Annotated in this window: 41 protein-coding genes and 9 pseudogenes (2 of these 50 cut by a window edge); 19 read left to right on the top strand and 31 right to left on the bottom strand. The window is 73.1% G+C overall.

Annotation, left to right across the window (positions count from 1 at the left end; translation table 11 throughout):
• A pseudogene (locus tag DVA86_RS36060) lies at nucleotides 1-4,829 on the bottom strand (type I polyketide synthase); its annotated part reaches 2,824 nt to the left of the window's first position; the annotation flags it as partial.
• 137 nt (nucleotides 4,830-4,966) lie between these two features.
• Between DVA86_RS36060 and DVA86_RS33635 the strand changes: the two are divergent.
• Together DVA86_RS33635 and DVA86_RS33630 are read left to right on the top strand one after the other, a co-directional pair.
• Nucleotides 4,967-5,119, top strand: a pseudogene (locus DVA86_RS33635) (molybdopterin-dependent oxidoreductase); the annotation flags it as partial.
• Nucleotides 5,116-5,661: a hypothetical protein gene (locus DVA86_RS33630; protein WP_208883970.1), complete on the top strand. Its 546-nt coding sequence runs from the start codon at nucleotides 5,116-5,118 to the stop codon at nucleotides 5,659-5,661. The pseudogene DVA86_RS33635 and the gene DVA86_RS33630, both read left to right, overlap by 4 nt.
• 69 nt (nucleotides 5,662-5,730) lie before the next feature.
• On the opposite strand, the gene DVA86_RS35790 is transcribed toward DVA86_RS33630, so the two are convergent.
• From DVA86_RS35790 to DVA86_RS33620, 3 genes are read right to left on the bottom strand one after another with little or no spacing between them, the layout of a single operon-like run.
• Complete coding sequence (locus DVA86_RS35790; RefSeq protein ID WP_425470957.1) at nucleotides 5,731-6,444, bottom strand: class I SAM-dependent methyltransferase; 714 nt, start codon at nucleotides 6,442-6,444, stop codon at nucleotides 5,731-5,733.
• Nucleotides 6,441-7,202 (bottom strand): TIGR04282 family arsenosugar biosynthesis glycosyltransferase, encoded by a 762-nt coding sequence (locus DVA86_RS35785; protein WP_245997461.1) that lies wholly within the window; start codon nucleotides 7,200-7,202, stop codon nucleotides 6,441-6,443. Before DVA86_RS35785 ends, DVA86_RS35790 begins: the two co-directional genes overlap by 4 nt.
• The gene (locus DVA86_RS33620) at nucleotides 7,199-7,864 is read right to left on the bottom strand and encodes a glycosyltransferase family 2 protein (RefSeq protein ID WP_208883968.1); all 666 of its coding nucleotides are present in this window, start codon (nucleotides 7,862-7,864) and stop codon (nucleotides 7,199-7,201) included. The genes DVA86_RS35785 and DVA86_RS33620 overlap by 4 nt, the downstream gene beginning before the upstream one ends.
• A 124-nt stretch (nucleotides 7,865-7,988) precedes the next feature.
• Between DVA86_RS33620 and DVA86_RS33615 the strand changes: the two genes are divergently transcribed.
• From DVA86_RS33615 to DVA86_RS33590, 6 genes and pseudogenes are all read left to right on the top strand, one after another.
• Nucleotides 7,989-8,789 carry a response regulator transcription factor gene (locus DVA86_RS33615; protein ID WP_208883966.1) on the top strand — a complete coding sequence of 267 codons (801 nt, stop codon included), beginning with the start codon at nucleotides 7,989-7,991 and terminating at the stop codon, nucleotides 8,787-8,789.
• Nucleotides 8,782-9,894, top strand: coding sequence for a sensor histidine kinase (locus DVA86_RS33610; RefSeq protein WP_208883964.1), 1,113 nt, complete (start codon nucleotides 8,782-8,784; stop codon nucleotides 9,892-9,894). The genes DVA86_RS33615 and DVA86_RS33610 overlap by 8 nt, the downstream gene beginning before the upstream one ends.
• A gap of 58 nt (nucleotides 9,895-9,952) precedes the next feature.
• A complete protein-coding gene (locus tag DVA86_RS33605; protein ID WP_208883962.1) occupies nucleotides 9,953-10,852 on the top strand; it encodes a sulfotransferase family protein in 900 nt (299 codons plus the stop codon).
• Nucleotides 10,849-11,325, top strand: coding sequence for a hypothetical protein (locus DVA86_RS33600; protein ID WP_208883961.1), 477 nt, complete (start codon nucleotides 10,849-10,851; stop codon nucleotides 11,323-11,325). Before DVA86_RS33605 ends, DVA86_RS33600 begins: the two co-directional genes overlap by 4 nt.
• The gene (locus DVA86_RS36200; protein WP_342776421.1) at nucleotides 11,313-12,527 is read left to right on the top strand and encodes a glycosyltransferase family 4 protein; all 1,215 of its coding nucleotides are present in this window, start codon (nucleotides 11,313-11,315) and stop codon (nucleotides 12,525-12,527) included. The genes DVA86_RS33600 and DVA86_RS36200 overlap by 13 nt, the downstream gene beginning before the upstream one ends.
• A 7-nt stretch (nucleotides 12,528-12,534) precedes the next feature.
• A pseudogene (locus tag DVA86_RS33590) lies at nucleotides 12,535-12,804 on the top strand (adenylyl-sulfate kinase); the annotation flags it as partial.
• 53 nt (nucleotides 12,805-12,857) lie between these two features.
• On the opposite strand, the pseudogene DVA86_RS33585 reads toward DVA86_RS33590, so the two are convergent.
• The 12 genes and pseudogenes from DVA86_RS33585 to DVA86_RS33530 form a co-directional block, all read right to left on the bottom strand.
• Nucleotides 12,858-16,637, bottom strand: a pseudogene (locus DVA86_RS33585) (DUF6531 domain-containing protein); the annotation flags it as partial.
• Between the two features lie 47 nt (nucleotides 16,638-16,684).
• Nucleotides 16,685-17,107, bottom strand: coding sequence for a WXG100 family type VII secretion target (locus DVA86_RS33580; protein ID WP_245997460.1), 423 nt, complete (start codon nucleotides 17,105-17,107; stop codon nucleotides 16,685-16,687).
• Between the two features lie 168 nt (nucleotides 17,108-17,275).
• Complete coding sequence (locus DVA86_RS33575) at nucleotides 17,276-18,130, bottom strand: hypothetical protein (RefSeq protein WP_208883959.1); 855 nt, start codon at nucleotides 18,128-18,130, stop codon at nucleotides 17,276-17,278.
• A 166-nt stretch (nucleotides 18,131-18,296) separates the two neighbouring features.
• Nucleotides 18,297-19,052 (bottom strand): hypothetical protein, encoded by a 756-nt coding sequence (locus DVA86_RS33570; protein WP_245997459.1) that lies wholly within the window; start codon nucleotides 19,050-19,052, stop codon nucleotides 18,297-18,299.
• On the bottom strand, nucleotides 19,049-19,972 hold the full coding sequence (locus tag DVA86_RS33565; protein ID WP_208883958.1) for a C40 family peptidase: 924 nt from the start codon (nucleotides 19,970-19,972) through the stop codon (nucleotides 19,049-19,051). The genes DVA86_RS33570 and DVA86_RS33565 overlap by 4 nt, the downstream gene beginning before the upstream one ends.
• A complete protein-coding gene (locus DVA86_RS33560; RefSeq protein ID WP_342776401.1) occupies nucleotides 19,969-20,811 on the bottom strand; it encodes a replication-relaxation family protein in 843 nt (280 codons plus the stop codon). The genes DVA86_RS33565 and DVA86_RS33560 overlap by 4 nt, the downstream gene beginning before the upstream one ends.
• Before the next feature lie 208 nt (nucleotides 20,812-21,019).
• A pseudogene (locus DVA86_RS33555) lies at nucleotides 21,020-21,268 on the bottom strand (hypothetical protein); the annotation flags it as partial.
• A 36-nt stretch (nucleotides 21,269-21,304) separates the two neighbouring features.
• Nucleotides 21,305-22,618, bottom strand: coding sequence for a cation:proton antiporter (locus tag DVA86_RS33550; RefSeq protein WP_208883953.1), 1,314 nt, complete (start codon nucleotides 22,616-22,618; stop codon nucleotides 21,305-21,307).
• Nucleotides 22,619-22,759: 141 nt separating this feature from the next.
• Nucleotides 22,760-23,161 carry an STAS domain-containing protein gene (locus DVA86_RS33545; RefSeq protein WP_208883951.1) on the bottom strand — a complete coding sequence of 134 codons (402 nt, stop codon included), beginning with the start codon at nucleotides 23,159-23,161 and terminating at the stop codon, nucleotides 22,760-22,762.
• 137 nt (nucleotides 23,162-23,298) lie between these two features.
• Nucleotides 23,299-23,520: an MbtH family protein gene (locus DVA86_RS33540; RefSeq protein ID WP_208883950.1), complete on the bottom strand. Its 222-nt coding sequence runs from the start codon at nucleotides 23,518-23,520 to the stop codon at nucleotides 23,299-23,301.
• Between the two features lie 98 nt (nucleotides 23,521-23,618).
• Nucleotides 23,619-29,393, bottom strand: a pseudogene (locus DVA86_RS33535) (amino acid adenylation domain-containing protein); the annotation flags it as partial.
• Nucleotides 29,394-29,470: 77 nt separating this feature from the next.
• Complete coding sequence (locus DVA86_RS33530) at nucleotides 29,471-29,986, bottom strand: GbsR/MarR family transcriptional regulator (RefSeq protein ID WP_245997458.1); 516 nt, start codon at nucleotides 29,984-29,986, stop codon at nucleotides 29,471-29,473.
• A 92-nt stretch (nucleotides 29,987-30,078) separates the two neighbouring features.
• Between DVA86_RS33530 and DVA86_RS33525 the strand changes: the two genes are divergently transcribed.
• The 4 genes from DVA86_RS33525 to DVA86_RS33510 all read left to right on the top strand — a co-directional run bounded on the left by DVA86_RS33525 (nucleotide 30,079) and on the right by DVA86_RS33510 (nucleotide 34,591).
• Complete coding sequence (locus DVA86_RS33525) at nucleotides 30,079-31,140, top strand: ABC transporter ATP-binding protein (protein WP_208883949.1); 1,062 nt, start codon at nucleotides 30,079-30,081, stop codon at nucleotides 31,138-31,140.
• Nucleotides 31,137-32,795, top strand: coding sequence for an ABC transporter permease (locus tag DVA86_RS33520; RefSeq protein ID WP_208883947.1), 1,659 nt, complete (start codon nucleotides 31,137-31,139; stop codon nucleotides 32,793-32,795). The genes DVA86_RS33525 and DVA86_RS33520 overlap by 4 nt, the downstream gene beginning before the upstream one ends.
• A 234-nt stretch (nucleotides 32,796-33,029) precedes the next feature.
• Entirely contained in the window at nucleotides 33,030-33,815 is a 786-nt protein-coding gene (locus DVA86_RS33515) for a hypothetical protein (RefSeq protein WP_208883945.1), read from the top strand.
• A complete protein-coding gene (locus DVA86_RS33510; protein WP_208883943.1) occupies nucleotides 33,812-34,591 on the top strand; it encodes a class F sortase in 780 nt (259 codons plus the stop codon). The genes DVA86_RS33515 and DVA86_RS33510 overlap by 4 nt, the downstream gene beginning before the upstream one ends.
• Before the next feature lie 48 nt (nucleotides 34,592-34,639).
• Here DVA86_RS33510 and DVA86_RS33505 read toward each other — a convergent pair whose 3' ends face one another.
• Nucleotides 34,640-35,470: a methyltransferase domain-containing protein gene (locus DVA86_RS33505; RefSeq protein WP_208883941.1), complete on the bottom strand. Its 831-nt coding sequence runs from the start codon at nucleotides 35,468-35,470 to the stop codon at nucleotides 34,640-34,642.
• Between the two features lie 179 nt (nucleotides 35,471-35,649).
• A complete protein-coding gene (locus DVA86_RS33500; RefSeq protein WP_208883939.1) occupies nucleotides 35,650-36,267 on the bottom strand; it encodes a TetR/AcrR family transcriptional regulator in 618 nt (205 codons plus the stop codon).
• A 131-nt stretch (nucleotides 36,268-36,398) separates the two neighbouring features.
• Here DVA86_RS33500 and DVA86_RS33495 point away from each other — a divergent pair, with 131 nt between their 5' ends.
• Complete coding sequence (locus DVA86_RS33495; RefSeq protein WP_208883938.1) at nucleotides 36,399-36,869, top strand: isochorismatase; 471 nt, start codon at nucleotides 36,399-36,401, stop codon at nucleotides 36,867-36,869.
• Between the two features lie 39 nt (nucleotides 36,870-36,908).
• On the opposite strand, the gene DVA86_RS33490 is transcribed toward DVA86_RS33495, so the two are convergent.
• A complete protein-coding gene (locus DVA86_RS33490) occupies nucleotides 36,909-37,622 on the bottom strand; it encodes a DUF4328 domain-containing protein (RefSeq protein WP_342776400.1) in 714 nt (237 codons plus the stop codon).
• Between DVA86_RS33490 and DVA86_RS36195 the strand changes: the two genes are divergently transcribed.
• Nucleotides 37,603-37,887 carry a hypothetical protein gene (locus tag DVA86_RS36195; protein ID WP_342776399.1) on the top strand — a complete coding sequence of 95 codons (285 nt, stop codon included), beginning with the start codon at nucleotides 37,603-37,605 and terminating at the stop codon, nucleotides 37,885-37,887. The two genes, DVA86_RS33490 and DVA86_RS36195, sit on opposite strands and share 20 nt — an antisense overlap.
• A 183-nt stretch (nucleotides 37,888-38,070) precedes the next feature.
• On the opposite strand, the gene DVA86_RS33480 is transcribed toward DVA86_RS36195, so the two are convergent.
• The 4 genes from DVA86_RS33480 to DVA86_RS33465 all read right to left on the bottom strand — a co-directional run bounded on the left by DVA86_RS33480 (nucleotide 38,071) and on the right by DVA86_RS33465 (nucleotide 43,554).
• Nucleotides 38,071-38,997, bottom strand: a complete 927-nt coding sequence (locus DVA86_RS33480; protein ID WP_208883934.1) for an EamA family transporter — start codon at nucleotides 38,995-38,997, stop codon at nucleotides 38,071-38,073.
• A 181-nt stretch (nucleotides 38,998-39,178) separates the two neighbouring features.
• A complete protein-coding gene (locus DVA86_RS33475) occupies nucleotides 39,179-39,664 on the bottom strand; it encodes a YbaK/EbsC family protein (protein ID WP_208883931.1) in 486 nt (161 codons plus the stop codon).
• Between the two features lie 158 nt (nucleotides 39,665-39,822).
• Complete coding sequence (locus DVA86_RS33470; protein WP_208883929.1) at nucleotides 39,823-41,547, bottom strand: penicillin-binding transpeptidase domain-containing protein; 1,725 nt, start codon at nucleotides 41,545-41,547, stop codon at nucleotides 39,823-39,825.
• A 153-nt stretch (nucleotides 41,548-41,700) separates the two neighbouring features.
• A complete protein-coding gene (locus tag DVA86_RS33465; protein ID WP_425470956.1) occupies nucleotides 41,701-43,554 on the bottom strand; it encodes a dolichyl-phosphate-mannose--protein mannosyltransferase in 1,854 nt (617 codons plus the stop codon).
• Nucleotides 43,555-43,607: 53 nt separating this feature from the next.
• Between DVA86_RS33465 and rsmI the strand changes: the two genes are divergently transcribed.
• The 4 genes and pseudogenes from rsmI (at nucleotide 43,608) to DVA86_RS33445 (ending at nucleotide 46,204) form a co-directional block, all read left to right on the top strand.
• Nucleotides 43,608-44,522, top strand: coding sequence for a 16S rRNA (cytidine(1402)-2'-O)-methyltransferase (rsmI, locus tag DVA86_RS33460; RefSeq protein ID WP_425470955.1), 915 nt, complete (start codon nucleotides 43,608-43,610; stop codon nucleotides 44,520-44,522).
• Nucleotides 44,523-44,666: 144 nt separating this feature from the next.
• A pseudogene (locus tag DVA86_RS33455) lies at nucleotides 44,667-44,963 on the top strand (hypothetical protein); the annotation flags it as partial.
• Nucleotides 44,964-45,099: 136 nt separating this feature from the next.
• Entirely contained in the window at nucleotides 45,100-45,942 is an 843-nt protein-coding gene (locus DVA86_RS33450) for a TatD family hydrolase (protein ID WP_208883925.1), read from the top strand.
• A 112-nt stretch (nucleotides 45,943-46,054) separates the two neighbouring features.
• Nucleotides 46,055-46,204, top strand: a complete 150-nt coding sequence (locus tag DVA86_RS33445) for a hypothetical protein (RefSeq protein WP_208885644.1) — start codon at nucleotides 46,055-46,057, stop codon at nucleotides 46,202-46,204.
• A 40-nt stretch (nucleotides 46,205-46,244) separates the two neighbouring features.
• Here DVA86_RS33445 and DVA86_RS33440 read toward each other — a convergent pair.
• From DVA86_RS33440 to DVA86_RS33425, 4 genes and pseudogenes are all read right to left on the bottom strand, one after another.
• Nucleotides 46,245-46,433, bottom strand: a pseudogene (locus DVA86_RS33440) (flavodoxin-dependent (E)-4-hydroxy-3-methylbut-2-enyl-diphosphate synthase); the annotation flags it as partial.
• Nucleotides 46,434-46,558: 125 nt separating this feature from the next.
• A complete protein-coding gene (locus DVA86_RS33435; protein WP_208883923.1) occupies nucleotides 46,559-47,863 on the bottom strand; it encodes a M50 family metallopeptidase in 1,305 nt (434 codons plus the stop codon).
• Nucleotides 47,860-49,155 (bottom strand): 1-deoxy-D-xylulose-5-phosphate reductoisomerase, encoded by a 1,296-nt coding sequence (gene dxr / locus DVA86_RS33430; protein ID WP_208883922.1) that lies wholly within the window; start codon nucleotides 49,153-49,155, stop codon nucleotides 47,860-47,862. Before dxr ends, DVA86_RS33435 begins: the two co-directional genes overlap by 4 nt.
• A gap of 122 nt (nucleotides 49,156-49,277) precedes the next feature.
• Nucleotides 49,278-50,420, bottom strand: a complete 1,143-nt coding sequence (locus DVA86_RS33425) for an FAD-dependent monooxygenase (protein WP_208883921.1) — start codon at nucleotides 50,418-50,420, stop codon at nucleotides 49,278-49,280.
• Nucleotides 50,421-50,589: 169 nt separating this feature from the next.
• On the opposite strand from DVA86_RS33425, the gene DVA86_RS33420 reads away from it, so the two are divergent.
• Complete coding sequence (locus DVA86_RS33420; protein WP_208883920.1) at nucleotides 50,590-50,916, top strand: ArsR/SmtB family transcription factor; 327 nt, start codon at nucleotides 50,590-50,592, stop codon at nucleotides 50,914-50,916.
• On the opposite strand, the gene DVA86_RS33415 is transcribed toward DVA86_RS33420, so the two are convergent.
• The 4 genes and pseudogenes from DVA86_RS33415 to DVA86_RS33400 form a co-directional block, all read right to left on the bottom strand.
• Entirely contained in the window at nucleotides 50,913-52,820 is a 1,908-nt protein-coding gene (locus DVA86_RS33415; protein ID WP_208883917.1) for an acyl-CoA dehydrogenase family protein, read from the bottom strand. The two genes, DVA86_RS33420 and DVA86_RS33415, sit on opposite strands and share 4 nt — an antisense overlap.
• Before the next feature lie 159 nt (nucleotides 52,821-52,979).
• The gene (locus tag DVA86_RS33410; protein ID WP_208883916.1) at nucleotides 52,980-53,558 is read right to left on the bottom strand and encodes a DUF4865 family protein; all 579 of its coding nucleotides are present in this window, start codon (nucleotides 53,556-53,558) and stop codon (nucleotides 52,980-52,982) included.
• 111 nt (nucleotides 53,559-53,669) lie between these two features.
• Nucleotides 53,670-54,269, bottom strand: coding sequence for a TetR/AcrR family transcriptional regulator (locus tag DVA86_RS33405; RefSeq protein ID WP_208883915.1), 600 nt, complete (start codon nucleotides 54,267-54,269; stop codon nucleotides 53,670-53,672).
• Between the two features lie 593 nt (nucleotides 54,270-54,862).
• Nucleotides 54,863-57,671, bottom strand: a pseudogene (locus DVA86_RS33400) (type I polyketide synthase); its annotated part runs 3,434 nt beyond the window's last position; the annotation flags it as partial.

Here is a 57,671-nt window from a genome sequence, read left to right as displayed (position 1 = left end):
AGGCCGGCGGCGGTGTTGAGCCGGTTGCGCAGCTCGACGGCCGTCAGCGAGTCGAAGCCCAGCTCCTTGAAGGAGCCCTGCGGGTCGACGGCCGCCGGGTCGGCGTGGCCGAGCACGGAGGCGACCTGTTCGCGTACGAGGGCCAGCAGTCGTGCGGCGCGCCTGCGTTCGTCGAGTCCGGCGAGTTCGCGCAGGAGCGCGGACGGCTCCGCCTTGCCCTGGCCGTCGTCGGCGGCGGCCTGTGCCGCGGGGATCTCGTCGAGCAGCCTGCTGGGCCGTACGGAGGTGAACACGCCGCCGAACCGCTGCCAGTCGACGTCCGCGACCGCCACCACCGTGTCGTCCCTGTCGAGTGCCTGCTGCAGCCCGGTGAGGGCGGTGTCCGGGTCGATGACGGGTACGCCGCGCTGCCGCAGCACATCCTGCAGCGATTCCGCGATCATGCCGCCGCCCGCCCAGGGGCCCCAGGCGACGGACAGCACGGGCAGGCCGCCGGCGCGGTGGCGTTCGGCGTACGCGTCGAGCGCGGCGTTGGCGGCGGCGTACGCGCCGTGGTCGGCGACGCCCCACGTGCCGGAGATGGAGGAGAAGTAGACGACGGCGTCGAGCGTGTCCCCGCCGAACGCCTCGGCCAGGTGCCGCGCGCCGCTGACCTTGCCGCTCAGTGCGGCGCTCAGGTCGGCGGGCCCGGCCTCGTCGAGGGTGCCCAACTGGCTGACGCCCGCGGCGTGTACGACGGACCGTACGGTGTGCCCGTCGTCCGCCAGCTGCCGGGCGAGCGCCCGTACGGCGTCCGCGTCAGCCACGTCGCAGGCCGCGACGGTGACACCGACGCCCTGCTCCGCCAGCTCTGCGCGCAGTTCCGCCACTCCGGGGGCGGCGTCGCCGCGGCGGCCGGTGAGCACCAGGTGCTCGGCGCCGCCGCGCGTGAGCCAGCGCGCGACGCGCGCGCCCAGCGCGCCGGTGCCGCCGGTGACCAGGACGGTGCCGCGCGGGCGCCACGTACGGGGGGCCGCGTGCGGGCCGCAGGGGGCGGGGACGAGGCGGCGCGCGTAGACACCGGAGTCGCGGATCGCGAGCTGGTCCTCGCCGCCGTCGCCGGTGAGGAGGGCGGCAAGCCGGGCCCGCGTACGCTCCTCCGCGGCGCCGCCGAGGCCCGCGGTGTCCGTCTCCGCGCCGGAGTCCGCGCCCGCGTCCGTGCCGGACGGCGGCAGGTCCACCAGGCCGCCCCAGCGGTCGGGGTGTTCGAGCGCGGCGACGCGCCCGAGCCCCCATACGGCGGCCTGCGCGGGCGCGTACGGCGCTGCCTCGTCGCCCGCGGCGACCGCGCCTCTCGTCAGGCACCACAGGGGCGCGTCGAGCGCGACCTCGCCGAGCGCCTGCACGAGCGCGAGGGTGACGGCGAGGCCGGTGGTGACGGCGGGCTGGCCGGGCAGCGGGGACTCGTCGAGCGCCGTGAACGACAGTACTCCGGCGACGAGTTCCGGCCCGTGGTCCGCTATGCGCAGCCGCTTCGCGAGGAGTTCGCGGTCGGCCTCCGCGGGGCCGACGGAGAGCGCGTACGGCTGTGCTCCGGCCGCGCGCAGCGCCTCGGCGGCCTGGCACACGGGCGCGGAGTCCTCGTGTCCCTCGGGCACGACGAGCAGCCAGGTGCCGGACACAGTGCCCGCGGCGGGCTCGGGGCGGTGCCGCCAGACGGCCTGGTAGCGCCAGGAGTCGGCCGTGCCGCGCTGCCGGCGGTCGCGCCGCCAGGAGGACAGCGCGGGCAGCACCTCGCCGAGGGAGCTGGGGTCGCTGATGCCGAGGGTGCCGGCCAGCGCCTCCAGGTCCTCCCGTTCGACGGTCTCCCAGAACTGCGCGTCCACCGGATCGGCCACCGTACGGTCGGCGCTGTCCGCCGCGAGCCAGAAGTGCTGCCGCTGGAAGGGGTACGTGGGCAGGTCCACCAGCGCCGGTCGGTGCGCGGCGAACGCCGGCGCCCAGTCCACGTACGCGCCGTGCGCCCACAGCTGGCCGAGCGACGCGTGGACCCGGGCGAGGCCGCCCTGGCCGCGCCGGAGGGTGCCGGTGGCGACCACTTCGGCGCCCGCGGCCTCGGCGGTGTCCTGCACGGGCATGGTGAGCACGGGGTGCGGGCTCATCTCGGCGAACGCGCGGTGGCCCGCCTCCACGAGGCTGCGGACCGCGGGCTCCAGCTGCACGGTGTGCCGCAGGTTCGCGTACCAGTACGCGCCGTCGAGACGCGCCTCCGCGTCCAGCCAGTCGCCGGTCACGGTGGAGAAGAACGGCACTTCGGCCGCCCGGGGCTCCAGCGGCGCCAGGGCGGTCAGGATCGCTTCGCTGATGCCTTCCACGTGCGCGGAGTGCGACGCGTAGTCGACCTCGATGCGGCGGGCGCGGATGTCCCGCTCCTCGCAAGTTTCCACAAGGGCGTCCAGAGCGGCCACATCACCGGACACCACCACCGCGGACGGCCCGTTGACGGCGGCGACGGACAGGCTGCCGTTCCATGCGGTGATCAGCTCCTCGACATCCGTACGGGGCAGCGCGACGGACACCATGCCGCCACGGCCTGCCAGAGCGGTGATGGCCTGGCTCCGCAACGCCACCACACGAGCACCGTCTTCGAGAGAGAGCGCACCGGAGACACAGGCGGCGGCGATCTCACCCTGCGAGTGACCGACAACGGCAGCAGGCTGCACACCGTAGGAGCGCCACACCTCGGCGAGGGACACCATCACCGCCCACAGGACGGGCTGCACGACATCCACCCGGTCAAAACCGGGAGCACCGTCCACACCCCGCAGCACACCCGACAACGACCAGTCCACATGCCGGGCCAGCGCCGCGTCGCACTCGGCGAAGCGCGCGGCGAACACGGGGCTGCTGCCGAGGAGTTCACGGCCCATCCCGACCCACTGCGCCCCCTGCCCCGGGAACACAAACACCGGACCGCGGCGGTGCTCCGTGGCGACCGCGTCGACGTGTCCGGCGGCCACCGACCGCAGCCCGGCGAGCAGTTCGTCCTGCCCGGCGCCGGTGACGACGGCCCGGAAATCGAGCGCCGCGCGCGCGGTGAGCAGCGTGTGCCCTACGTCGGCGGGGCGCGGCGCGGGAGCCGCCGCGTCGAGGTGTGCGAGCAGCGACTCCGCCTGTGCCTTGAGCGCGTCGGCGCTGCGGGCGGAGAGCAGCCACGGCACCTCGGCGGCCGTGCTCTCGCCGCTCTCGTCGATCTCGTCCCCGGGTGTTCCGGGGGCGGCCGGTTCGGCGGCTTCGGCGGCGGCCTCCAGGATCACGTGCGCGTTGGTGCCGCTGATGCCGAACGACGACACGGCGGCGCGCCGCGTACGGCGGTCACCGTCACCGTCGCTGTCCCAGGCGCGTGCCGCGGACAGCAGCCGTACGGCGCCCGACGACCAGTCCACGTGCGGCGAAGGCTCCTCCCCGTGCAGGGACTTCGGGAGGACGCCGTGCCGCAGGGCCTCGACCATCTTGATGACGCCGCCGACTCCGGCGGCGGCCTGCGCGTGACCCACGTTCGACTTCAGGGAGCCGAGCCACAGCGGCCGGTCCGCGTCCCGCTCCTGCCCGTAGGTGGCGAGCAGCGCCTGTGCCTCGATGGGGTCACCCAGTGTCGTACCGGTGCCGTGTGCCTCCACGGCGTCCACGTCGCCCGGCTCCAGTCCGGCGTTCGCGAGGGCGGCGCGGATGACGCGCTGCTGCGACGGGCCGTTCGGTGCCGTGAGCCCGTTGGAGGCGCCGTCCTGGTTGATGGCCGAACCCTTGAGCACCGCCAGCACCTGGTGCCCGTTGCGCTGCGCGTCCGACAGCCGCTCCAGCAGCAGCACACCGACACCCTCGCCCCAGCCCGTACCGTCCGCACCCGCCGCGAACGGCTTGCACCGGCCGTCCGGCGACAGACCCCGCTGACGGCTGAACTCCACGAAGATCCCCGGGCTGGACATGACGGTGGCGCCGCCCGCCAGCGCCATCGAGCACTCGCCGCTGCGCAGCGCCTGCACCGCCATGTGCAGCGCCACCAGCGACGACGAGCACGCCGTGTCCACGGTGACGGCGGGGCCCTCCAGGCCCAGGGTGTAGGCGATACGCCCGGACGCGACGCTCGTCGTCGTACCGGTCAGCACGTGCCCCTCGACGTCCTCGCCGCCCTGGTGCAGCCGCGGCCCGTAGTCCTGCGCCATCGCGCCGACGAACACGCCCGTACGGCTGCCCCGTACGGACGTCGGGTCGAGCCCCGCGCGCTCCAGCGTCTCCCACGAGGTCTCCAGCAGCAGCCGCTGCTGCGGGTCCATCGCGAGCGCCTCGCGCGGCGAGATCCCGAAGAACGCGGCGTCGAACTCGCCCGCGTCGTGCAGGAAACCGCCCTTGCTCACGTAACTGGTGCCGGAACGCTCCGGGTCGGGGTCGTACAGCGCGTTCAGGTCCCACTCGCGGTTGACGGGGAAGTCGGACACGGCGTCCACGCCGTCGCGGACGACGCGCCACAGGTCCTCGGGCGTACGGACGTCGCCGGGGAAGCGGCAGCCCATCGCGACGATGGCGATCGGCTCGTCGTGCGAGTGCACGGCGTCCGCGCGTTCGCCGTCCCGCTGCTCCTGCTCGCCGCCGTCCAGCTCGGTGTCGATCCGGCGGGCGAGGCGGAGGGGCGTCGGGTGGTCGAAGAGCGCGCTGGACGGCAGCCGCACGCCGAACTGGACGTTCAGCCGGTCGCGCAGCTCGACGGCGGTGACGGAGGTGAAGCCGAGGTCCTTGAACGTACGGGTGCTCTCGACCGCGTCCGCCGACTGGTAGCCGAGGACGGCCGCGGCCCCGTCGAGTACGGCGTCGAGCGCGGACTGCCGTACGGGCGCGTCCGCGGTGGCGGACGCCGTCGTGGACCGGTCTCGTATACCCATCCCACCCTTGCCCCCTCACGCTGGGCCGACGGGCACGCGGGTCGGGCCCATCGTACGCCCGTGACCCGCTGACGCTGCTCGCTCTGCGGGTGAACGGGCGCGTGCTGAGCGCCGATCACGGCTATCCGGCGCGGATCATCGCGCCGAACCGGCCGGGCGTGCTGCAGACGAAGTGGGTCGCACGGATCGAGGTGCTGAAGTGACCGCGCTGCGCTGGATGCTGGGGACGGCGGGGGCGGTGCTGCTGGGCACCGGCGGCTGGCTCCTCGTCACGGAGACCCGCGAGGACACGGTGCCGCAGGTGCTGCTGTGGCTCGCGGGCGCGGTGGCGGTGCACGACGGGTTGCTCGTGCCGCTGGTGCTGCTGGCGGGGGCGGCGCTGCGCTGGGCCCATGGGAGACGCCGGGGGGACGCGTCGCGGAACGCGCCGGAGGGCGGGCTCCGTTCCGGTTACGGCGTGCTGCGCGGCGCGTTCGTCGTCGGCGGCTGCCTGACGCTGATCGCGCTGCCCGTGCTGCTGCGGCAGGGCCAGGGCCGCAACCCGACGGCGCTGCCCCTCGACTACGCCGCGAACTGGCGGCTGCTGCTGGCGGTGACGCTCGCGGTCACGCTGGTGCTGCTGGCCGCCAGGGCGCCCGCGTACCGGGCGCGTCTGGCGTCCGGCTGCCGCGCGCTGGGCGCGCTGCTTGCCGTCCCCGTACGTGCCGTGCGGCGGCGCGTACGGGGGCGGGCGCGGCGCCGCTGACCCCCGTACGCGCCGCCGCCCCCGCGGCCAACGCCCCACCGGACAGAGCCCGGTGGGGCGCTGCCCCACCTACCGGCTCAGGGCCAGGAACGAACGCCCCCGTGCCGTCCACTGCGCCGTCACCGACCAGCCGGCCGACTCCGCGCGCTGCCGCAGTGCGGCGGCGCCTATCCGGGCCCACGGGAACGCGGGCCCGTGCCCGCCGTTGCCGTCGTCGAGCCGCACCTCGACCCGTTCCTCCACGTCGGCGTGCGGCGCGTCGCCGTGCGCGGCCTCCGCGAGCAGAAGGCCACCGGGGGCGAGGAGTTCACCGACGCGGACCAGCAGCGCGGCGGGGTCGCCGCCGATCCCTATGTTCCCGTCGACCAGCAGCGCGCTCCCCCAGCGCCCTTCGCCCGGCAGCGTCTCGAAGACGGAGCGGCACAGCGCGTCCACGCCCCGGCGGCGCGTACGGGCGACCGCCGCAGGCGAGGTGTCGATGCCGAGCGCGGGACTGCCCTTCCGGGCCAGCGCGGCGACCATGCGGCCGGGTCCGCAGCCGATGTCCAGTACGGCGCCGGAACAGCGCCGCAGCACGGTGAGGTCCGCGGCGTCCGCCCGGGCGCACCACCGTTCGACCTCGAGGGGCAGCAGCCAGCCGTCCGTACGGCGCAGGAAAAGCGGTCCGCGTCCGGAGCGCAGTGCCTCCGCGTACGGGTCCGCGTGCCACGCGACGGCGGCGGGTGCGGGCGGCGCGGCAGGGGGCGCGGCGGCGGGCCCGGAGGGCACGGACGGCGCGCTCAACGGGCCACCGCCCGCTGGAGTTCCGCGTACGCCGCCGCGAACCGCGCGCCGCCGGGATGCCCGCCGCCGCCCGCGTACGCGCCACTGCCCCCGTACGGGGCACCGCTCCCGTACGGGGCACCCGGCGCGGCGCCGCACACTCCCGCGACCTCCGCCGCGTCCCGTGCGGTGTCCACGTCGCGCAGCACCGGCAGGTCGCGTACGGCCAGCCCGGCGTCCACCAGCCTGCGCCGCTGTACGGCACCGGTGCGCGCGTCGGACATGGGCACGCCGCGCACCAGTTCCGGGTCGGGCGCGGCGAGTCCGAGCGCCCAGAACCCGCCGTCGGCGGCGGGCCCGAACCACGCGTCGCAGCCGGTCCAGCCGTCCGGCGCGGTCACCGGACGCAGCAGATCCGGGGTGAGCTGCGGGGTGTCCATGCCGATCAGCAGGGCGGGCCCGTCGCAGAGCGCGAACGCGGCGGCGATCCGCTCGTCCAGACCGCCGGCGGCCTGCGGTACGACCTCGACACCGGCGCCGTCCGGCAGCCACGGCCCGGGCCGTCCGGCGAGTACGAGCACCCGGTGGCGCGCGGGCACCTCAGCGACCAGGTCGAGGGTGTCGGCGAGCGCGGCAGCGGCGAGACCGGCGGCCTGCTCGGGCGTGTACGGGGGCGTGAGCCGGGTCTTGACGCGGCCGGGCACCGGCTCCTTGGCGAGCACCAGCAGCGTCGTCTCACCGGCCGGACCGGCGCCGCCCCCCGTCTCGGCGCCGGTCACCGCAGCACCGCCCGCATGTCCCGTACGGCCTGCCAGGTGCCGCGCCAGGTGCCGGTCACCTTGGAGGCGCCGCTGCGCGGCAGGTAGTCGACCTCGGTCTCGCGGATGCGCCAGCCCGCGTCGGCGGCGAGCACCACTATCTGCAGCGGGTAGCCGCTGCGCCGGTCGGTGAGGGCGAGTTCGAGCAGCGGCTCGCGCCGTGCGACGCGCATGGGCCCCAGGTCGTGCAGGCGTACGCCGGTGCGCCGCCGCACCATCCGCGACAGGGCGCGGTTGCCGGCGCGCGCGTGCATCGGCCACGCGCCGCGCGTGACGGGCCTGCGCCGGGCCAGTACGAGGTCGGCGGCCCCCTCCCGTACGGGCGCGGCGACCCGGGACAGCTCGCCCGGGTCGAGCGTGGCGTCGCAGTCGCAGAAGGCGATGAGCTCCGCCGTGGCGGCCCGCAGCCCGGTGTGGCAGGCGGCGCCGAAGCCGCGGCGCGGCTCGTGCACCACCGTCGCGCCGTGTGCGCGGGCGATCTCCGCGGAGCCGTCGGTGGAGCCGTTGTCGACGACGAGGGGGCGCCAGCCGTCCGGGATCCGTTGCAGAACCCAGGGCAGGGCCTCGGCCTCGTTGAGGCAGGGGAGCACGAGGTCCCCGTACGGAGGCTGGATGTCGGTCATCTCCCACACCCTACGAACGCAAAACGGACTAATGGGATCTTGGCTCCTTACGAAACACGGACATCGCCCGCTCCGCCCCCGCACGGCGGCGACCGGTACGCCGATACCTGCGAAACTCGGCCGTATGCAGCAGTCACCGCCCCGCCGGATCCTCGTCGTCGACGACGACCCGACCGTCACGGAGGTCGTCGCGGGCTATCTCGACCGCGCCGGGTTCACGGTCGACCGCGCGGGCGACGGTCCCGGCGCGCTGGAGCGCGCCGAGGCGGCGCCGCCCGACCTCGTCGTGCTCGACCTGATGCTGCCGGGCCTGGACGGGCTCCAGGTGTGCAGGCGCCTGCGGGCGCGCGGGCCCGTGCCGGTGGTGATGCTGACGGCGCGCGGCGACGAGGAGGACCGCATCCTCGGCCTGGAGATCGGCGCCGACGACTACGTGACGAAGCCGTTCAGCCCGCGCGAGCTCGTCCTGCGCATCGAGTCGGTGCTGCGCCGCGCGGGTGCCTCCGCCGCGGACGGCCCGCTGCTGCACGGTGGCGGCATCACACTGGACCCGGGCGCGCGTACGGTCGCCGACGCGCGCGGGCCGCTCGCGCTGACGCTGCGCGAGTTCGACCTGCTGGCGCACTTCCTGCGGCACCCGGGGCACGCGTTCAGCCGCGAGGAGCTGATGTCGGCGGTGTGGGGCTGGGACTTCGGCGACCTGTCCACGGTGACCGTGCACGTACGCCGGCTGCGGCACAAGATCGAGGCGGACCCGGCCCGGCCCCGGATGATCAATACGGTGTGGGGCGTCGGGTACCGCTTCGACGGCGACGCCACCGGCAGCGACCCGGACACCCCCGCCGATCCGGCGGCCGGAACGGGAAGCGGAACCACCTCAGGCGACGGCGGCACCGGCACGGACGGCGGCGGTCCCGATGCGTGACCTGCTGCTGATCGCGCTGTACGCGGGGATGGGCGCCGCGGCCGTCGGCCTCGCCGGCGCGCTCGCGCTGCGCGTCCTGCGCCGCCGCTCGGTGGCGGTGTCGCTGGCGGTGCTGACGGCGGTGGCGGTCGGCGCGATGCTGGCGGGCACGCTGTCGGTGGCCTGGGCGATGTTCCTGTCCTCGCACGACCTGACCGTGGTGACGATGGTGTGTGCGGTGGCGGCCGCCGCGTCCACGGTGACGGCGCTGCTGCTGGGCCGCTGGTTCATCGGCGGCCACCGCGCCCTGGAGCAGGCCGCCCGTACGCTCGGCGACGGCGGCGGCTTCGCCCGCCCGAGCGCGCCGATGCCCGCCGAACTCGCCTCGCTGGCCCGACAGTTGGACGACACCAGCGGCAAGCTCGCGGCCTCGCGCGAACGGGAGCGGGCCCTGGAGGAGTCCCGCCGCGAGCTGGTCGCCTGGATCTCGCACGACCTGCGGTCGCCGCTGGCCGGGCTGCGGGCCATGGCGGAGGCGCTGGAGGACGGCATCGCCGACGACCCGGCCCGCTACCACCGGCAGATCCGCGGCGAGGTCGAACGGCTCTCCTCCATGGTCAACGACCTCTTCGAGCTCTCCCGCATCCAGGCCGGCTCGCTGTCCCTGAGCCCGACCCGCATCTCCGCCTACGACCTGGTCAGCGACGCCATCGCGGGCGCCGACCCGCTCGCGGCCGAACGCGGCGTACGGCTCGCCGACGACGGTGTGGAGGCCGTGCCCGTCGAGGTGGACGGCAAGGAGATGACGCGGGTGCTGGCCAACCTCCTCGTCAACGCGATCCACCGCACGCCCGCCGACGGCACCGTGGCGGTCTCCGCCCGCCGCGAGGCCGACGCCGTGGTGCTGTCGGTGACGGACGGCTGCGGCGGCATCCCGGCGGACGACCTGCCGCGGGTCTTCGACACCGGCTGGCGCGGCACCAACGCCCGTACGCCGCCCGGCGGAGCGGGACTCGGGCTGGCGATCGTACGGGGGATCGTGGAGGCGCACGCGGGCCGTGCCGCCGTACGGAATGTGCCGGGCGGCTGCCGTTTCGAGGTGACTCTGCCCGCCGCCAGGTATTAAGAGATTCCTAAGAGTTCGCGGCTTGACCGACTTTTTGCCTGGTGCCTAGCCTTCAACGATGAACTTCCGACGGACCGTGAACTCGACCCTGCGCAGGACCACCGGCATGGAACTCCGGAGGGTGTCCAAGCAGGGTGATCCGCCGGTACAGCAGAAAGCGGCGCGCCCCAAACCCGCCGACTTCCGGCCGACCGAGAACCCCGAACTGGACCGGCTCCTGCGGCAGCCGGTCTTCATCATGTCCCCGGTGCGCTCGGGATCGACACTCCTTCGTGTACTACTCGACGGTCACTCCCAGCTGCACGCGCCGCACGAACTGCACATGCGGCGCCTGACGGTGGGCTACCAGACAACCCTGGCAAAACGGTCCATGGAGGTGCTCGGGCTCGACACCTCCGATCTGGAGCACCTGCTGTGGGACCGGGTCATGCACCGCGAAGTCGTCAAGAGCGGCAAGCAGTTCATCGTCGACAAGACCCCGAGCAACGCCTTCGTCTGGAAGCGCATCGCGGCCTGCTGGCCCGACGCGCGGTACATCTTCCTGCTCCGCCACCCCGCCTCCATCGCCCGCTCCTGGCACGAGTCCGACCCGGAGAAGCGCCCCCTCGACGTCGCCACCGAGGACGCGCTGCGCTACATGAAGGCGGTCGAACGGGCCCGCGGCGGACTGTCCGGACACACCGTGCGGTACGAGCAGCTCACCGCCGACCCGGAGGCCACGATAAAGGGGATCTGCTCCTTCCTCGGCCTCGAATGGGAGCCTGACCTGCTGGAATACGGCAAGCGCCCGAGCAAGGACCTGCAGCGCGGCCTCGGCGACTGGCGCGAGAAGATCCGCTCCGGCAGCGTCCAGCCGGGCCGCGAGCTGCCCGACCCGTCGGAGATCCCGCGCAACCTCCGGGAGATCTGCGCCGCCTGGGGGTACGACGGTGACCGGGCGGGCGCCCGTACCGAATGAAGCCACACGCGGAGATCCAGCAGGTGTGGCCGCGCGACGGACGCATCCGATTCGTGGGCGAGCTGCACGGCCACACCCCGGCTGGCACCGGGGTGTGGCAGCTGCTGCTCGTCCTACGGAACCAGGGGGGCGAGCAGCTGCGGTACGACGCCCCCCTGGACGGCGTCCGCTTCGACGCCTCCCTGCCGGTCGACGATCTCGCGCTGGACGGGCTGCCCGCGGCGACGTGGGACCTCCACCTGTCCTCCGGGCCCGGCCCCGGCGAGCTGCGGCTGCGCGCCGGGCGGCACCTGGACGACATCAAGGGCAAGAAGAAAATCATGGTCTATCCCGCCCAGTCGGTGACGAGCGACGAAGACGCCACCGTGGTCAGACCCTTTTACACGGTAAATGACAATCTCTCGGTCGAATGCGTGCCCGGTGAAATCGGACCGCACTCCTGGGAAATCGAACGCCCGGAATGGGTCGGCTGATGAGGATCCGTTATCTCCTGCTGCACGCTTTCGGCACGGGCGGCACGATCCGTACGGTCATGAACCAGGCCAACTCCCTTGTCGCCGCGGGCCACGACATCGAGATCGTCAGCGTGCTGCGGCACCGCGACGAGGTCCGCTTCCCGCTCGACCCGCGGGTGCGGGTGACCGCACTGATCGACGAGCGTACGGCGGAGGCCGGCACCCGGTCGGGCGGCTGGAAGGCGGCGCTCGGCGCGAGGCGCGACGCCATACTCGCCCGGACGCGGCCGGAGCACGTCCCGGCGGGCGAGTTCGGCGTCCGCTACTTCAACCGGTACGTGGAGAAGGTCGTGGCCGGCTATCTGCGGGAAGTCACCGGCGACGTGCTGGTCAGCACGCGGCCCGCGCTGAACATCCTCACCGCGCGGTACGCGCCGCGCGGCCTGGTACGGGTCGCCCAGGAGCACATGAACCTCTCCGTGCACCGCGCGGACGTGCGCAAGGCCATCGCGGAGCACTACCCGCAGTTCGACGCGGTCGCCGTCCTCACCCAGCGCGACCGCGCCGAGTACGCCGCCCTGCTGCCCCGGACCCGCGTCGTCCGCATCCCGAACGCCGTGCACTCGCTGGAGCAGCGGCCCGCGGACTACGACTCGAAGGTCGTCCTCGCCGCCGGGCGGCTCTTTCCGCAGAAGGGCTTCGACCTGCTGCTGCCGGCGTTCCGCCAGGTGATCGAACGGCATCCCGACTGGCAGCTGCGGATCTTCGGCGTCGGGGAGCGCAAGGCGGAGCTGCGGGCCCTCATCGAGGAGCTGCACCTCTACAACCACGTCTTCCTGATGGGGCACACCTCGCACCTGGACGACGAGCTGGCCAAGGCGTCCGTGTACGTGCTGAGCTCGCGCTTCGAGGGGCTGCCGATGGTGATGATCGAGGCGATGGCGCACGCGCTGCCGGTGGTCGGCTTCGACTGCCCGACCGGCCCGTCCGACGTGCTGACCGACGGGCAGGAGGGGATTCTGGTACCGGCCGAGGACACCGAGGCGCTGGCCGGCGCCCTCAGCCGGCTCATGGGCGACCGTGAGCTGCGCGAGAAGCTGGGCACGGCCGCGCTGAGGACGGCACAGGACTACGCTCCCGCCGAGGTGCACCCGCAGTGGGAGAGTCTGTTCTCCGAACTGCTCACGGGACGGTCCGGCGGATCCGAACGAGGACGATGACGAGGCAATGACGACGAATACGGCGATTCCCGCCCTGGAGCGGGGTGCGACGGTGTGGTTGACGGGTCTGCCCAGTGCGGGCAAGACGACGATCGCGCGGGCGCTGGCCGGGCGGCTGGCGGGGCAGGGGCACCGGGTGGAGGTACTGGACGGGGACGAGATCCGCACGTTCCTCTCCGCCGGGCTGGGCTTCTCCGCCGAGGACCGGGACACCAACGTGCGGCGGATCGGCTTCGTCGCCGAACTGCTGGCCTCGCACGGCGTGAAGGCCCGGGTGAGGCCGAGGGGGTCTGGGGTGAGGTAGCGGGCCGTTTCGGGGTCGTAGTAGCGGAAGTAGTTGTAGTGCAGGCCGGTTTCGGGGTCGGCGTACTGGCCGGGGAAGCGGAGCGGGCAGTGGGCGTCGGATGGGGAGAGTTTGGCTTGATGTGGTAGCGGCGTGCCCCAGAGGGTGGTGCGGTGTTGCCAGGCGATGTGGCCGCCGGGGGTGACCAGTTCGGTGGGAGTGCCGATGTGGTCGGTGATGACCGCGTAGAACGTCGGGGCGTCGTCCGGCGTCGCTGCCAGGGCGAATTGGGCGAGGGGTGATGCCCCGGCCTCGCTCACGGCGATGCGGTGGTCCGTCTGCGTGAGCGGGGTGTGCGTGCCGGGGGTGTAGTCCCAGGTGCTGGCGTGTCCGTCGTGGGTGGTCTGTTCGGCGAGGCGTGTGCCGTCCCAGGTGAAGGTCGTACGGCAGGTGTCCGTGGTGGTCTCGGAGAGGTGCTGCTTGCTGGTGCGGCGGCCGAGCGGGTCGTAGGTGTAGTGCCAGTGTTCGCCGTCTGGGGTGGTGGCGTCGGTGAGCTGGTCGCGGGCGTTGTACGCGTAGGTCCAGGTGAGGGTCTGTCCGTTGAGGAGTTTTCGGGTCTTGCCGGTGAGGCGGCCCGCCTCGTCGTGTTCGTATGTCGTACGGCCTGCGCGGTGCAGGAGCGTGCCCGCAAATTCGTGCGTGGCATCGGCAGCGCCCGGACGGGCCGTGCTCGTGAGGTTGCCCAGGGTGTCGTAGGCGTACGACTCCTGCCATGCGTGGCCGCTGACCCGGCTTATTCGGCCTTGTGGGTCGAGGTCGAAGCGGCGGGTGCCGGTGGCGAGTTCGCGGATCTCCGTGAGGTGCCCGTCCGGCCGGTAGGCGTAGGCGCGGTGCTGGAGGAGCGTTCGGGCGCCTTCGGGGTGGTGGGTGAGGGACTGGGCGCTGAGCTGGCCGGCCGCGTCCCAGGTCTGGGTCAGGGTCAGGTTGTCGCTGAGGTGGCGGGAGGTTTCGCGGCCCGCGGCGTCGTATGTGAAGTCCAGGGCGCCGTGGTCACCTGCGAGGCGCGCAGGGCGGCCTGCCTCGTCGTACGTCCAGCCGGAGGTGACGCCGGCGGGTGTGGTCCGCCGGATCACGCGCCCCAGCGGGTCGCGTTCGTAGCGCAGTACCCGGTGGCCGTCGGCCGTTTCCGTCAGGACGCGGCCCAGCGCGTCGCGTTCCCACGTCAGGTCGGACTCCGGGCCGACGGCGCGCTGGAGATGCCCGGCTGCGTCGTAGGCGTAGGCGATCTCGTCGCCTGTCTCCGTGCGGGAGCTGGTGACTCGTCCGAGGGCGTCGTGGGCGTATGTCAGCGTCTGGTCTGTGCCGTTGGTGCGGCTCAGCAGCTGCCCGGCCGGGTCATGGGCGTAGGTGAGGGTGTGGCCGTTGAAGTCGGTCTCGGTGGTGAGGCGTCCGGCCGGGTCGTAGGTGTAGTCCCAGGTGAGGCCGTGCGGGTTGGTGACCTGGGTCAGACGGAGTTCGGCGTCGTAGGCGAAGGCGAACTCGCTGCCGTCCGGGTCCTTGCGCCGGGTGGGCCGGTCGAACGGGCCGTACTCGGACGTCGTGGTGTTGCCGGCCGGGTCGGTGTGGGTGAGCGGGTTGCCTTCCGCGTCCCAGGTCCAGGATTCGCGGGCGCCGTCGGGCAGTTCGCGCCAGGCGGGTTTGCCCTCCGGGGTCCAGCCCATCGTCGTCACGTTGCCGCAGGGGTCGGTGACGGCGGTGATGCGGCCCAGCGGGTCGCGGGTGACGGTCGTGGTGTGGCCCAGCTCGTCGGTGACCGCGACGGGCAGGCCCGCCGGGTCGCACGCGATGCGGCGGGTGCGGCCCAACGCGTTGGTGACGGTGGCCAGGTGGCCTGAGGTGTCGTACGCGTAGGTCGTCTCGGCGCCGGATGGGTCCGTGGTGGTCAGGAGGTTGCCGCGTTCGTCCCAGGCGTGGGACCAGTGGGCGCCGCCCGGTTCGGTGACTTCCAGGGGCAGGCCCAGCGCGTTGTAGGTGGCGTGGGCGGTGGAGCCGTCGGGGAGGGTGACCTGGGTGGGGTGGTCGGTGTCGTCGTGGGTGTAGTGGGTGGTGCGGCCCAGGGGGTCGGTGACCGAGGTGGGCTGGGTGCCGGTGGCGTTCCAGGTGGTGCGGGTGGTGTGGCCCAGCTCGTCGGTCTCGGCGGTGATCTGGAAGCTGTCGTCGTGCTCGTAGACGCGCGTGTGGCCGAGGGAGTTGGTGACGGTGACGCGCCGCGCGTCGTCGTCGTAGGCGAGGGTGCCGGTCAGGAAGCCGCCGCTGCCCTCGGTACGGACGACGCGGCCCTGGGTGTCGTAGATGTAGCCGTAGGAGGTGTCGTTGCGGTCGGTCCAGGAGGTGATGCGGCCCTCGGCGTCGTAGGTGAAGCGCAGCGGGTTGCCGCTGGAGTTGACGACCTCGCTGAGGTGGCCTGCTGTGTCGTAGCCGTAGCGGGCGAGCAGCGTGCCCGGCGGTTCGCGCCATGGCTGTGCGGGGTCGTACGGGGGCGGGGGCTCGTGCAGGAGGCGGAGTGCGGTGACGCGGGGGCCTTCGGTCTCCACCGCGAGGTGGTAGCCGCCGGAGTGCCGGATGGCGACCGGCGCGCCTGCCTCGTTGCGGTCGATGTCGATCCGCGTGCCGTTACGGTCCTCCCTCCAGGCCAGCGGCAGGTCCAGGACCCCGTCGGCGGCGGGCACCGGATCGGCGAACGTGCGGGTCGTGCCGTCGGCCGGATCGGTGATCGTCAGTGCCCCGTCCGGTTTCCCGTCCCACCAAAGCGGCCACCGAGGGCCGGCGACCGGCAGCGTCGGCTCGCCGGGGGTGGGCACCGGGTAGACCAGCCGCATCCCGTCCGCTGCCGCGAACACCACACCCTCGGCATCGATCTGGACCCGCTCGTCCACGGTGGAGGCCCAACTCGGCCCGAACCAGCCCCCCACCCGTACAGAGGAGAGGTGCGTGCGCTCGAAGACCAGCGGCAGGGCGCCCGGCAGTTCCACATCCGTCTGCGGCAGCAGCATCGTGCCCGTGGCCACATCGATCGGGTCCAGGTCCGCCCGCACACCCTTCGGCGGACGCGAACCCGCCGCCAGATCCGCGCCCCCGTTGGGACGGAGAGAGAACTTCTGCGGCAGCCGCACACCGTTGAACGGCTGGTTCTTCAGGAACGGCCCGAAAGCGCCGCCGAACACGCCGCCGTAGGCCATTCCGTCCCGCGTCGCCTTGCTGGCCTGGTCCAGGCTGTAGCCGTCCTGGAGACCGGCCTGGATCTGCATCGGCTGCGCCACCGCGAGGTTCAGCACCACCGACTCCACACCGCCGAAGACCACACCGGTCAGGGCCCCACCGACGATGCTCGCCGCCGTCGCGGACAGCGCCACCCCGCACGCCGTCGCGGCCTCCGTGACTGCCACAGCCGCGGTCGCCGCCGCCCCGCTGGCCAGCCCCGCGGTGAAGAACGCCGCCGTGATACCCGCCGCGATCACCGCCGCGTTGATCGAGATCTGCACGTCGATGTCGTGCTTGGCCTTCTCGACCGCGTCCGCGAACTCATCCAGCGCCTTGCCCATCGCACGCGCTGCCTTCTCCAGGTCCCAGAGCCAGCCCGCTTCCTTGTGGTAGTAGCGGTGCCAGAAGACCTCGAAGGCGTCGATCGCCTCACCCTTGTTGTTGTGGATGAGCGCGCTCGCCTTGCCGTCCGTCGCACGGCGCACTTCACCGACCGACCCGGCGAACTCCCGCCACGCGTCCGCGGCCTGACGGCACTTGCCCTCATCCGCGTCCGGCCACCACATCCCGAACGATTCGATCAGCCATTCCTTGGCCTCCTCGAACGCCCCCATCAGCCGGTCGGACCAGAACCCTCAGACGGACCAGGCGCCTGCGCCTGCGGCGCCGCCATCGGCGGATGCCACTCCCGCTGAGACGGCAGCCAGTCCGGCGTCTCCTGCCTGTTGAACATGCCTCGGATCGCGTCCTCGTTGTCCACGTGCCCATCGGACATATCCGCCATCGCCGCGTGAATACTCGCCAGCCCCTGAACAAGAACCGACACCGCGCTCTCGATGGACGAACGCTGCGCCGTGTACTTCTCGGCGAACTCCTTGACCTGCTCCTCCCCGCCCCACGGCTGCCCCAGCGCATCGAGCTTCGCCCCCAACGTCGTGGCGGCTTTGAGCAGTTCACCGCTCTGGGTCCGGAACGTCGGCGCAGCCGACTTCAGATCCTTGGTGGATATATCCAGTACTTCCTTGCCGTCCCCCACGGTTCATCCCCTCGGACTTGGTCTACGGTCAGTCATCAACGGTATACGCATAGGTTGGCCGGACGCGGTCGCGGGGGTCGTTCCACCGGCGGCATGACTTGCTCACGTTCGACGTGGTGAGGGGGTTGCCCGGCACAGTGTGCCGGGCAACCCCCTCACCAGTTGTGGTCAGTTCTCCTGGGGACCGCGTGCTGTGTACTGGTAGCGGCGGGGTGCGTCGCTCACCTGGCGGGTGGTGCCCTGGGCGGTGAGTTTCACCAGGGCGTTGGCGATGGCGCCGGAGCTTCGGTCGATGATGCGGCTGATGCCGGTGGCGGTGTACGCGGTGTCGGGATTGGCCTGCAGATGAGCGACGACCATCTCCCGGAGTGCGCCTGGCTGGAGCCTGCCTGGCTTCGCCACTGGTGTCGGGGCGACAGGGTGGCCCGTCGTGCGGTGTGCCTCTGAGGGTGCTTCGTCTTCCGTGCCGGATGGTGCCGCCGTTGGTGATGCTCCCGGCGTTTCCACTGAGCCATCCTCTTGCGCTTCCGTAGCTGCCGACGTGGACTCGCCGTGGTTCGGGTCCTGGTCGGGATGCGTCGGACCGTCGGGGTTCTCATCGTTGCCCCGGGCCGCCGGTGCGTCGTCGCCTTGGGGCGTGGTGTGGCTCTCGGTGGTGTCGGCGTGCTCGTCGTTGGTTGCTGATGCTGGAGTTGCGTTGTCTTCCTGCCCCGGGGCTGCGTTGTTCGCTTCGTTGGCCGGGTGCGGGGTGTCGGGTGCGGTGTGCGGGGCGGGGCGCCACCGGTCCGGGGTGCGGTGTCCGGGGGTGCGGTCGCCGGGTTCGCGTACCGCCAAGCCCTGATCTTCAAGGGCCGTCAGCGCCTTGCCCGCGGTGGAACGGCCGACCGCCGCGGTCTGGGCGAGGTCGGCGGTGGTGCTGCCGGGGTGTGCGGTGAGCGCTTCGAAGATCTTGGCGCGGGTGCCGGTGAGTGCGTCGGGTACGGGGTCGGGGTGCGGTCGGGTGCGGTGTTCGGTGGTTGTCATGGGGGAACCTCACTGCGGATCGTGTTGGGTCGTGGTGGGGTCCCCGGCCGGGGTGCGCCGCCCGTACGGGGCGGGCGCGGGTGGCGTGGCGGGGCGCGTGCGCATCGCGGTGGTTCCCGGTTCGCCGACGACCATGGACGCTCGATCGCGGCGTGATGTCAAGCGGCTATCGTCCCTGGTCAAGAGAGGTTTCCGGGTGCGGGTCGGGTGCGGTGGCGTCGTCGGGGAGCGCCGCGTCGAGTCGGGTGCGCAGTGCTCGGGCGCGGTCCTGTCCGAGGTGCAGTTGGCGTCGTAGCTCTCGGATGCTGACGGGGTGTCCGGTGCGCGTGCGTACGGCGGCGTCGAGGGCGTGGGCGCGGAGGAGTAGTTCGTCGTCGCGGGTGAGGTCGCCTCCGGGTGCGGTGTGAGGTGCGGGGTGCAGTGGTGGTTCGACAGATCGTGGGGGTGGTTCCGGGCGGGGTGCGGTTACGGGCTGTGGGTTGGGGTTGCGTGTCTCGGTGAGGAGTCTGCGGTAGGCGGCGATCGCTTCGGCGAGGCCGACGAGGAGGAGGCAGGGGGCGAGGTGGAGGAGTACGGCTGCGGGGTCGGCTTGGTGGGGCCAGCCGATGTGGCCGTCCGGCCAGAGTGAGGCCCAGGTGTTCATGACGGCGGCGGTGGCGCCGGCCCACCAGCGCAGTGCTGTGGACCAGGTGGGCGGGCGCAGGCCCCAGGCGGCGAGCCGGGAGTCCGCGTACAGGACGGCGGTCAGGGTGAGGGCGAGCATCGGATCGAGCAGGACTGCGATCGGCAGGGGCACGTCTCGACTTGAGGCGAAGAGGGTCACGTTGACCGCGGTGAAGGTCAGGGCGAGGACACCGACGGCGCACAGCAGGATGGTCAGGCGGTGCAGCAGCTTTTCGATCTCGGCTGCCGGAGGGTTCACCGGTGGCTCCGGGCGGTGGGGCGGGTGGCGGCGTAGAAGTCGTGGCCCCGGTAGCGGTGGGCCTCGTAGCGGATGCGGGTGCCGGGGCGGGGTGCGTGGATCATCCGGCCCTTCCCGGCGTAGAGGCCGACGTGGTGGAGGTTGCCGGGGCGGCCGTAGAAGAGGAGGTCGCCGGGCTTGAGGGGCTGCCCGCGCGGGACTTCGACCGTGGCGTCGTACTGCGCTTCCGCGGTCCGCGGGAGATTGATTCCGGCTGCCTGGTAGGCGGCCTTGGTCAGGCCCGAGCAGTCGAAGCCGCCGTCCTTCGCGCCGTTGCCGCCCCATACGTAGCGGGTGCCGAGTTGGGAGCGGGCGAAGGCGAGGGCGGTCTCGGCCGCGCCGGAGGCGGGTTGGGTAGTGGTGTAGGAGTCGGCGATGCGCAGGACTTTGCGGACGTACCAGTCGGCGTGGTTGTAGTGCCAGATGGCGCGTTCGAGGTTCTTTCCGTGCTTCGCGCCGTTCGCGCACAGCAGCCGTGCGGCGGCGAACACCGCGTCGACGGGGTCCCAGGGAGTGGCGGGTTTTTTGCCGCCGGGCGGGACGGGGTGGGCGTACTCGCGGAAGGTGGACGGGAGGAACTGCATCGGTCCGAGTGCGCCTGCCGGGGAGCGCATGGTGGGGTGTCGGCCGTGGTCGGTCTCGACCTTTCCGATGGCGGCCAGGACCGTCCAGGACAGGCCGGGGCACTCGGGTTCGGCGCGTCGGTAGAGCGCGAGGTAGGGGCCGGGGATGTCCTTGCGGGCGTGGCGGCTGGGCGCTTCCGTACCGCCTGCGGTGGAGGTGAGGTCGGGCGGCAGGCCGGTGGCGAGCACGGCGGACAAGAGGGTGAGCGCGACGAGCGAGCAGCCGAGGCCGGTGCCGATCCTGGCGAACGTGCTCACACCCGTCCCTGTGCGGGTGGTGCGAGCGGGGGCACGGGGAGCGTGAGCGGGGTGTCGGCGTCGGTGGGTTCCAGCCCAGGGGCGGGGCTCAGGTCGGGCCAGTGGGCGGCGAGTTCGGCCAGGGTGAGTCGGGGTGTGGTGGTGGTCAGCGGGGTCCACCAGTTGCCCCATGGGCTGGTGGTGGTGAAGTCGGCCGAGGCGGTCGCCACGGGCAGGGCGAGTTGGCGCGCGGTCTCTGTGAGGCGACGCCGTAGGGCGGCTTCGCGGGAGGCGGTACGGGTGTGGATGAGGAGTGCGGGGCGGGCGTGGGTGGCGGCGGTGAAGGCGGCGTAGGCGGGCAGTTTCGCGTCGACGCGGGCGAGGGGTTGGCTGCCGGTGTCGTACTCGAGGAAGAACGGGAGCAGCGCGCCGTGGTCGCTCCAGTGGGCGTAGGCGTCGGGCCGGACGATGTCGCCCCAGCGTCGGGCGCAGGAGTTCTCGGAGAGCCACAACGGCAGTCCGGCGTGCGGGGCGTCGCGGCCCCGTGCGGTGAGGCGGGTGAGGAGGTCGTTGACGCCGAGGTCGTGGCCGAGCCAGGGGGAGTAGGCAATGCGTCCGGTGTGGGTGGGGCGCCAGCCCAGCGCTGCGGTCTCCACTCCGGCGTGGGCGGCGAGCAGGGCTGCGCCGGCCGGCCCCAGCGTGTAGTGCTCCGGTGCGGAGCCGGTCTGGACGAGCGGGCGGAAGGAGTCGAGGACGGCCATGCGGTGCAGAGCGCGCAGGCGGTTTTGCGCGGTGCGGGACGCCCCGAACGCGATGCGGCCGATCTGAGGGGTGGTCAGGACACGGTGCTCGTGGACCATAGCCGCGAGCCACGTATCGCGAGGGGTGAGGCGACTGGCCAGCGCGGCGACGTCCCTCCGCCGTACGACAGTTGGCGGGCGGCGGCGTGTGGTCGTCGCGCGGGCGGTGTAGCGGGAGCCCGGGCCTTGGTCCGGGCGGGGGAGGGCAGGAGACATACGGGGTTACCACCAGAGGTGCCGGTGCGGTCTCTTAGGGAAACCTCTCTCGTAGTCCGGAGACGGCGCGGAGCACGTCCGTGAGGTAGCCGGGGCCCGGGAAGTACTGGGCGACGGAGTTGAGCACGACTGTGTCGAACCAGCCCTCCGGCAGGCCCGTCGTGTCGTGCGCTTGCTGCGCGCGCAGCTCCACCCGCGCGGCCAGTTCCGGCACCGCCGCGACCTGGGCGCGCAGGGCGCGTACGGCCCCCGCTGACAGGCCGGTGCCCCCGTACGCGGTGCGGTCCGGGGCGCCGTGGGACCGGCGCAGGGCGCCTCCGGCGCCGCGCCCCGCCCCTCAGAGGCGTTCGTCCGGCGCGCCGCCGTCCCCCGGGTCGGGGCGGGTGCGCCCCGCGCGGCGGGCGCGCCGTTGGCGCAGCCAGTCGAGGCGGCTGATCACCGGGGAGGCCGCGATGCCGTGCAGGACGACGGAGCTCAGCACGGTGAAGGTGACCACGGCCCAGAGCTCCGGGCCGAGCCCGGAGAAGTCGTCCTGGCTCAGCGCGTAGGCGACGTAGAACAGCGAGGCGATGCCGCGGATGCCGAAGACGGCGGTCGCGACGCGCTCACGTGGTCCGCCCGGGCTGCCCGGCAGGGCGGCCCAGCCGGCGGCCGGCCTGATCACCAGCAGCAGGAGCAGCCCGACAGCGGCGCCCTGCCAGGTGAGCTCCGACAGGCCGCCGAGCGCGACGTAGCCGCCCAGGAGGAACAGCAGGGATGCCGTGAACAGCCGCTCGACCTGCTCGATGAACTCGTGCAGCACGAGGTGGTAGCCGTGCGAGCGCTCGGCGGCCCGGATGCTGCAGGCGGTGGCGAAGACGGCCAGGAAGCCGTAGCCGTGCAGCAGCTCCGCGGCCCCGTACGAGAGGAAGGTCGCGCCGAGCGCGACGAACCCCTCCCGGTACTCGGACAGCCGCAGCGCCGGCCACCGGGAGCGGAAGAACATCCGCCCCAGCAGGCGGCCGACCAGCAGGCCCACCACCACGCCGATGCCGGACTTGTACGCCAGGTCGACCAGCGCCCACTCGCCGATCCAGGACGCGGACCAGCCGCCGCCGGCCGCCGCGGCGAGTGCGAGGGCCGCGTAGACGACGGGGAAGGCCAGCCCGTCGTTCAGGCCGGCCTCGCTGGTGAGGGAGAAGCGGACCTCGTCCTCGTCGTGCGCGGAGTCCGTGGGCTCCCCGACCCGTACCTCGGCGGCGAGCACGGGGTCGGTCGGCGCCAGTACGGCCGCCAGCAGCAGCGCCGCGGCCGGCGGCCAGCCGAGCAGCAGCCAGGCGGAGACGGCGGTGGCGGCAACGGTCAGCGGCAGGGCGATGCCGAGCAGGCGGCCGGTGGAGGACCAGGTCCGCCGCCCGAAGGGGCGGTTGATCGCCAGGCCGGCGCCCATCAGCGAGACGATGACGCACAGCTCCGTGGTGTGCAGTACCCAGACCCGCTGTTCCACCGGGTCGACCTCGGGGAGTGGCACGTTCAGGAGGTACACCAGCAGGCCGCCGAGCAGGAACACCAGCGGCAGCGACAGCGGCCGCCCGGAGACCACTCGCGGCAGGACGGCGGCCGCCAGCGCGCCACAGCCCAGCACGACGTACACCACATCCGGCACAGACAACCGTGACGCCTGCCCTTCCCGGGTCGGAACCAGGACCGGCCGGCGGCGGTGCCGCCGGCACCGTAGGGGTTTCCGTCAAACGGGCGGGCACACGACATCGGGGGCGGCGGGCTGACAGCCGCGGGGGCGGCCGCGGGGCCGCTACCGCAGCAGGGCGGTCGCGGGCGTCGCCGTCGGGTCGCGTGTACGGCGGCTGGGCGGCACGTCGGGACGCGCGCCGGGCGGTGGCTGTCCGGCGACCGACACGCCCTCGATGCGGAAGTGCCGCAGCAGCCGCGCGAGCGCCTGCGGGACCGCGTACAGCCGCAGTTCGGTGCCGGCGGTCCGGGCCGCGTGGGCGGCGGACTGCAGCGCGCTGAGCCCCGCGCAGTCGCAGAAGCGGAGGCCCGCGCAGTCGACCTCGACCCTGTCGTGTCTGCTGACGGCATCGCGGAGAGCGGTGCGTACGGCAGGCGCGCTGCACACGTCGAGCTCTCCCGCCACGGTCACCCGGCAGTCGCCGGAGGCGGTGGGCCGGACCTCGATTCCGATCGCGTCGTACATCGAGACCATCCCCTTCGACCTGGGATGTCACGCCACGGACAGGCTGTGCTCCCACCGTACGTCCGCCGTCCCCGTAGTTCACCCCCCTGGAGGGGGACATCCGGAATCCCGTACTCCGCAGTAGCGGAGGCCCGCCCTCAGCCGGCGGACGGACCCGGCCGGCCGCCGGCCAGGCTCCGGGGCCGCAGGTCGGTCCAGTGGGCCTCGATGTAGTCGAGGCAGTCCTGGCGCGGGCCGGGCCCGTGTACGGGGGTCCAGCCCGCGGGGACGTCGGCGAAGTCGGGCCACAGGCTGTGCTGGCCCTCGTCGTTGACGAGCACGGAGTAGCTGCCCTCGGGGTTCTCGAACGGGTTCGTCATGCGTGCTTCCTCGTGTTCTCTCGGTGGGACGGGTCATCTCGGTGGGACGGGTCACCGGCCCGGCGGCCGGCCGGGCGGCCGGCGGCGCGTACGGCTCCGGCCCGGTCGACGAGTGCGCCGAGCGCGCGGAACCAGGTGTCGGCCAGGTCCCGTACGGCCTCCTCCGGCAGCGCTCCGGGCGCGAAGGTCCAGTGGGCGGAGAGTTCGGGGCCGCCGGGGTGGTCCTCGGTCAGGGCGTTGACGGTGAGGGCGTGGGACAGGGGCATGTCCGGGTCGGCCTCGAGGTCGGCGGCGTCGGCCTCGGGGGCGTACGACCAGTCGGTGGCCTCGGGGACGCCGAAGCGGCCCATGTAGTTGAACTCGATCTGGGGCGTGCCCAGCCGGGCCAGTCCGGGACCGGCCGCCGGGTTCAGGTGGCGCAGCAGGCCGTGGCCGACGCCCGCGTGGGGCAGGGCCGCGAGCCGTTCCCGTACGCGGTCCAGCGCCTCGTCCAGGGCGGGCCCGCCCGCGAACGCGTCGGCCAGGTCCAGCGGCCCGGGGTCCAGCCGTACGGGGACGACGCTGGTGAACCAGCCGACCGTACGGGACAGGTCCGCGTTGCCCGCCAACTCCTCCTCGCGGCCGTGGCCTTCGAGGTCCACCAGCACCGAACGGCCGCCGCGGGACGGCTCCTGGCGGGTGCGCCAGTCGGCGACGGCCAGGGCGAGGGCGGTCAGCAGCACGTCGTTGACGGTCGCGCCGTACGCGGCGGGCACCCGGCTGAGCAGCGGCGCCGTACGGTCGGCGGGGAGGGTCAGCGACACGTGCCGCGAGGTGGCCGTGACATCACGCCGCGGGTCGAGGGGGCGCGTCAGGGGCAGCGGGTCGGCGTCGGCCAGCATCGCGGTCCACAGCGGCAGTTCGTCCTCGACGGCCGGTTCGGCGGCGCGTTCGGCGAGCAGCGTCGACCAGCGTCGGAACGACAGGCCGACGGGGGCGAGCGCGGGCGTACGCCCGGCGGCGACGTCCCGCCAGGCGGCGGCGAGGTCGGGCAGCAGCACGCGCCAGGACACGCCGTCGACGACGAGGTGGTGGATCAGGAGCAGCAGCCGTCCTGGCCGGTCGCGGCCCCGGTCGAACCACACGCCGCGCACCATGCGCCCGGCGTCCGGGTCGAGGCCGCGCTGCGCCTCGCGGGCGTGTGCGGCGACGGTCTCCCACAGCCGGGCGTCGTCGGCGTCCGCCGCGTCGACCCGTACGAGCCAGGACGCGGCGTCCGGCGTGCCGGGCGCGGGCACGTGGAGGGACCACTGCTCGGCGGCGGCGGTGGCCGTGGCGGTGGCCGTGGTCGCATCGTCGGGGCCCGGCGGGCTGCGGTCCAGGCGGGCCCGGAGCAGGTCGTGCCGGTCCGTGACGGCCTGGAGTACGGCGCGGAGGCCCGTCTCGTCCAGCTCCGCGGGTGTCTGTACGAACGCGGCCTGGTGGTATCCGGCGACCGGCCCGCCGAGTTCGCGCAGCGCGTGCATGATCGGCGTGAGCGGCACCGTGCCCGTGCCGTCGTCGTGCGCGGGGGCGGCGGCGTCCGGGTCGAGCGCGGTGGCGACGGCGGCCAGCGCGGCGACCGTACGCTGCTGGAACACCTGGCGCGGCGTCACCCGCAGCCCGGCCGCGCGGGCCCGGCTGACGAACTGCATGGCGACGATGCTGTCGCCGCCGAGCGCGAAGAAGTCGTCCTCGGCACCGGTTTCGGGCAGGCCCAGCACCTCGGCGAAGAGCGCGCACAGCCTCCGCTCGGTGTCGTTCGCGGGCGCGCGGCCGGCGGCGAGGGTGAACTCGGGTGCGGGCAGCGCCTTGCGGTCGAGCTTGCCGTTGGACAGCAGCGGCAGCCCGTCCAGGACGACGACGGCGGCCGGGACCATGTAGTCGGGCAGCGCGGACGCGGCGTACGCGCGCAGGGCGGCGGGGTCCGCCGTGCCTTCGTCCGTGGCCCCGTCCGCCGGGACGACGTACGCCGCCAGCTGCTTCACCCGCGGCCGGTCCTCGCGGGCGACCACCACGACCTGTCCGACCGACGGGTGCCGGTCCAAGACGGCCTCGATCTCGGCCAGTTCGACCCGGAAGCCGCGGATCTTGACCTGGTCGTCGGTGCGCCCGCGCAGGTCGATCCGCCCGTCCCCGGTCCAGCGCGCCAGGTCGCCCGTACGGTACATGCGCTCCCCCGGCGCGCCGTACGGGTCGGCGACGAACCGCTCCGCGGTCAGTCCGGGCCGGTCGAGGTAGCCGCGGGCGAGGCCCGCGCCCGCCACGTACAACTCGCCGGTGACGCCCGGCAGTACGGGCCGCAGTGCGGCGTCCAGCACGTACGCGCGTGCGTTGCCGACGGGGCGGCCGACCAGCGGCCGGTCGCTGTCGCCGACGCGGGCGGCGAGGGCGTCGACGGTGGCCTCGGTGGGGCCGTAGAGGTTGTACGCGTCCGTGCCGCGCAGGGCGGCCAGTTCGCTCCACAGCGAGTCGGGGACGGCCTCGCCGCCGACGCCGACCGCGGCGAGCGGGCAGGCGCCGTCCGCGAGCAGCCCGGTGTCCGCCATGCGGGCCAGGAAGGACGGCGTGACCTCGATGAAGTCCAGCTCGTGCGCCCTGATGGCCGCGGCGGCCAGCTCGGGGTCGCGGCGGGTGTCGTCGTCCAGGATGTACAGCGCGTGCCCGTCGAGCAGCCACAGCTGCGGCTGCCAGGACGCGTCGAACGAGAACGACCAGGCGTGCCCGACACGCAGGTGCCGGCGGCCCGTCCGGGCCTTCGCGGGGTCGTGCAGGCCGCGGCGGTGGCTGCGGAACAGGTTGGCCACGCCGGCGTGGCAGACCACGACGCCCTTGGGGCGGCCGGTGGAGCCGGAGGTGTAGATGACGTACGCCGGGTGCCGCGGGTCCGGGCCTTCGGCCAGGTCGTGCGCGGACTGGGCGGCGAGGCGCGCGGCAGTGCCGGGCGCGTCCAGCGGCAGCCGCGGCACGTCGTCCCGGTCCGGGAGCGCGCCGGCGAGGGCCTGCGTGGTGACGGCGAGCCGGGGCCGCGCGTCGTCGAGCATGGCCCGTACGCGATCGGCGGGCAGGTCCGGGTCGACGGGCAGATACGCCGCGCCCGACTTCAGCACGGCGAGCATCGCGAGCACGAAGTCCGCCGTACGCGGCAGTGCCAGGGCGACGACGCTCTCCGGCCCGGCGCCGTAGTCGGCGAGGACGCGGGCGAGTTGGTTGGCGCGCGCGTTCAGCTCGGCGAAGGTCCAGGTGACCTCGCCCGCGACCACGGCCACCGCGTCCGGGGTTTCGGCCGCCTGCGCCTCGTACAGCGCCGGTACGGTCGCGGGCGCGCCGGGGGCGACGGGCAGCGCGGTGTCGTTCCAGGTCTCGAGGACCGTACGGCGGTCCTCGGGGGTGAGGATGTCGACACGGCCCACGGGCTGTACGGGGTCGGCGGCCATCGCCTCGAACAGCCGGACCATGGCGGCCGTGGTCCGCTCCGCGGTGGCGCGGTCGAACAGGTCGGTGCGGTACTCGGCCGTCAGCCGCAGGCGCTCCTCGGGCTCGACGGCCCAGGTGAACGGGTAGTGCGTCGAGTCGAGGTGGTCCCGTACGGAGGCGCGCAGGCGGTCGCCCGAGTCTTCGGGTGGGTTGAGGGCGTCGGGCGCGTCTGGGGCGTCTGGGGCGTCGGGCGCGTCTGGGTACGACTCGAACACCACGAGCGTGTCGAAGAGTTCGCCCAGTCCGGCTCTCCGCTGGATGTCCGCCAGCCCGAGGTGCTGGTGCGCCAGCAGCTGCGACTGCTGCTCCTGGAGGCGGTCGAGGAAGGCCGCCAGCGGCTCCCGTTCGTCGACGCGGACCCGTACGGGAACGGTGTTGATGAACAGGCCGATCATCGACTCCACCCCGTCCAGCTCCGGCGGCCGACCGGACACCGTCGCCCCGAAGACCACGTCATGCCGCCCGGTGAGCCGGGACAGCACGACGCTCCAGGCCGCCTGCACCAGGGTGTTGAGGGTGAGTCCGCGCGAGCGGGCGAACGCCGTCAGCGCGCCCGTCAGCTCCGGTGTCAGCCGTGTGGTCAGCGTGGTGGGCACCGCCGGCGCCCGGTTGGGGTCGGCGGAGACCAGGTGTACGGGCTCCTCCAGGCCGTCCAGCGCCTTCGCCCAGGCGGCGGCCGAGGACTCCTGGTCCTGGCGGGCCAGCCAGGCGAGGTAGTCGCGGTACGGCGGCGGCGCGGGCAGCCGCTCCCCCGCGTACAGCCCGGACAGTTCGCGCATCAGCCGGGGCACCGACCAGCCGTCGAGCAGCAGGTGCTGGTGCGACAGCACCAGCCGGTGCCGGGACGGGCCGAACCGCACCAGCGCCAACCGCAGCAGCGGCGGCTCCGCCGGGTCGAACCGGCGCCGCTCCTGCGCGAGGCAGCGTTCCCAGCGCTCCTCGCGCACGGAGTGGGCGGCGGCATCGTCGGCGGCGGCGGCGTCGGCGTCCGGCTCGCTGAGGTCGAGTTCGCGCCAGGGCAGCGCCACCGTACGCGGAACCAGGGCGACGGGTCGGCCGGAGGCCAGATAGCGGAACCCGGCCCGCAGGTTGCCGTGCCGCTCCAGCAGCGCCTGCCCGGCGCGGCGCAGCCGTACGGCGTCCACCGGGCCGTCGAGGTCGTACGCCACCTGCACCGTGTACACGTCCGGGCCGTCCGCGCCCGAGTCGAACGAGGCGTGGAACAGCAGGCCCGCCTGGAGGGGCGACAGCGGCAGCACCTCGGTGGCGCCGAGGGCGGCCAGTTCGGCACGCTCGTCGTCGGTGGGCGTGAAGAGGGCGGCGGACGCGTGATCGCCGCCGGTGCCGTCCAGTTCGCCCGCGACGGCGGCGAGCGCGGCGGCCGTCTTGTACCGGAAGACGTCGCGCGGGCTGACGGCCAGCCCGGCCGCGCGCACGCGGGCGACGAACTGCATCGCGACGATGCTGTCCCCGCCCAGGGCGAAGAAGTCGTCGTCGGCGCCGACCCGTTCGAGCCCGAGGAGGTCCGCGAACAGGCCGCAGAAGATCTCCTCGCGCGGCGTTCGCGGGAGGGCGCTGCCGGTCTCCGCCGCGAAGTCGGGGGCGGGGAGAGAAGCGCGGTCGAGCTTGCCGTTGGGGGTGAGGGGGAGCGCGTCGAGGGTGACGCAGGCGGCCGGGACCATGTGCTCGGGCAGGGAAGCGGCCACATGCGTACGGAGGGCCGCGCTGTCGGGCGTACGGTCCGGGTCGGCGGGGACGACGTAGGCGACGAGGCGCCCGTCGCGGGCGACGACGGTGGTGTGGGCGACTGTGGCGTGGCGGGCGAGGACGGCTTCGATCTCGCCGGGCTCGACACGGAAGCCACGGACCTTCACCTGGTCGTCGCTACGGCCCAGATACTCGACCGTTCCCTCTGCCCTCCAGCGGGCCAGGTCGCCGGTGCGGTACATCCGCTCACCCGGGCCGCCGAAGGGGTCGGCGACGAAACGCTCGGCGGTCAGCCCGGGTCGCTCGAGATAGCCGCGCGCGAGCTGCACACCCGCGAGATACAGCTCCCCCGCCACGCCCGGCGGTACGGGACGCAGACCTGCGTCGAGAACGTACAGACGCGTGTTCCACACAGGGCGGCCGATCGGCACCACCTCCGCCCCCGGACGCACCTCTGCCGCTGTGACGTCGACGGACGCCTCGGTCGGGCCGTAGAGGTTGTGCAGCTCAGCAGACAGCACCGCATGACAGCGAGCGGCCAGCGGGGCGGACAGTGCCTCACCACTGCACAGCACACGCCGCAGACCCGTGCACCGGGCGACAGTCGACTCCTCCAGGAACAGCTGAAGCATCGACGGCACGAAATGCACCGTCGTCACAGCCCGTTCCCGGCTTCCGCTACGCCTGCGGCGGCAGCGGCAGATGTGTATAAGGGGCCGGCCGGGCGGGGCGGGGCGTACGGCCGGGCTCAGTCCCGGGACGGGTAGGGCCCGTCCTCGTGGTCTTTGCGCCAGCGTTCCAGCAGGCTGCCGAGCTCGTCCTTGAGGTAGTCGAAGAACTCGGTGGTCTCCTGCACGCGCCGTCCCGCGGGAGTGTCCGTGCCGAGGGACTCGGCGCCCGAGCGCAGTGTGGCCGTCCAGCGGCTGAGGAGGGCGTCGCGATTGGTGAACGTCTCGTACCAGATGTCCTGGTGCAGCCGGTAGCTCTCGCGGCGTGAGCCGGGTTCCCGCTCCCGGCTGATCATGTGCACCTGCGAAAGGTAGCGGACGGCGCCGGAGACGGCGGCCGGGCTGCACTGGAGCCGTTCGGAGAGCTCGGCGGAGCTCAGCGCGCCGCGCTCGGAGGCGAGGAGGCACGCGAACACGCGGGCGGCCATGCGCTGCATGCCCGCCTCGGTGAGGTCTCCGGCGAAGCGTTCGACGAACTGGGAGACGCGGTCGTCGTAGTCCTCTGTCCGCCGACCCTGGCTGTCCTGTTCACCCACCACTTCAGCATCTCCCCAGTTCACGCGTACCCGGATGATCCTAACGCTTCCTTAACTTCACAAATTTCTGAAGGAAGCGTAGCTTCGGCCTCATGACCAAGGCCACCACTGCCATCTCGGTATCCGGACTGACGAAGTCCTTCGGCCGAACCCGCGCGCTCGACGGACTCGACCTGCGCGTCGGGACCGGCGAGGTGCACGGATTCCTCGGGCCCAACGGCGCCGGAAAGTCCACCACCCTGCGCGTCCTGCTCGGTCTGCTGCGCGCCGACTCGGGCGCCGCGAGCGTGCTCGGCGGCGACCCCTGGTACGACGCGGTCGAGCTGCACCGCCGGCTCGCGTACGTGCCGGGCGACGTTGAGCTCTGGCCCAATCTCACCGGCGGCGAGGCCATCGACCTGCTCGCCCGGCTGCGCGGCGGCCTCGACCAGGGACGCCGTGCCGAGCTGCTCGAGCGCTTCGACCTGGACCCGACCAAGAAGGGCCGCACCTACTCCAAGGGCAACCGGCAGAAGGTCGCCATCGTCGCCGCGCTCGCCTCGGACGCCGAACTGCTGCTCCTCGACGAGCCCACCGCCGGGCTCGACCCGCTGATGGAGGTCGTCTTCCAGGACGTCATCCAGCAGGCCAAGGCCGCGGGGAAGACGGTGCTGCTGTCCAGCCACATCCTGGCCCAGGTCGAGAAGCTGTGCGACCGGGTGAGCATCGTACGGCTCGGCCGGGTCGTGCAGTCCGGGACGCTGACCGAGCTGCGGCACCTGACCCGTACGACCATCGAGGCCGAGACCGAGCGCCCCGTCACCGGCCTCGACGAGCTCGAAGGGGTGCACAACGTGCGCCGTACGGACGGCCGCGTGCACTTCGCCGTCGACGGACCGCAGCTGGACCGCGCGGTGCGCACCCTCCTCGACAGCGGCGTCCGCAGCCTGGTCAGCCACCCGCCGACGCTGGAGGAGCTGATGCTGCGCCACTACGGCGACGCCCTCGACGCGAACGGCGTGGCCGTGGACGACCAGGGCGACGTCGTCGGCGCCGGAAACGGCTCCCCAGGGAGCGAAAACAGCTCCCCGGGAAGTGGCAGCGGCAGTGACAGCGGCGACGGCGACGGCCCGGCGGCCACGGACACCCGCAAGTCCTCCGGAGGCGGGCGATGACCGCCACCGCCGCCGCCCGCAAATCGCCGCCCGCGCGCGCGGAGGCACGCGAGCGCCACGCGCTCACCGGTACGGGCACGCTGCTGCGGTTCAACCTGCGGCGCGACCGCGTACGGCTGCCCGTCTGGATCGGCGCCCTCTTCCTCGGCACGGTCGGCACCCTGTCGAGCTTCACGTCGCAGTACCCGGAGCCCGCCGACCGGAAGTCCGTCGGCGAGACGATGGACAGCCCGGCCGGCCTCGCCATGACGGGCCCCGCCCGCTACCTGGACGACTACAACTACGGCGCCATGCTGGGCCACCAGATGCTGGGCTTCGTCCTCATCATGGTCGGCCTGATGAGCGTCCTGACGGTCACCCGGCACACCCGTACGGAGGAGGAGACCGGCCGCGCCGAACTCGTACGCGCCGCCGTCGTCGGGCGGCACGCGCACCTGACGGCCGCCCTGGGGACGGCGGCGGTCGCCAACGCCGTACTGGCGCTGCTCATCGCCGTCGGCCTCGGCGCCTCCGGTACGGAGGACGTCACCTGGGGCGGTTCGCTGCTGTACGGCGCCGCGCACGCCGCCGTCGGCCTCGTCTTCGCGGCGGTCGCCGGGATCACCGTGCAGATCAGCCAGTTCTCGCGGGGCGCGTCCGGCATGGCGCTCGCCGTGATCGGGGCGGCGTACGCGCTGCGCGCCTCCGGCGACGTCGGCAACGGCGCACTGAGCTGGCTGTCCCCGATCGGCTGGGCGCAGCGCACGTACGTGTACGTCGACGACCGCTGGTGGCCGCTGCTCCTCGCGCTGGCCCTGGCCGCCGCGACGACGGCGGTGGCGTACCGGCTGAGCACCCGCCGCGACGTCGGCGCCGGCCTGCGCGCGACCCGGCTGGGCAGCCCGGTGGCATCCGACGCGCTGGCCCGTCCGCTGGGCCTCGCCGTACGGCTCCACCGCGGCATGCTCGCCGGATTCGGCGCCGGGCTGCTGCTCCTGAGCGTGATGTACGGCTCGATCCTCGGCGACGCCGAGGACATGATCGAGGACGTCAAGGAGCTCAGGGAGGCCGTACAGAAGGTCGGCGGCGCTAACGTCGCCGAGTCGTTCGCGTCCACCGTGATGATCGTGCTCGCGGTCGTCGCCGCCGTGTACGCGGTGATGGCGGCGCTCCGCCCGCAGTCCGAGGAGACCTCGGGGCGCGCCGAACCGCTGCTGGCCACCGGCCTGTCCCGGAGCCGCTGGGCGGGCGCGCACCTGACCGTCGCGATGCTCGGCGGCGTCGTGGTGCTGGCCCTGGCCGGGCTCGGCTTCGGGGCGGCGGGCGCGGCGGCCACGGGCGACGCCGGGTTCTTCCTCGACCTGCTGGTCGCGCCGCTCGCGTACGCGCCCGCGCTGTGGGTGACGGTCGGCGTCGCGGCGGTGCTCTTCGGCTGGCTGCCGCGGGCGACGGTGGCGTCGTGGGTGCTGCCCGTATACGCGTTCGTCGTCGGCTACCTCGGCAAGATCCTGGACTTCCCGGGCTGGATGAACAACATCTCCCCCTTCGGGCACGTCCCGGCGCTGCCCGCGGAGTCGATGCGCTGGACACCGGTGCTGATCCTCACCGCGCTGGCCGCGGCGCTGGTGGCGCTGGGGCTGGCGGGCTTCCGGCGGCGCGACCTGGAGACGAAGTAGCGGCGCGCCCTGTACGGGTGGCGCGGCGGCCGTACGGGTGTGCCTGTAGGGCGTGTGCCCGTACGGCCGCCGCGCAGGGCGCACTCGTACGCCCTGTACGGCCACCGGCAGCCGTACAGGGCGTACGCGACGCTGCGGGCCGTTCGGGTCGTACGGGCAACGGGTGGCGCAACCGGCCACCCGATGGGCGGCGTTGCGCGTGCGGTGACCGGAATGTGCTGATCGCATGGACGCATGACTCCGACCACGCGTGCGGGCACGCTCCGCGCCTGCTCCCTGGCCGCCGCGACCGCGGCACTCGTGTTCGGCCCCGCCGCCCCGGCGCTGCCCGCGGGCGACGGCACCGCGCCCGGCGAAGGGCTGCGGCTCGACCCCGCGTCGGCGGCGGCCGGCACGCCCGTGGACATCCGCGCCGACTGCGAGAGCGACGGCCGCGGCGGCACCGTCTACTCGCCCGCCTTCACGTCCGCGGCGAAGCTTCGCCCGGCCGCCGGGACGACGACGGGCTCGCTCTCGGGCCCGGTCCCCGACCGTGGTGCACACGGCTCGGAGGCGCGTCCCTCCGAAGCGCGTTCCGCCGCGGCGCGTCCGTCTGATTCGCGTCCCTCTGAAGCGCGTCCCTCTGAGGCGAATCCCTCCGGGGCGCGTCCCTCCGAGGCGCGTCCCTCGGGTGCGCACGCCGTGGCGCGCGCCGTCGTCAAGTCCGGTCTGCGGCCGGGCCAGCGCTACGTCGTCACTGCCAACTGCAGCGCCACCGAGTCCCTCACCGCCTCCTTCGCCCACACCGGCGGCGTCCGCCCCGACGACCGCCCGGCGACACCCCTGCGGGACTCCGCGGACCAGGGGGAGGACGAGCAGGGCGCCGCGGCTGCCCGCGACGGCAGAGGCGGCGTCGGCAACGCCGCGCTCGCCATAGGAGGCGGACTGGCCACCGCCGGGCTCGCCGGCTACGTCCTCACCGTGCGCCGCGACCGTTCTGGCGACCGCCGCGCCACGACGGCGGACGGGGGCGAGCCGTGACCACGCGGCACGAGCGGCGCGCCACGCTGGGCCGGCGGCTGGAGGCGGCGACGGCAGTCGCCGCCGTCCTGCTCACCGTCGTGCTCGGCCAGCTGGCGTCCGACGACGGGAGCGACGCCAGTACGGACGCGGCGGGCACCTCCGCCGCCGACGCCCGTTCCGGTGCGGAACCGCCCCCGGATGCCGGGAACGGCATCCGTACGGACGGCGACCGCGCGGCCCCCGCCCTGCCGCGTTCCGCTCCCGAACGGCTGCGGATCGCCCGTACGGGCACCGACGCCGCCGTGTTCACCGCCGACACCGCCGCCGACGGCGGCCCGCCCGTACCTCCCAAGGCCCGCGCCACGCAGGTCGCCTGGTCCCGCAGTGGCCCCGCGCCGGGCGAACGCGGCCCGGCACTGCTCGTCGGCCGCCTGGACGGCACCGCCCGCAAGGCCGCGAAGGACGAGGACGAGAAGGACAAGAAGGACGCGAAGGGCGACAAGGACGCGAAGGGCGGCGGCAAGCAGACCGCGGCCGCCCTCGCCCGGCTGGAGGGCCTGCGCCCCGGCGCGCGGATCGACGTACACCGGGCGGACGGCCGTACGGCCCACTTCGAGGTGGACCGGATCGAGCGCTACGCCCAGGTCCGCTACCCCGACAAGCGTGTGTACGGCGCCACCGACGACCCCCAGCTCCGGCTGGTCGCCGACGCCTCCCCGGCGAAGAAGGGCGAGCCGGCCCGGCTGGGCATGGTCGTCTCCGCCCATCTGGTGGGCTCCGACGCCGCGGGCTGAACCGCCCCGACCGCCGCCGAGTACGTCGAGCGCCCGCGCACGCTCTTGTTACGCCCCCACCCGGCAGAGGATCTCGCCGTGCAGGACGGAGAACCAGCCGTCGCCGTCCGCGCCCCACTCCCGCCAGCCGTCCGCGATCCGGTGCAGCTCGGCCTCGGTGGCGTGACCGCCCGCCACGGCGAGCCGCGCGTAACCGGACGCGACCGTACGCTCCGCCCACAGGCCGCTCCACCAGGCGCGGTCCTTGGGGGAGTTGAAGCACCAGGTGCTGGACGTCGCGGTGACGTCCTCCGGCGCGAAGCCGGCGCGGCGCGCCCACACGTGCAGTCGGCGGCCCGCGTCGGGCTCGCCGCCGTTGCCGCGGGCGACGCGCTCGTAGAGGTCGAGCCAGTCGTCCAGGGCGGGGATCCGCGGGTACCAGGTCATCCCGGCGTAGTCCGAGTCCCGTACGGCCACGACCCCGCCCGGCGCGCACACCCGGCGCATCTCGCGCAGTGCGCCCACCGGGTCGCCGACGTGCTGCAGCAGCTGATGCGCGTGGACGACATCGAAGGAGCCGTCGGGAAAGCCGAGCGCGTGCACGTCGGCGGGGGCGAACCGGACGTTGTCCAGCCCGCGTTCGGCCGCGAGGGCGCGGGCCTGGCCGAGGACCGCCTCGGCGGCGTCCACGCCGGTGACCTGCCCGCCGGGCGCGACCGCCCGCCCGAGATCCACGGTCACGGACCCGGGCCCGCACCCCACGTCCAGCACGGCCTGCCCGGCACGCAGCTCGGGCAGCAGATACGCGGCGGAATTCGCGGCGGTACGCCAACGGTGCGAGCGGAGCACGGAGTCGTGATGGCCGTGCGTGTATACGGCGCCCTGCGTGTTGTCGGACATGCGGCCACGCTAACGACGATCCCGCATCCTGAGAATGACCGTCTCACCATGCGACCACCTCGCCACAGCGGACGCGCCCCAACCCCGTCCGGCGTTCGAGGACGGACCGGGGCGGCCACGGCTGGTGGGTGGTCGGGGCCAGTGGTCCCGTGTAGGGATTCCGTGGCCGAGGGCCGTCCTCAATCGCCGGACGGGCTGGCCGCGCCGACGAGCGTACGGAGCGCCGCCGCCGCGGCGTCCAACGGTGTCCGCGACGCCTGGACGCGGGCGATCATCTCGGCGCCCTCGATCATCGCGAGGACGCTGACGGCGAGTTCGTCCGCCGTACGGTCCGGGAGCCCGGTGCGCCGCAGGTGTTCCGCGATCACCCGCTGCCAGCCGTCGAACGCCTCGGCCGCCGCCTGCTGCAGCGCGTCCGAGCGGCCTATGGTCTCCAGCGCCGTCGTCGCGACCGGGCAGCCGTCCCGCCAGGAGGCCGCCGCGAGGCGGTCGGCGAGTACGGTCGCGCAGGCCGCGGCCGCCTCGGCGGGCTGTCCGTGTGGGGCCATGGCCTGGGCGAACAACTCGCCGACCTCCGCGCCTCCCTGGCGCAGTGCGGCGGCTCCGAGCTGCTCCTTGCCGCCGGGGAAGTGGTAGTAGAACGATCCCATCGGGGCCGCGCCCTCGCGCGCGATGTCCTTGACCACGGTGGCCTCGTAGCCCTGCCGGGCCATCAGCCGACTCGCCGCCCGGATGAGCCGGACGCGGCTGCCGTCCGCCGGCCCCGGCCCCTTGCCCTGCCCTGACAGCCTTGACATGAGCCGAACGTAGCACGGAGTATGACGAGCGCTCTAATATAACGAGCGCTCCACTGAAAAGGACCGCGGCACCCCTCGCGCCTGTGCCGAACGGCCGGTGGGGACGGGGCGGATGGAAGGAACGGTCACGTATGAGGTCTCTCGCGGGCGCCAGTTACCGGACCCGGCCCATCCGCTTCCTTGAACTCTGGGAGCACGGCGGCTGGCGCGTGAAGGTGTACGGCATCGCCGCCGCGGCCGAACTGCCGCGCCCCGCCCTCGTCACCGCCGCCAAGGCCACCGCCGCGCAGCACCTGCCGCGCGAACCGGGAGGGGACGGCCGCCACGGCGCGGCGTTCCTCACCGTGCACGACGGCGCGGACGGCACCTGGGTGCTCGTCGACTGGTGGGCGAACGGCAACCTGCTCCACCACCTGCCGTTCGGCGGCGACCTCGCCGACCCGGCGGGTGAACTCCGGCCGCTGACGGGCGGCTTGGCGGCCTGTACGTACGAGCTGGCCGTCACGGACTTCGAACGGCGGGCGTGGCTGCGCGAGGTGTACGCGGCGGAACGCCCGGACCTGGACGGCTACCTGGCGGCGCGGCTCGAAGCGGAGGTGTGAGCGAAGCTCCCCCGCGGGGGACAGCAGGGGAGCCGCCGTTCAGCCGTGCCCCGCGATGCGGTCCTCCTGCCACCGCGTGAGCCGCAGCACCATGATGATCGCGAGGATGCCGCACGTGATCATGAGCAGGTCGCTGAAGAAGGTGACGGCCAGCGTCTCGCTCGCGCCCTCGACGGTCCCGTCCTCGTACCAGCTCTCCCACGAGCTCACGAACGTGAAGAAGAACGAGATCACCCACGTCGTCCACCAGCCGTTCAGCAGCCCGCGCTGCGCGGGCAGGCGGCCGCCGTACCAGTGACCCGGCGGTGCGGGCTTGGACGCGCCCCAGATGTCGTTGGCGATCTGCTTGGGCATGAAGAAGTTGCAGATCGGAATGAACCAGACGCCGTACGCCAGCCCGGGCTCGTAGCGCAGCTGGCCCGGCGCGAACGCCTCCGCGTTCGCGCGCAGCCGTCCGAACCACAGCACCCAGAGGATCGCCGTGGCAAGGAAGATGACCGCCCGGAAGGCCTCGAAGAGCTGGCCGACGTCCCTCATGTCGCCGTAGTCCGGGTGGTAGTCGGGCGAGTACCCGGAGGGCATGTCGCCGAGGGCCGAGTCGACGGAGACGGCGTAGAAGAAGTGCGCCACCAGCCAGACCAGCGTCACGGCCAGCATCGCCCAGGTGGGCGTGGCGAGGGCGCGTACGGGGCGGGGCGGGTTGGGCGCGGCGCTGGAGACGGTACGAGCAGGGATGCTGTTAACGACGACCACGCCGGTGCCCGCGGGCATCGACCGGTTCGACCGGGAGCGGGTCAAGCGGCACTTCGGCGACGACGGTGAACTGCCGGGCGTCGACACCGCGCAGGTGCTGCGGCTCGGCGCGGAGAGCTACACGGGCGGCGACCCAGACGTGTTCAACAGCGGAACATGGGCCACCTCAGTGGCGACGCAGGAAGCGCCAGGACACGTCCGCCGCCCATCCCTTCGAGGAGGCAGTCCGCGTCCCACTAGCCGCCGCGCTCCAGGTACGGCGTGACCGCGCTGGCCACGTCGCGGGACCGCGAGCCCACTACGGTCACCTGGTGGAGCAGTGCGGTCGCGGCGCCGAGCCTCTATCCGGGGCGCGTCCGGGCCGGCGGCCTCTTCGGGACCGCCGTGCGGTACGGCATGTCGGGTCGCCCGGCGTTGCCGTGGCGCCCGCGGTGGGGGGCGGGTGGGGTCAGGTTGTGAGCATCAGGGCGATGCCCAGCGCCAGGACCGCCGAGGCGGCGATGCGGGGGGCGCCGAAGCGTTCCTTGAAGAACAGCGCGCCGATCGCCGCCCCCGCGATGACCGACGTCTCGCGCAGCGCCGCGACCGGTGCGAGCGGGGCGCGGGTCTGGGCCCACAGCACCAGCCCGTACGCCGCCGTGGACAGCGCCCCGCCGAGCAGGCCCCTCCAGGCCACCGGGCGGAGTTGGGCGAGCAGCGCGCGGCGGCGGACGGCGAGCGCGTACAGCGGGATGCACGGGCCCATCAGGGCGACGAGCCAGCCGGTGTAGCCGAGCGCGGAACCGGAGGCGCGTACGCCCATGCCGTCCACCACCGTGTACGAGGCGATGGCCAGGCCTGTGCCGACGGCCGCGAGCAGCGCGGCCGTCTGCGGCCTGGCGGCGGCGCGGGCACCGGCCTCGGCACCCGGATTGGCACCCGGATCGGCGCCCGGATCGGCACCCGTACGGACGTCGCCCGCGCGCCCCCGTATGCCCCACAGCGCCACTCCGACCAGACCGGCGGAGGCCACCGCGACGCCCGTCGTCTGCCACAGGCCGGGGCGTTCGTGGACGAAGACCAGCGCGAGGACCGTCACCGCGAGCGGCGCCGTGCCGCGTGCGATCGGGTAGACCTGCCCGAAGTCGCCCAGCCGGAACGAGCGCATCAGCAGCGCCTGGTAGCCGATGTGCAGCAGTACGGAGGCGATGAGGTACGGCCAGGCGCCCGCGGCGGGCAGCGGGGCGTACGCCGCGACCGCCGCGCCGCACACCAGGTCGGCGGCGCCGATCAGGGAGAAGGCGACGAGCTGGTCCTTGATGCCGTGCGCGATCGCGTTCCACCCGGCGTGCGTCACCGCGGCGGCCAGCACGGCGGCGGCGACCAGCGGCGTCACAGTGACACCCGTACGGCACCGCCGCGCGCACCGGAGACACCACCGTGCGCACCGGAAGCGCTGCCGTATGCGACGCCGTATGCAACGGCGGCGCCTCCGCGCGCGCGGAGCACGTTCGTACGCACGTCGCCTCCCGTGTGTGGCGTCGGCCGCGCCGCGCGCGCGGCGGCGGCCGGCGCGCTCAGCCCGCCTCGCGTACGTCCGCGAGCGTGCCGCCCGCGTGCGCGACCAGCGCCTTCGGCTCGATCGCGAAGACGGTGTGCGGCGTGCCCGCCGCGGCCCACACCGTGCCGTGCGTCAGCAGGCGGCGGTCGGCCAGCACCCGCAGCTGCGTGGTGTGCCCGAAGGGGGGTACGCCACCGATCGCGTAGCCGGTGGCGTCGCGTACGACGCGGGCGTCGGCGCGGCCGACCCGTTCGGCGCCGAGCTCGGCACGTACCCGCTCCACGTCGACCCTGGAGGCGCCGTCCATCAGTACGAGCACCGGGACGCCGTCGGCCTCGAAGACCAGCGACTTGACGATCTGGCTCAGCTCGCAGCCGATCGCGGCAGCGGCCTCGGCGGCCGTACGGGTCGCGTCCGGGAAGGAGCGGACCTCGACGTCGTCGAGACCGAGTGCGGACAGTGCGGCGGCGAACCGGGGGTGGGCGGCGGAGGGTGAGGTCATACGGGTCACGCTAGCGGCCCGCGTACGGGCGCCGCGAAGCGTTTCCCGCCGTGACCGTACGTCCGGGCGGCGCACGCCGCGCAGCGCCCGACACGCAACAGCGGGGCGGCCCGGCCGCGTACGGCCGTTCCGCCCCGCCACACCCGCCGCTGCGCGCGTCAGCCGACGTCCAGCACCTTCCGGACCACCGGCCCGGCGTAGTCGCCGCCGTGCCCGGAGGCCGGGACGACGGCCGATACGGCGATGTCGTCGCGGTACGCCGTGAACCACGCGTTCGGCTTCTTCTGGCCGCCGACCTCCGCCGAGCCCGTCTTCGCGCCGAAGTCGCCGCTCAGCCCGGCCATCGGCTTGGCTGCGGTGCCGCCGGTCGCCGTCGTCTTCATCAACGCCCGCAGGTCACTGACCACCTGCGGCTTCATCGAACGCGGCGCCTTCGCGAGGGTGCGGTCGTCGAGCGACGGCGACACGATGTACGGCTGCTTGAACTCGCCGGACCTCACGGTCGCCGACACGGACGCCATCGTCAGCGGGTTCATCCGTACGCTGCCCTGCCCGATCAGCGACGCGGCCATCTGCGCGTCGGACTGGACGGGCACCTGGCCGTCGAACGTGCTCGTGCCGACCTGCCAGTTGAGGCCGATGCCGAAGACGTCGCGGGCCTCCTTGGTCAGCGAGTCGTCGTCCAGCTCCGGCGCCTGGCTGATGAACGCGGTGTTGCAGGAGCGCGCGAAGCTCTGCGCGAACGTGCCGCCCTTGATGTCGAACTTGTCGTCGTTCTGGAACTTCCAGCCGCCGTACTCGAAGTACTTGGGGCACGGGTGCGCCTTGCCCGGCGCGGCCAGCCCCTTGTCCAGCAGCATCGCGCCGGTGATGACCTTCATGGTGGAGCCGGGCGCGTACGAGCCCTGGAGCGCCGTGTTGAAGCCCTTGGCGGGCGAGTTGGCGACGGCGAGGATCTCGCCGGTGCTGGGCTTGACCGCGACGACCGACGCCTTCGGCTTGTCCGCGATGGCCGCCTCTGCGGCCTTCTGCACGTCCAGGTCCAGCGTCGTCTTGAGGGTGCCGGGCGTGCCCTTGGTCAGGGTGCGCAGCGTCGTCCCGGTGTCCTTGCCCTTGGCGTCGACGATGCGCGTCTCGATGCCGGGGGTGCCGTCCGTCTTGGCGCCGTACCGCTTGCGGAGGTCGTCGAGGATTCCGCTGAGCGAGGGGTGGTCCGACTTGGACAGCTCGGTGCCGTTCTGGTCGACGGCCTTGATCGGCGGCGTGCCCGCCTCGCCGGTCTTCACCGTCTGGCCGTCCTCGAGCTTGGGGTGCAGCACGGACGGTTCCCAGCCGACGACGGCGTCGCCGGTCTTCTTGTCCCGTACGACCTGGAGCGCCGAGTCGTACGACCACGCGTCGCGCCGCTCCCCGTACGCGAGCTGCGCGGTGACCTTGAACGGCACCTCGGACGCGGTGGCTTCGGCCTCCGTGTCGCCCTTGTCACTCTTGGCTGTCTTGTCGGTCTTATCGGCTTTCGTCGCTGCCGGCGTACGCGGCGTGCCCGGGGTGACGGCGACCTTGGACACCTTGGCGTCCTTGCGGAGCGCGGTCAGCGCCTTGAGCGCGGCGGACTTGTCGTCCGTGACGGCGGCGGCCTTACGGGCATCGCCCGAGGACCACGCCTCGAGGAAGCTCTTGGAGGCTTCCTTGACCTCCTCGGCGGACGGCGGCCCCGTCTCGACCTCGTCGGAGTTCTTGCCGTCCGCGGCAGCCGAAACGCTGCCCTTGTCGCCGCTGTTCTCTTCCTCGCCTCCGACGAGGGCGTACACACCGAAACCGGTGGCTCCCACGACGACGGCGGCGACTCCGCCGAGCACCGCCATCCGCTGGCTGTCACGCATCCGAATTCTGAACCTCCACCCCGCCTCCGCCCGCCTGGCCGAGGGTCTCGAGGCACCATAGAGCACGGAAGTGACGGCCTGTGCCCCGGAGTCACCCTTTCGAGGCTCGAAACGGAGTTTCCATGGCTCAATTCGGGGCGGGCGCGGGGCTGTTCAGATCCACGTGTCCAGCCACATCCGTTGCTGCCAGTCGTCGGTGGGGATGGCCTGGCCTGTGTAAAGGGGCCAGAAATAAATGAAGTTCCACGTGATCAGCAGGAACAGAACGCCGGAGCCGACGACTCCGACGAGTCTCCTGCGTTCCGTCACGCCGGGCGGTCCGGCGAGCGCGCCGATCATCATCGTCAGCGCGAGGCAGAGGAACGGCAGGAAGACGACCGCGTAGAAGTAGAAGATCGTCCGCTCCTGATAGAGGAACCAGGGCAGATAGCCGGCCGCCACTCCGCACAGGACGGCGCCCGCGCGCCAGTCGCGCCGGAACAGCCAGCGGTAGAGGACGTACAGCAGCGCGAAGCAGGCAGCCCACCACAGCAGCGGCGTGCCGAGCGCGAGTACCTCGCGGGCGCAGCCGTCGGCGGCGGTGCAGCCGTCCTGGCCGTTCTTGGGCGACTCGTAGAAGTACGAGACGGGGCGGCCGACGACGAGCCAGCTCCACGGGTTGGACTCGTACGTGTGCCCGGAGGTGAGGCCGACGTGGAAGTCGTACACCTCCGACTCGTAGTGCCACAGGCTGCGCAGCGGCCCCGGCAGCCAGCCCCAGGAACCTGCCTGGCCCTCCTTCTCGGCCCAGTCCCGGAAGTAGCCGCCCTGGGTGGCGAACCAGCCGCTCCAGGTGGCGACGTACGTGACGAGCGCCACCGGCACCAGCGACGCGAAGCCGGGCAGCGCGTCCCTGCGGAGCATCGCGAGGAAGGGGCGCCCGGCACCGGCCGTACGGCGCGCGCCCATGTCCCACAGGACGGTGAGCACGCCGAACGCGGCGAGGATGTACAGCCCGTTCCACTTCGTCGCGCAGGCGAGGCCGAGGCAGACGCCGGCGGCGAGGCGCCAGGGGCGCCAGCCGAGGCCGAGCCGCTCGGCGATGCCGGGGTCGGGGGTCGGAGTGACACCGGACGCGGCCTCTTCACCGGGAGCGTCCGGACCGGCCTCGGACGGTGCGTGCCCGGACGGTGCGTCCGCCGAGTGCCGTACGGAGTCGGACGGTGCGTCCGTCGAGTGCCGTACGGCTTCGCTTTCCGCGTCCCTCCGCAGCGCCGCCGCCAGCCGTGCCCGCGCCTTGTCCCGGTCGACGAGCAGGCAGCCGAACGCCGCCAGCACCCAGAACATCAGCACCAGGTCGAGCAGCGCTACCCGGCTCATCACGTAGTGCAGCCCGTCCACCGCCATCAGCGCGCCCGCGAGGCACCCGAGCACGGTGGAGCGGAACAGCCGCCGCCCGATGCGGCACAGCAGGAACACCGACAGCGTCCCGAGCACGGCGGTCATGAAGCGCCAGCCGAACGGTTCGAGCCCGAACAGCCACTCCCCGAGCCCGATGACCCACTTGCCCGCCGGAGGGTGCACGACGTACGAGGGGTCGTCGGAGAGGGGGATCTTCTGCGGGTCGGCGAGGATCAGCTTGTTCGCGTTCTCCGCCCAGTGGCCCTCGTAGCCGTGCTGGTAGAGCGACCAGGCGTCCTTCGCGTAGTACGTCTCGTCGAATATCACCGCGTGCGGCGAGCCCAGGCGCCAGAACCGCAGCACTCCCGCGACCAGCGCCACCAGTGCCGGGCCGCCCCACGCCGCCCACCGCGCGAACCGCCCGGCGGCGTCCGGCGAGAAGCCGAACAGCGCCGCCAGCCGCGGCGAGGGAGGCGCGTACGGCGGCTCCAGCCGCTCCGTCACGCCGGGCCGCGGCCGGGCCACGTAGCCGTACCGGCGCAGCCGCAGCTGCCAGGAGGGCGCGTCGCCCGCGCCCGTACGTCCGCGCTCGACGTCCGGGGCGGTGTCACTGGTCGTCACGGGCACATCGTAGGGAACCGCGCCGGGTGCGCGCGGACTGCCGCTGCGAGGATGTGCCGGTGGACTCCGGAACGCTCGTACTCGCAGGCACTCCCATCGGCGACACCGACGACGCCCCGCCGCGCCTCGGCGCCGAACTCGGCGGCGCGGACATCGTCGCCGCCGAGGACACCCGGCGGCTGCGGCGGCTGACCCAGGCGCTGGGCGTACGCCCGTCGGGCCGCGTCGTGTCGTACTTCGAGGGGAATGAGGCCGCCCGTACGCCAGAGCTGGTCGAGGCGCTCCTCCAGGGCGCGCGGGTGCTGCTGGTCACCGACGCGGGGATGCCGTCCGTGTCCGACCCCGGCTACCGGCTGGTGGCCGCGGCGGTGGAGCACGGCGTACGCGTGACGGCGGTGCCGGGACCATCCGCGGTGCTCACGGCGCTGGCGCTGTCCGGGCTGCCGGTGGACCGCTTCTGCTTCGAGGGCTTCCTGCCGCGCAAGCGCGGCGAACGGCTGTCCCGGCTGCGGGAGGCCGCGGACGAGCGGCGCACCCTCGTCTACTTCGAGTCACCGCACCGGCTCGCCGACGCGCTCTCCGCGATGGCGGAGGTCTTCGGCACGGACCGGCGCGCGGCGGTGTGCCGGGAGCTGACCAAGACGTACGAGGAGGTCAGGCGCGCCCCCCTGGGAGAGCTCGCGGAGTGGGCGGCGGGCGGCGTACGGGGCGAGATCACCGTTGTGGTCGAGGGCGCGCCCGCGTCGGGGCCGTACGGGCCGGGCGGCGGCGGTCCCGCCGAGCTGGCGCGGCTGGTCGCGGTGCGCGAGGAGGCGGGCGAGCGGCGCAAGGAGGCGATCGCGGCGGTGGCGCGGGAGGCGGGGGTGCCGAAGCGGGACGTCTTCGACGCGGTGGTGGCGGCGAAGCGGGAGCCGGTAGACGACCGCGGGCCCGGAAACGGGACGGGCGGGTCAAGCGGCGGGCAAAAGGACTAAGGTGAAAAGTAAAGCCTGAGCCGCAGAGCGGGACGCATTCCCTATAGCCGGACCAAATCTGCCCCAACTGCGCGGAAGACAGCTGCGTTTTCTCCGGCGGAGGAGTCCACTGGGTGTGGGTCCACTGCTCGGAAGGGAGCCGGGATGAAGGACAGCAGCGGCACTGGCGGAGGCACGGCAGGTGGCACCGGCGGAGGCGCCGGAACCGTTCACGAAGCGTACAGCTTCGCCTGTATGAAGTGCGGTTACGGCTGGGAGCAGACCTACGACATAGAGCACCACGTGCCCCCGGACGGAAAGCCTTTCGTGACCTATTACACGGAAGGCCACCGAGTTCCCTCACCGCTCACGAATCCCACATGCGTCAACTGTGACGGGCACGTGCTGCGCATTATGCGTTCGGGGCGGGTGGCCAACGCCGAACAGGCCCTGTCCAAACGCTGACCGCACACACGGCACGGGCACCGCACAGCACAGACCGCACGGCACAGCACCACCGCACAGCACCCGTCACGCCGGATACGGGTACCCCGGCCGGCGGCGACACCGCACGGGGCGCCGAATTACCATCGCGGTCATGCCGAAATCCCCGCAGACGCCCGCGCAGCCGCCGCCGGCACCCGTACCGCTCCGGGTGCCGGTCGCCGACTCGCACACCCACCTCGACATGCAGGACCCGACGGTCGAGGAGGCGGTGGCGCGGGCGGCGGCCGTCGGCGTGGAGACGCTCGTCCAGGTCGGCTGCGACCTGGAGCGTTCGCGCTGGGCCGCCGAGACGGCCGCCGCGTACGACGCGGTGCACGCCACCGTCGCGCTGCACCCCAACGAGGCGCCGCGGATCGCGGCCGACGGCGGCGCGGACGCGCTCGACGCCGCGCTCGACGGGATCGAGAAGCTGGCCGCGCTGCCCCAGGTGCTCGGCGTCGGCGAGACGGGCCTCGATCACTTCCGTACGGGCGAGGAGGGGCGCGCCGCCCAGGAGCGGTCGTTCCGGGCGCACATCGGGATGGCGAAGCGGCTCGGCAAGGCCCTGGTGATCCACGACCGCGACGCGCACGCGGACGTCCTCCGCGTGCTCGCGGAGGAGGGCGCCCCCGAGCGGACGGTGTTCCACTGCTACTCCGGCGACGCGGAGATGGCCGGAGTGTGCGCCGCGCACGGCTGGTTCATGTCCTTCGCCGGGAACGTGACCTTCAAGAACGCGCAGCCGCTGCGCGACGCCCTCGCTGTCGCGCCGCCCGAACTGGTCCTGGTGGAGACCGACGCGCCCTTCCTCACCCCGGCGCCGTACCGCGGACGGCCCAACGCGCCGTATCTCATTCCCGTCACCCTGCGGGCGATGGCGGAGGTCAAGGGGATGACGGAGGACGCGCTGGCGGAGCACGTGGCGGCCAACACGGCGCGCGCTTTCGGCTACTGAGCGGCGGGCCGCGACTGCCCCGCATGGACAACACAGGGTGATCGTACGACTTTGGAGAGTGACCTTCTCTCCGCTACATTCCCGCCCGCCGGTATGCCGTCGCGGGTGGAGTGTGCGCAGTGAGCCAATCTCAGGGGAGCCACCGTGCCGTACGGAGCGGTTGGCGCGGGCGGAGCGGGGGATGGCGGAGGTCAAGGGGATGACGGAGGACGCGCTGGCGGAGCACGTGGCGGCCAACACGGCGCGCGCTTTCGGCTACTGAGCGGCGGGCCGCGACTGCCCCGCATGGACAACACAGGGTCCGACGCCGTCAACTCCGCGATCTGCTGCAACGTCGCACCCACATCCGCGGTCTGCGTCGTCGTCATCGACTGCACGGACACCGGCGCGTCACCACCCACGGCCACCGGCCCCACCTGGATCTTCCGACTCACGCGGCGGTCCGCGAGCTTGATCGGTACGTCCGGCATTCCGAGCGAAATCGCTGTCATCGTGCGTGCAACCCCATGGTGTGAATCGAGGTCCCGAGATCGACGGGCTCCGGCCCCGAGACTACGCCACAAGACCGGTGTGTATGTCGCACTCCTCCGTCCGTGGAGGGGTGCGACATACGGGGTCAACCCGCCAGCCGTACGGGGTTCACCACGTCGGCGATCAGCACCAGCAGCGTGAAGCAGACGAACACGCCCGCCACCACGTACGCCACCGGCATGAGCCGTGCCACGTCGAACGGCCCGGGGTCGGGCCGGCGGAAGACGCGGGCGACGTTCCGGCGTACGGACTCCCACAGCGCGCCGGCCATGTGCCCGCCGTCGAGGGGCAGCAGCGGCAGCATGTTGAACAGGAACAGCGACAGGTTGAATCCGGCGACCAGGAACAGCATCGTCGCGACGCGCTGCTCGGGCGGGATGTCGAGGGAGAAGACCTCGCCGCCGACTCTGGCCGCGCCGACGACGCCCATGGGCGAGTCCTGTTCGCGTTCGGCGTTGCCGAAGGTGGCGTCCCACAGGTCCGGGATCTTGGACGGCAGGTCGATCAGGGCCTCGACGCCGGAGACCATCATGTCGCCCATACGGTCCACGGCCTGCGGGAACGACTGCTCCACGATCCCGCTGGCCGGGGTGAAGCCGAGGAAGCCGGTGGTGACGTACTCGCCCTCGACGTAGCCGCCGCGCCCGTCGAACTTCGCGACCTGGTTCTCCACCAGGTCCGCGTGCAGCATCTTGCGCTGCCCGTCCCGCTCGACGGTGAGGGTGGCGGGCCCGATGGTGTCGCGGATGTCGGCCTGCAGCTCGTCCCACTCGGCGACGGGCTCGCCGTTGAACGCGACGATCTTGTCGCCGGGGCGCATGCCCGCGGCCTTCGCCGGGGAGTCCTTGGCGCCCTCGGTGCACTTGTCGGTGCGCGCGGACGCCTGGATCACGCACTCGGAGACGCTGGAGACGGTGGTGGTGGTCGTGTTGACGCCGAAGGTCAGCAGCACGCCGAGGAAGATCACGACAGCCAGGATCAGGTTCATGAACGGCCCGGCGAACATCACGATGACGCGCTTCCACGGCTTGCGCGTGTAGAACAGCCGCTTCTCGTCGCCCGGTTGGAGCTCCTCGAACGCGGCGGCGCGCGCGTCCTCGATCATCCCCCGGAAGGGCGACGTCGAGCGCTTCCGCAGCGCTCCGTCGTCGCCGGGCGGGAACATGCCGATCATGCGGATGTAGCCGCCGAACGGGATCGCCTTGATGCCGTACTCGGTCTCGCCCTTCTTCCGGGAGAAGATCGTCGGGCCGAAGCCCACCATGTACTGCGGCACCCGGATGCCGAACAGCTTCGCGGTGGAGAGATGGCCGAGCTCGTGCCAGGCGATCGAGAACAGCAGGCCCACGACGAAGACGATTATGCCGAGGATGGTCATGAACGTCGTCATGCGCGCGCCTCCACTACGGCCCGGGCCGCCAGCTCACGGGCGCGGGTGCGCGCCCAGCCCTCGGCCTCCAGGACATCGTCCAGGGTCAGGCCGGTTCCCTCGGAGGCGCCCTGCGCCGTGCTCTCCCCGGTGTGTTCGCCGACCACAGCGGAGACCGTATCGACAATTCCCGTAAACGGCAGTCTGCCGGCGAGGAAGGCGTCGACGCACTCCTCGTTGGCGGCGTTGTAGACGGCGGGCGCGGTGCCGCCGAGCGCCCCCACGTGGCAGGCCAGCGGCACGGACGGGAACGCCTCCTCGTCCAGCGGGAAGAAGTCCCACGACATGGCCTGCGTCCAGTCGAAGACCGGCCCCGCGTCCGGCACCCGGTGCGGCCAGCCCAGGGCCAGCGCGATGGGCAGCCGCATGTCGGGCGGCCCGCACTGGGCCAGCGTCGAGCCGTCGGTGAACTCCACCATCGAGTGGATCGCCGACTGCGGGTGCACAACCACCTGGATACGGTCGAACGGGATGTCGTAGAGCAGGTGCGCCTCGATGACCTCCAGGCCCTTGTTGACCAGGGTCGCGGAGTTCACGGTGATCACCGGGCCCATGTCCCAGGTGGGGTGGGCGAGCGCGTCCTTCGGTGTCACACCGGCCAGTTGGGCCCGCGTACGGCCGCGGAACGGGCCGCCGGACGCCGTGACGAGCAGCTTGCGCACCTCAGGGCGGGTGCCGCCCATCAGCGCCTGGAACAGCGCGGAGTGCTCGGAGTCCACCGGCACGATCTGGCCCGGCGCCGCCAGCTCCCGTACCAGCGGGCCGCCGACGATCAGCGACTCCTTGTTGGCCAGTGCCAGCAGCCGGCCCGCCCTGAGCGCGGCCAGCGTGGGAGCCAGCCCGATGGAGCCGGTGATGCCGTTGAGCACCGTGTGGCACTCGGCCCCGGCCAGCTCGGTGGCGGCGTCCGGCCCGGCCAGCACCTCCGGGATCGGTTCCCCCACGCCGTACTCCGCGCGCAGCGCCTGCCGCAGCTCCACGGCCTTGTCCTCGCGGGCGACGGCGACCGTACGCACCTGCAGCCGGTGCGCCTGCCCGGCGAGCAGCCCGACTCTGCCGCCCGCCGCGGACAGGCCGATCACCCGGAACCGGCCGGGATTGCTCAGCACCACGTCAACGGCCTGTGTGCCGACGGAGCCGGTCGAGCCGAGGATGACGATGTCACGCGGCCCGGCGAGGCTGTCGGGCTCGTCGGGAGCCGCGGCGGCGCCGGCCGGGTACCGCGTGTGCGGGTCAGCGAGGGAGTCGGTCATGCCCCCATTGTGTCTGGTCCGGGGTGCCGCGGCGGACGCTGCCCTCAAGTGGAGCGGATGGCGCGGTGGGGCCACGGCAGCCGCCCCCGCGCGGGGCGTTGGCCGGTCGGTGCGGGCCCGGTCTACCGGTTCGCGGCTTCGCGAGAGGTGATCCGGCTCGTACGGCCGACCGCGCGGCCCACCGCGTTGCGCACCGCGAGGCCCGGCCGGGTGCGGGGCACCAGGAGCCGGGAGAGCAGCCCGACGCGCCGCTGCCGCGGGCCCACTTCACGGCGGAGCCGCGACTCGTAGGCGGCGAAGGCGCGGGCGTGGTCACCGGGACGGCCGGCGAGCTCCTCCGCGAGGGCGTACGCGCCCGCCATCGCCATGCTGGACCCGTCGCCGAGCAGGGCTGTCGCCGCCGCCGCGTCCCCGAGGAGCACGACCCGCCCACGGGACCACGAGGGCACCCGGACGGTGGTGAGGGGGTCGAAGAACGGAGCCGGGTGGTCGAGGAACGCCGCCACGAACTCCGGTGCCCGCCACCGCACGTCCGCGTAGGCGTCGGCCACGGTCCGCTTGTGGAGGGCGGTGTTCTTGCGGTCGTGGGGCGCCGGCGGCGCGGCCCGGAAGGTGAAGATCGCGAGCGGTGTGGTCCGCGAGGGGTGGACGACCAGCATCCGGTTCGGCGCGGTCAGCATCGTCATCTCCTCCGGGTCCTCGATGGCGTCGGGTTCCAGCGGGACGGTCGCGCCGAACAGGCCCAGGTCGCGCGCGAACTGCCGCTCGGGGCCGAACACCAGGCGCCGTACGGTGGAGTGCATCCCGTCGGCACCGACCACCAAGTCGAAGCGGCGCGGCGCGGACCGCCGGAAGGTGACGTCGACGCCGCCCGCGTCCTGGTCGAGAGCGGTGACCGTGTCGTCGAAGAGGAACTCGGCCTCGGTCCGCGCCGACCGGTGGAGCACCTCGGACAGGTCGGCCCGGGTCACCTCGACCGTCGGCGCCTCGTCCGAGGGCAGCGGGAGTCGCAGGATCCGCCTGCCGTCGGGGTCGAGCAGGGTCAGCGACCGGTTGCGGGTGGCGAGCCCGCGGAGCTGCGGAAGGATGCCCATGCGCTCGGCGACCGGGATCGCGGGCCCCTTTACGACGATCGCGCTGCCGCCGGAGCGCAGCTGCCGGGCATGTTCGACGACGGTCGGCCGGTATCCCTTCCGGGAGAGCCAGTACGCGAGTGCGGGCCCCGCGATTCCGGCGCCGACTATCAGCACTTCGGGCTTCTGCATGACATGACCTCTCGGAGTGTCCAGGACCAGGTCTCCGGGCGAGCGCCGGGCCGGTTCTCAGGCAGCGGCGGCAGGGTGCGGCGCGGCCGACCTAGGTACGATCGATTTCGTACCTCAGTGGAGCACGCGCTTCAGGTACGATGCAAGTCGTACCTGAAGGGAGTGCCGCATGGCCGGGAAGGACCTGGTCGGCCCGGAGGCCGACGCACTCGATCTGGGTGCGGTGTTCCGCGCCCTCGCCGACGAGCACCGTCGTTCGGTGATGGCGGAGTTGGCCGCCGACCGCAGCGACAGCGAACGGGGCTGCAACTCGTTCGATCTTCCGATCTCGAAGCAGACCCAGACACACCACTTCCGGGTCCTGCGCGAGGCAGGTCTCATCGACGAGATCGACTACGGCAACCGCAAGGGCATCCGGCTACGGCGCGCGGACGTCGAGCGGAGGTTTCCCGGGTTGCTCGCGCTCCTGGGAGCGGAGCCCCCGGGCGGCACCTAGCGGATCGGCCGGTGCACGTTCTCCCGGCGGGAGGGGCCCGGTGTGGCGTCGGCGATCCACGGGCCCTCGGACGAGGAGTCGATGACGCCCTCCTCCAGCCACGTGTACGAGCCGTTCAGGATGCCGCGGACGACCGACCGGTCGGGTTCGTCGGTGTTGGTCCACAGCCGGCCGAACAGCTCGTCGACGCGGATGCGGGCCTGACGGCAGAAGGCGTCCGCGAGTTGGTGGGCGGACCTGCCGCGCTCGTGGTCGCCCGTGCGGCGGATCTGCTCGGCGCGTACGCAGGCCGCGCTCATCGCGAAGAGTTCGGCGCCGATGTCGACGATGCGGCCGAGGAAGCCCTGCTTCGTCTCCATCTTCCCCTGCCAGCGGGACATCGCGTAGAACGTGGAGCGGGCCAGCTTGCGCGCGGTGCGTTCGACGTACCGCAGGTGCGGGGCGAGGCGGTCGAACTCCGCGTACGAGCCCGGCCGCTGGCCCGGACCCGCGACGAGCTTCGGCAGCCAGCGCGCGTAGAAGCCGCCCGCCGCGAAGGCCGCCTTCCGCTTGTCGGCGAGCGACGCTTCGGGGGCGATCAGGTCGCCCGCGACCGAGAGGTGCGCGTCCACGGCCTCGCGGGCGATGAGCAGGTGCATGATCTCGGTCGAGCCCTCGAAGATGCGGTTGATCCGCATGTCGCGCAGGGCCTGCTCGGCCGGTACGCCCTTCTCGCCGCGTGCCGCGAGCGACGCGGCCGTCTCGAAGCCGCGGCCACCGCGGATCTGGACCAGCTCGTCGACCATGAGCCAGCCCTTCTCGGAGCCGTAGAGTTTGGCGAGGGCGGCCTCGATACGGATGTCGTTCCGGTCCTCGTCGGCCATCTGCGAGGACAGGTCGAGGACCGCCTCCAGCGCGAAGGTGGTCGCGGCGATGAACGACATCTTGGCCCCGACGGCCTCGTGCTCTGCCACCGGCCTCCCCCACTGCACCCGTGCCTCGGTCCACTCGCGGGCCACCTTCAGGCACCACTTGCCGGCGCCGACGCAGGTGGCGGGCAGCGACAGGCGGCCGGTGTTCAGGGTGGTGAGCGCGATCTTCAGGCCGGCACCCTCGGGGCCGATACGGTTCGCCGCCGGCACCCGTACGCGGTGGAAGCGGGTGACGCCGTTCTCCAGCCCGCGCAGCCCCAGGAACTCGTTCCGGTTCTCCACCGTGATGCCGGGTGAATCTCCCTCCACGACGAACGCCGTGATCCCGCCCTTGTGGCCCTCCGACCTGGGCACCCGGGCCATCACGACGAGCAGGTCGGCGACGACGCCGTTGGTCGTCCAGAGCTTCACGCCGTCCAGTACGTAGTCGTCGCCGTCGGGTACGGCGGAGGTCGCGAGCCGCGCCGGGTCGGAGCCCACGTCGGGCTCGGTGAGCAGGAAGGCGGAGATGTCCGTACGGGCGCAGCGCGGCAGGAAGGCGTTCTTCTGCTCCTCGGTGCCGAACAGCTTCAGGGGCTGCGGCACACCGATCGACTGGTGGGCGGAGAGCAGCGCGCCGACGGCCGGGTTGGCGGAGCTGACGAGGGCGAGCGCCTTGTTGTAGTAGACCTGCGAGAGGCCGAGGCCGCCGTACTCCGTGCCGACCTTCATGCCGAGGGCGCCGAGCTCCTTGAGACCGTTGATCACCTCGTCCGGGATGCGCGCCTCGCGCTCGATGCGGGCACCGTCGATCTGCGTCTCGACGAACACCCGGAGCTTGGCGAGGAAGTCCTCGCCGCGGCGCACCGATTCCGGTTCCGGTTCGGGGTGCGGGTGGATGAGGTCGAGCCTGAAGCGGCCGAGGAACAGCTCCTTGGCGAAGCTCGGCTTGCGCCAGTCCTGCTCACGGGCGGCCTCGGCCACCTCACGGGCTTCGCGTTCTGTGACGGTCATGGTGCTCGTTCACCTCGCACTCTCGCAGGCTGCGCGCTACTGACGGGTGCTACTCATCCGTAGTACCCGATACGTGCGACCCGTACCAGCCCCCGCGCGCAGGCGCCGTACGGCGTCCGGGGCGCGTCCGTACGGTGGCCGGGGCCGCCTCCGTACGGATCACGGGTACGGTCCCTCGGACAGGTGCAGCACCTCGTACCGCTCGGCGGGCCCGTGCCCCGCACGGGCCGGGTCCGGCGGCGGCCGGTCGCGGAGCACGAAGCGGACCAGCTCCCAGCGGTACGGATCGAAGCCGAGCGCGGCCGTGTGCACGCCCTCGGCGCGCGCCGTACGCCGCAACTCCTCCGCCGCCGCCCCGAGTTGCGTGTCGAGCGGCACGTCGGCGCGGAGCGTCCGTACGGTGCGTTCCGCGTGGGTGGGCGGCTCCGCGCGCGCGGAGCCGCTTTCGCGGGTGACGCCGTGCCAGTTGCGTACGGCGGGGCGGCCGAAGTCGCCGCAGAGGGCGTCGAATCCGGGTCCGCGGAGGAAGCCGGTCAGGGCCGCCGGGTCGTCCCAGAGGTAGAACGGCGCGTACTGGTTGACGGGCGAGCCCTCCCTGCCGCGCTCCCGGATGACGTACGCCTTCAGGCCGAGCCCTGGGGCGCCGTCGAGCAGGTGGCCACGGGTCGCGACGCGGTGGCGGATGACGCCCATGTCGTAGTCGGCGGGCAGCGTGATCTCGTACTGCATGGCATGCACGGGGCGTGGCCTCCTGAGCGGGGCGCAGGTGCGGAGCGGGTCCGGTGCCGAGGGCTTCCGGTGCTGAGGGCTGAGGACCGAGGGCTGAACGGGTGCGGCTGAGGGCCGGGGCTACGGGCGAGCGCCGCCGGGAGCGGTGGAGAGCGTGCGCAGCAGCGCCAGCAGCCCCTCGACGGCCTGCCCGAACGGCGCGGGGTCGGCGGCCGAGCGGGCGAGCACGTAGCCGCCCTGCACGACGGCGACGATGGCGGCCGCGGTGCCGCGGGCGTCGAGCGCGGGGGCCAGTTCGCCGCTCGCGCGGCCCTCCTCCAGCACCTCGGCCAGCCGTCCGCGCAGCCAGTCGAACGTCTCCTCCAGCGGGCGCCGCAGCTCCGGGTCCGCGACGATGTCCGGGTCCTGCGCCAGCCCGCCGAGTCGGCAGCCGCGCAGCACGGAGCGCTCGCGCAGCAGATACGCCCGTACGCGCTCCAACGCGCCGCCCTCGCCGCCGAGATCCGCCTCCGCGGTCGCACGCATCTGCTCGGCGGACCGGCGGATCGCCGTACGGGCGAGGTCGGGCTTGCCGTCGAAGTGGTGGTACATGCTGCCCTGGCCGGCGCCGGAACGGCGCTGGATGGCCTTGGGGCTGGTGCCGACGTAGCCGCGCTCCCAGAGGAGGTCCTGGGCGGCTTCGATCAGCTTCTCGGCGGTGGTCACCCAGGGATCGTACATACTAGTAGGTACAATCGGCAACGCCCGGCGCGGATGGACTGGTCACGCGCCATCCATGCACGTAGGCGGGGAAGTTCAGCGCATCGGGCGATTGTCGGACTGATCTCTTCAGCCGGACCGCGGGCTTCAGCATTCTCTGCGTGTGACGACACGACTCCGCCGGTGGCCGGCGGTCGTCGCCGCGGGCCTGGGGGTGGTGCTCGCGGCTGGACCGGCCCCTGCGAACGCCGCACCGCAGCCCCGCCCCGGCCCCGGCCTCAGCCCCGAGGCGCGCGCAGACGTGCGAGCCGACGGCGTACGTACCGACGGCGTACGCAGCGACCCGGCCGGAGGCATCCGGATCGGCGTCGGCACGCGCCACGTGCGCGCCGGGGTGACGGTGCGGCCGGGCGCGCCGGGCGGCTGCGGCGCGGTGGTCGAGGCGGGGGTGGAGCTGCCGGGCATCCGGGTCCGTGCGGGGGTGTACGGGCCGCCCTGTCCGTGGCCGCCCACGCCCCCGACGCCCTGTCCCTTATTCCCCTCCTCACCTGCCCACGCAGACTTACGCGTCGATCGCGGTTGTCTCCGTACACGTACAACCAACCCACACAAGAAGCACGAGCCCGCAACGCCTCCCCCGAACGCGCCGACAACACCCACGGAACCACCCCACCAGAAGCAGAGACCCCAACAGCCTCCACCCCCACCACCGGCGGCTCCTCAACAATCAAATGCGCATTCGTACCGCTGACGCCGAACGAGGAGATGCCGACGCGGCGCGGGTGCCCCTTCCGCTCCCACGGGCGGGCCTCCGCGAGCAGTTCCACGGCGCCGGCGGACCAGTCGACGTGCGGCGAGGGCTCGTCCAGGTGCAGCGACCTGGGCAGCAGGTCGTGCCGGAAGGCCTCGACCATCTTGATGACACCCGCCACGCCCGAAGCGGCCTGCGTGTGCCCGATGTTGGACTTGACCGAGCCGAGCCACAGCGGCTCCTGCTCCGGGTCGCGCTCCTCGCCGTACGTGGCGAGCAGCGCCTGTGCCTCGATGGGGTCGCCCAGTGTCGTACCGGTGCCGTGTGCCTCCACGGCGTCGATGTCGCCCGGCTTCAGGCCGGCGTTCGCGAGCGCCGCGCGGATGACGCGCTGCTGCGACGGGCCGTTGGGCGCCGTAAGGCCGTTGGAGGCGCCGTCCTGGTTGATCGCGGAGCCCCGTACGACGCCGAGCACCGTGTGCCCGTTCGCCTGCGCGTCCGACAGCCGCTCCAGCACGATCATGCCCGCGCCCTCGGCCATGCCCATGCCGTCCGCCGACGCGGCGAACGCCTTGCAGCGCCCGTCGCGCGCCAGGCCGCGCTGGCGGCTGAAGCCCACCAGCCCGATCGGCTCGGCCATCACGGCCGCCGCGCCCGCCAGCGCCAGCGTGCATTCGCCGCTGCGCAGCGCCTGCACCGCGAGGTGCGTGGCGACGAGTGACGACGAGCAGCCGGTGTCCATGGTCACCGCGGGGCCCTCCAGGCCCAGGGTGTACGAGATGCGGCCGGACGCGATGCTCGTCACCGTGCCGGTGATGAGGTGGCCCTCCAGGCCCTCGGGAGGTACGGCGGTGTTGCCGTAGCCCTGGTACGCGGCGCCGACGAACACGCCGGTCGCGGTGCCGCGCAGGCTCTTCGGGTCGATGCCGGCGCGCTCCAGCGCCTCCCACGAGGTCTCCAGCAGCAGCCGCTGCTGCGGGTCCATCGCGAGCGCCTCGCGCGGGGAGATCCCGAAGAACGCCGGGTCGAAGTCGCCCGCGCCCTCCAGGAATCCGCCCTCACGCGCGTACGTGGTGCCGACGGAGTCGGGGTTCGGGTCGTAGAGCCGCTCGATGTCCCAGCCGCGGTCGGTGGGCAGCGGGGACACGACGTCCATCTCGTCCCGTACGACGCGCCACAGGTCCTCCGGGGACTGCACGCCGCCGGGGAAGCGGCAGCTCATCGAGACGATGGCGATCGGCTCGTCGTCCACCACCCCGGCGGTCCCGGTCGGCAGCGGCTGTACGGCGACGCCCGCCGCGCCTGCCGTGCCCGACGCGGCGTCGCCGATGAGCTTGACGGCCAGATGTCCGGCGAGTGCCTTGACGTTGGGGTAGTCGAAGACGACGGTCGCGGCGAGCTTGAGGCCGGTCGCGGTGTTGAGCCGGTTGCGCAGCTCGACCGCCGTCAGCGAGTCGAAGCCCAGCTCCTTGAACGCGCGGGTGGCGGAGACGTCGGCGCTGTCGGTGAAGCCGAGCGCGCCCGCGACGTGGACGCGTACGAGGTCGGCGAGGGTGCGTTCGCGCTCTCCGGCGTCCATGGCCAGGAGCTGCGTCTGGAGGGACGCGGAGGTGCTCTGGGCGCCCTCCGCCTCGGCCTCGTCGGCCGCCATCAGCTCGGCGACCTCGGGCACCTCGTGCAGCAGCGGCCGGGAGTGGGTGGCGGTGAACACCGGCACGAAGCGCGGCCAGTCGATGTCCGCGACGGCGAGGAAGGTCTCGTCGTCGTCCAGGGCCTGTTCGAGACCCATGACGGCGAGTTCGGCGTCCATGAACGGGATGCCCCGCCACTTCAGCTGCTCCTTCACCACCTCGACGGCCATGCCGCCGCCCTCCGGGCTCCAGATGCCCCACGGGATGGTGGTGCCGGCGAGTCCGCGCGCGCGGCGGTGGTCGGCGAGCGCGTCGACGTACGCGTTGGACGCGGCGTACGCACCGTGGTCGCCGCTGCCCCACACGCCGGCGACGGAGGAGTAGAGCACGAACGCGTCGAGCCCGTCCCGGTCGAAGACGGCGTCGAGGTTCTGCGCGCCGAGGAGCTTGGCACGGGCGCCCTCGTCGAAGTCGTCCATGCCGACGTCCGCGACCGGCACCAGCAGGCCGTATCCGGCGGTGTGCACCACCGTACGGAACGCGGGGCCCGCCGCCTCCACCTCCTCGACGAGGCCGCGCACCTGCGCGCGGTCGGTGACGTCGCAGGCGGCGATGGTGACGCGGGCGCCCAACGCGGTGAGCTCGTCACGGAGTTCGGCCGCACCGGGCGCGTCCATGCCGCGGCGGCTGGTGAGCACCAGGTGCTCGGCGCCTCTGCGGGCGAGGAGCCGCGCGGTGTGCGCGCCGAGCCCGCCGGTACCGCCGGTGATCAGCGCGCTGCCGCTCGTACGCCACGGCTCGAGGGGCGTACGGGGCGTGGCGCGGGGCGTGCGGATGAGGCGGCGGTCGTAGCGGCCGGAGGGGCGCAAGGCGACCTGGTCCTCGTCGCCGCCCTCGGCGAGCTTCGCCGTCAGCAGACCGGCAACGGTGTCGTCCAGCGCTGCGGGCAGGTCGATGAGACCGCCCCAGAGCGGCGGGTGTTCGAGCGCGACGACGCGCCCGAAGCCCCAGACGGCGGCCTGCATCGGGTGGCACACGGGG

Origin of the sequence: Streptomyces armeniacus (assembly GCF_003355155.1) — a bacterium.
GTDB lineage: Bacteria > Actinomycetota > Actinomycetes > Streptomycetales > Streptomycetaceae > Streptomyces > Streptomyces armeniacus.
This window is presented reverse-complemented; position numbering and strand designations above follow the sequence as displayed.

What these genes read in the sequence shown, in the direction of transcription:
- DVA86_RS33620 (WP_208883968.1), bottom strand. Translation starts at nt 7,864, where the DNA reads ATGACCGACATCCAGCCTCCGTACGGGGACCTCGTGCTCCCCTGCCTC.
- DVA86_RS33615 (WP_208883966.1), top strand. Translation starts at nt 7,989, where the DNA reads ATGCAGCAGTCACCGCCCCGCCGGATCCTCGTCGTCGACGACGACCCG.
- DVA86_RS33610 (WP_208883964.1), top strand. Translation starts at nt 8,782, where the DNA reads ATGCGTGACCTGCTGCTGATCGCGCTGTACGCGGGGATGGGCGCCGCG.
- DVA86_RS33605 (WP_208883962.1), top strand. Translation starts at nt 9,953, where the DNA reads ATGAACTTCCGACGGACCGTGAACTCGACCCTGCGCAGGACCACCGGC.
- DVA86_RS33600 (WP_208883961.1), top strand. Translation starts at nt 10,849, where the DNA reads ATGAAGCCACACGCGGAGATCCAGCAGGTGTGGCCGCGCGACGGACGC.
- DVA86_RS36200 (WP_342776421.1), top strand. Translation starts at nt 11,313, where the DNA reads ATGGGTCGGCTGATGAGGATCCGTTATCTCCTGCTGCACGCTTTCGGC.
- DVA86_RS33575 (WP_208883959.1), bottom strand. Translation starts at nt 18,130, where the DNA reads ATGACAACCACCGAACACCGCACCCGACCGCACCCCGACCCCGTACCC.
- DVA86_RS33560 (WP_342776401.1), bottom strand. Translation starts at nt 20,811, where the DNA reads ATGGTCCACGAGCACCGTGTCCTGACCACCCCTCAGATCGGCCGCATC.
- DVA86_RS33545 (WP_208883951.1), bottom strand. Translation starts at nt 23,161, where the DNA reads ATGTACGACGCGATCGGAATCGAGGTCCGGCCCACCGCCTCCGGCGAC.
- DVA86_RS33540 (WP_208883950.1), bottom strand. Translation starts at nt 23,520, where the DNA reads ATGACGAACCCGTTCGAGAACCCCGAGGGCAGCTACTCCGTGCTCGTC.
- DVA86_RS33525 (WP_208883949.1), top strand. Translation starts at nt 30,079, where the DNA reads ATGACCAAGGCCACCACTGCCATCTCGGTATCCGGACTGACGAAGTCC.
- DVA86_RS33520 (WP_208883947.1), top strand. Translation starts at nt 31,137, where the DNA reads ATGACCGCCACCGCCGCCGCCCGCAAATCGCCGCCCGCGCGCGCGGAG.
- DVA86_RS33515 (WP_208883945.1), top strand. Translation starts at nt 33,030, where the DNA reads ATGACTCCGACCACGCGTGCGGGCACGCTCCGCGCCTGCTCCCTGGCC.
- DVA86_RS33505 (WP_208883941.1), bottom strand. Translation starts at nt 35,470, where the DNA reads ATGTCCGACAACACGCAGGGCGCCGTATACACGCACGGCCATCACGAC.
- DVA86_RS33500 (WP_208883939.1), bottom strand. Translation starts at nt 36,267, where the DNA reads ATGTCAAGGCTGTCAGGGCAGGGCAAGGGGCCGGGGCCGGCGGACGGC.
- DVA86_RS33495 (WP_208883938.1), top strand. Translation starts at nt 36,399, where the DNA reads ATGAGGTCTCTCGCGGGCGCCAGTTACCGGACCCGGCCCATCCGCTTC.
- DVA86_RS36195 (WP_342776399.1), top strand. Translation starts at nt 37,603, where the DNA reads ATGCTGTTAACGACGACCACGCCGGTGCCCGCGGGCATCGACCGGTTC.
- DVA86_RS33475 (WP_208883931.1), bottom strand. Translation starts at nt 39,664, where the DNA reads ATGACCTCACCCTCCGCCGCCCACCCCCGGTTCGCCGCCGCACTGTCC.
- DVA86_RS33470 (WP_208883929.1), bottom strand. Translation starts at nt 41,547, where the DNA reads ATGCGTGACAGCCAGCGGATGGCGGTGCTCGGCGGAGTCGCCGCCGTC.
- DVA86_RS33450 (WP_208883925.1), top strand. Translation starts at nt 45,100, where the DNA reads ATGCCGAAATCCCCGCAGACGCCCGCGCAGCCGCCGCCGGCACCCGTA.
- DVA86_RS33435 (WP_208883923.1), bottom strand. Translation starts at nt 47,863, where the DNA reads ATGACGACGTTCATGACCATCCTCGGCATAATCGTCTTCGTCGTGGGC.
- dxr (WP_208883922.1), bottom strand. Translation starts at nt 49,155, where the DNA reads ATGACCGACTCCCTCGCTGACCCGCACACGCGGTACCCGGCCGGCGCC.
- DVA86_RS33425 (WP_208883921.1), bottom strand. Translation starts at nt 50,420, where the DNA reads ATGCAGAAGCCCGAAGTGCTGATAGTCGGCGCCGGAATCGCGGGGCCC.
- DVA86_RS33420 (WP_208883920.1), top strand. Translation starts at nt 50,590, where the DNA reads ATGGCCGGGAAGGACCTGGTCGGCCCGGAGGCCGACGCACTCGATCTG.
- DVA86_RS33415 (WP_208883917.1), bottom strand. Translation starts at nt 52,820, where the DNA reads ATGACCGTCACAGAACGCGAAGCCCGTGAGGTGGCCGAGGCCGCCCGT.
- DVA86_RS33405 (WP_208883915.1), bottom strand. Translation starts at nt 54,269, where the DNA reads ATGTACGATCCCTGGGTGACCACCGCCGAGAAGCTGATCGAAGCCGCC.